This is a genomic window from Labilithrix sp., from assembly GCA_019637155.1.
In the GTDB taxonomy this organism is placed as follows: domain Bacteria; phylum Myxococcota_A; class Polyangia; order Polyangiales; family Polyangiaceae; genus Labilithrix.
The window spans coordinates 164,472-217,496 of the sequence record JAHBWE010000019.1 but is presented as its reverse complement, the minus strand read 5'-3'; the positions used below and the strand labels follow the sequence as shown (position 1 = coordinate 217,496).

The 53,025-nt window shown below is 68.1% G+C and carries 45 protein-coding genes, 1 tRNA gene and 2 pseudogenes (1 of these 48 cut by a window edge); 28 read left to right on the top strand and 20 right to left on the bottom strand.

The window, feature by feature from the left end; genetic code table 11:
- From KF837_35410 to KF837_35400, 3 genes are all read left to right on the top strand, one after another.
- A partial coding sequence (locus tag KF837_35410; protein MBX3232667.1) for a response regulator occupies positions 1-199 on the top strand: 199 nt, incomplete at its 5' end.
- A gap of 50 nt (positions 200-249) precedes the next feature.
- A complete protein-coding gene (locus KF837_35405; GenBank protein MBX3232666.1) occupies positions 250-3,069 on the top strand; it encodes a valine--tRNA ligase in 2,820 nt (939 codons plus the stop codon).
- Positions 3,069-3,527: a GNAT family N-acetyltransferase gene (locus KF837_35400; protein ID MBX3232665.1), complete on the top strand. Its 459-nt coding sequence runs from the start codon at positions 3,069-3,071 to the stop codon at positions 3,525-3,527. The genes KF837_35405 and KF837_35400 overlap by 1 nt, the downstream gene beginning before the upstream one ends.
- A 136-nt stretch (positions 3,528-3,663) precedes the next feature.
- Here the strand turns inward: KF837_35400 and KF837_35395 are convergent, their stop codons facing one another.
- Together KF837_35395 and KF837_35390 are read right to left on the bottom strand one after the other, a co-directional pair.
- Positions 3,664-3,936, bottom strand: a complete 273-nt coding sequence (locus KF837_35395) for a helix-turn-helix transcriptional regulator (GenBank protein MBX3232664.1) — start codon at positions 3,934-3,936, stop codon at positions 3,664-3,666.
- Entirely contained in the window at positions 3,933-5,210 is a 1,278-nt protein-coding gene (locus KF837_35390; GenBank protein ID MBX3232663.1) for a HipA domain-containing protein, read from the bottom strand. The genes KF837_35395 and KF837_35390 overlap by 4 nt, the downstream gene beginning before the upstream one ends.
- 319 nt (positions 5,211-5,529) lie before the next feature.
- On the opposite strand from KF837_35390, the gene KF837_35385 reads away from it, so the two are divergent.
- The 6 genes from KF837_35385 to KF837_35360 all read left to right on the top strand — a co-directional run bounded on the left by KF837_35385 (position 5,530) and on the right by KF837_35360 (position 15,559).
- Positions 5,530-8,682, top strand: coding sequence for a glycosyltransferase family 39 protein (locus tag KF837_35385; protein MBX3232662.1), 3,153 nt, complete (start codon positions 5,530-5,532; stop codon positions 8,680-8,682).
- A gap of 39 nt (positions 8,683-8,721) precedes the next feature.
- Positions 8,722-10,380 carry a DnaJ domain-containing protein gene (locus KF837_35380; protein MBX3232661.1) on the top strand — a complete coding sequence of 553 codons (1,659 nt, stop codon included), beginning with the start codon at positions 8,722-8,724 and terminating at the stop codon, positions 10,378-10,380.
- A gap of 279 nt (positions 10,381-10,659) precedes the next feature.
- The gene (locus KF837_35375; protein MBX3232660.1) at positions 10,660-12,462 is read left to right on the top strand and encodes an acyl-CoA dehydrogenase; all 1,803 of its coding nucleotides are present in this window, start codon (positions 10,660-10,662) and stop codon (positions 12,460-12,462) included.
- Between the two features lie 39 nt (positions 12,463-12,501).
- Entirely contained in the window at positions 12,502-13,509 is a 1,008-nt protein-coding gene (locus KF837_35370) for a hypothetical protein (GenBank protein MBX3232659.1), read from the top strand.
- Between the two features lie 94 nt (positions 13,510-13,603).
- Positions 13,604-14,560 carry a hypothetical protein gene (locus KF837_35365; GenBank protein ID MBX3232658.1) on the top strand — a complete coding sequence of 319 codons (957 nt, stop codon included), beginning with the start codon at positions 13,604-13,606 and terminating at the stop codon, positions 14,558-14,560.
- A 96-nt stretch (positions 14,561-14,656) separates the two neighbouring features.
- Positions 14,657-15,559 (top strand): hypothetical protein, encoded by a 903-nt coding sequence (locus KF837_35360; protein ID MBX3232657.1) that lies wholly within the window; start codon positions 14,657-14,659, stop codon positions 15,557-15,559.
- On the opposite strand, the gene lspA is transcribed toward KF837_35360, so the two are convergent.
- Positions 15,546-16,034 carry a signal peptidase II gene (gene lspA, locus KF837_35355; protein MBX3232656.1) on the bottom strand — a complete coding sequence of 163 codons (489 nt, stop codon included), beginning with the start codon at positions 16,032-16,034 and terminating at the stop codon, positions 15,546-15,548. The genes KF837_35360 and lspA overlap by 14 nt on opposite strands.
- Positions 16,035-16,119: 85 nt before the next feature.
- Between lspA and KF837_35350 the strand changes: the two genes are divergently transcribed.
- Positions 16,120-16,195 (top strand) — tRNA-Asn (locus tag KF837_35350).
- A 288-nt stretch (positions 16,196-16,483) separates the two neighbouring features.
- Here the strand turns inward: KF837_35350 and KF837_35345 are convergent.
- The 3 genes from KF837_35345 to KF837_35335 form a co-directional block, all read right to left on the bottom strand.
- The gene (locus tag KF837_35345) at positions 16,484-17,890 is read right to left on the bottom strand and encodes a hypothetical protein (GenBank protein MBX3232655.1); all 1,407 of its coding nucleotides are present in this window, start codon (positions 17,888-17,890) and stop codon (positions 16,484-16,486) included.
- A gap of 63 nt (positions 17,891-17,953) precedes the next feature.
- Positions 17,954-18,469, bottom strand: coding sequence for a ribbon-helix-helix protein, CopG family (locus KF837_35340; GenBank protein ID MBX3232654.1), 516 nt, complete (start codon positions 18,467-18,469; stop codon positions 17,954-17,956).
- 70 nt (positions 18,470-18,539) lie between these two features.
- Positions 18,540-18,839: a hypothetical protein gene (locus KF837_35335; GenBank protein MBX3232653.1), complete on the bottom strand. Its 300-nt coding sequence runs from the start codon at positions 18,837-18,839 to the stop codon at positions 18,540-18,542.
- Positions 18,840-18,999: 160 nt separating this feature from the next.
- Here KF837_35335 and KF837_35330 point away from each other — a divergent pair, with 160 nt between their 5' ends.
- Positions 19,000-19,620 (top strand): tyrosine-type recombinase/integrase, encoded by a 621-nt coding sequence (locus KF837_35330; GenBank protein MBX3232652.1) that lies wholly within the window; start codon positions 19,000-19,002, stop codon positions 19,618-19,620.
- 340 nt (positions 19,621-19,960) lie between these two features.
- Here the strand turns inward: KF837_35330 and KF837_35325 are convergent, their stop codons facing one another.
- The 5 genes from KF837_35325 to KF837_35305 form a co-directional block, all read right to left on the bottom strand.
- Entirely contained in the window at positions 19,961-20,713 is a 753-nt protein-coding gene (locus tag KF837_35325) for a hypothetical protein (GenBank protein MBX3232651.1), read from the bottom strand.
- Positions 20,710-21,378 (bottom strand): hypothetical protein, encoded by a 669-nt coding sequence (locus KF837_35320; protein MBX3232650.1) that lies wholly within the window; start codon positions 21,376-21,378, stop codon positions 20,710-20,712. Before KF837_35320 ends, KF837_35325 begins: the two co-directional genes overlap by 4 nt.
- 8 nt (positions 21,379-21,386) lie before the next feature.
- Entirely contained in the window at positions 21,387-21,959 is a 573-nt protein-coding gene (locus tag KF837_35315) for a hypothetical protein (protein ID MBX3232649.1), read from the bottom strand.
- Between the two features lie 25 nt (positions 21,960-21,984).
- Positions 21,985-22,503, bottom strand: a complete 519-nt coding sequence (locus KF837_35310; protein ID MBX3232648.1) for a hypothetical protein — start codon at positions 22,501-22,503, stop codon at positions 21,985-21,987.
- A 293-nt stretch (positions 22,504-22,796) separates the two neighbouring features.
- Positions 22,797-25,868 (bottom strand): toprim domain-containing protein, encoded by a 3,072-nt coding sequence (locus KF837_35305; GenBank protein MBX3232647.1) that lies wholly within the window; start codon positions 25,866-25,868, stop codon positions 22,797-22,799.
- Positions 25,869-25,989: 121 nt separating this feature from the next.
- Here KF837_35305 and KF837_35300 point away from each other — a divergent pair, with 121 nt between their 5' ends.
- From KF837_35300 to KF837_35290, 3 genes are read left to right on the top strand one after another with little or no spacing between them, the layout of a single operon-like run.
- Positions 25,990-26,181 (top strand): hypothetical protein, encoded by a 192-nt coding sequence (locus tag KF837_35300; GenBank protein MBX3232646.1) that lies wholly within the window; start codon positions 25,990-25,992, stop codon positions 26,179-26,181.
- The gene (locus KF837_35295) at positions 26,178-26,663 is read left to right on the top strand and encodes a DUF2924 domain-containing protein (GenBank protein ID MBX3232645.1); all 486 of its coding nucleotides are present in this window, start codon (positions 26,178-26,180) and stop codon (positions 26,661-26,663) included. The genes KF837_35300 and KF837_35295 overlap by 4 nt, the downstream gene beginning before the upstream one ends.
- Positions 26,660-28,219 carry a recombinase family protein gene (locus tag KF837_35290; protein ID MBX3232644.1) on the top strand — a complete coding sequence of 520 codons (1,560 nt, stop codon included), beginning with the start codon at positions 26,660-26,662 and terminating at the stop codon, positions 28,217-28,219. Before KF837_35295 ends, KF837_35290 begins: the two co-directional genes overlap by 4 nt.
- Here the strand turns inward: KF837_35290 and KF837_35285 are convergent.
- Positions 28,165-29,328: a hypothetical protein gene (locus KF837_35285; protein ID MBX3232643.1), complete on the bottom strand. Its 1,164-nt coding sequence runs from the start codon at positions 29,326-29,328 to the stop codon at positions 28,165-28,167. The genes KF837_35290 and KF837_35285 overlap by 55 nt on opposite strands.
- 128 nt (positions 29,329-29,456) lie before the next feature.
- Between KF837_35285 and KF837_35280 the strand changes: the two genes are divergently transcribed.
- Genes KF837_35280 through KF837_35255 form a run of 6 tightly spaced genes read left to right on the top strand, consistent with a single transcriptional unit; the run spans position 29,457 to position 41,722 of the window.
- Positions 29,457-31,328 (top strand): N-6 DNA methylase, encoded by a 1,872-nt coding sequence (locus tag KF837_35280; GenBank protein MBX3232642.1) that lies wholly within the window; start codon positions 29,457-29,459, stop codon positions 31,326-31,328.
- Positions 31,325-31,906: a restriction endonuclease subunit S gene (locus tag KF837_35275; protein MBX3232641.1), complete on the top strand. Its 582-nt coding sequence runs from the start codon at positions 31,325-31,327 to the stop codon at positions 31,904-31,906. The genes KF837_35280 and KF837_35275 overlap by 4 nt, the downstream gene beginning before the upstream one ends.
- Positions 31,903-34,839 (top strand): HsdR family type I site-specific deoxyribonuclease, encoded by a 2,937-nt coding sequence (locus tag KF837_35270; protein ID MBX3232640.1) that lies wholly within the window; start codon positions 31,903-31,905, stop codon positions 34,837-34,839. Before KF837_35275 ends, KF837_35270 begins: the two co-directional genes overlap by 4 nt.
- Before the next feature lie 6 nt (positions 34,840-34,845).
- Positions 34,846-35,181, top strand: a complete 336-nt coding sequence (locus tag KF837_35265) for a M48 family metallopeptidase (GenBank protein ID MBX3232639.1) — start codon at positions 34,846-34,848, stop codon at positions 35,179-35,181.
- Positions 35,178-39,848, top strand: coding sequence for a hypothetical protein (locus KF837_35260; GenBank protein ID MBX3232638.1), 4,671 nt, complete (start codon positions 35,178-35,180; stop codon positions 39,846-39,848). The genes KF837_35265 and KF837_35260 overlap by 4 nt, the downstream gene beginning before the upstream one ends.
- The gene (locus KF837_35255) at positions 39,845-41,722 is read left to right on the top strand and encodes a putative DNA binding domain-containing protein (protein MBX3232637.1); all 1,878 of its coding nucleotides are present in this window, start codon (positions 39,845-39,847) and stop codon (positions 41,720-41,722) included. The genes KF837_35260 and KF837_35255 overlap by 4 nt, the downstream gene beginning before the upstream one ends.
- A gap of 314 nt (positions 41,723-42,036) precedes the next feature.
- Here KF837_35255 and KF837_35250 read toward each other — a convergent pair whose 3' ends face one another.
- From KF837_35250 to KF837_35235, 4 genes are all read right to left on the bottom strand, one after another.
- Complete coding sequence (locus KF837_35250) at positions 42,037-42,642, bottom strand: hypothetical protein (GenBank protein MBX3232636.1); 606 nt, start codon at positions 42,640-42,642, stop codon at positions 42,037-42,039.
- Positions 42,643-42,796: 154 nt separating this feature from the next.
- A complete protein-coding gene (locus KF837_35245; protein MBX3232635.1) occupies positions 42,797-43,435 on the bottom strand; it encodes an SDR family oxidoreductase in 639 nt (212 codons plus the stop codon).
- Positions 43,436-43,468: 33 nt separating this feature from the next.
- Complete coding sequence (locus KF837_35240; protein MBX3232634.1) at positions 43,469-44,398, bottom strand: alpha/beta hydrolase; 930 nt, start codon at positions 44,396-44,398, stop codon at positions 43,469-43,471.
- A 126-nt stretch (positions 44,399-44,524) separates the two neighbouring features.
- A complete protein-coding gene (locus KF837_35235; GenBank protein MBX3232633.1) occupies positions 44,525-45,439 on the bottom strand; it encodes an alpha/beta hydrolase in 915 nt (304 codons plus the stop codon).
- Between the two features lie 111 nt (positions 45,440-45,550).
- Between KF837_35235 and KF837_35230 the strand changes: the two genes are divergently transcribed.
- From KF837_35230 to KF837_35210, 5 genes and pseudogenes are all read left to right on the top strand, one after another.
- Positions 45,551-46,546: a LysR family transcriptional regulator gene (locus KF837_35230; protein ID MBX3232632.1), complete on the top strand. Its 996-nt coding sequence runs from the start codon at positions 45,551-45,553 to the stop codon at positions 46,544-46,546.
- A 603-nt stretch (positions 46,547-47,149) separates the two neighbouring features.
- Complete coding sequence (locus tag KF837_35225) at positions 47,150-47,488, top strand: winged helix-turn-helix transcriptional regulator (GenBank protein ID MBX3232631.1); 339 nt, start codon at positions 47,150-47,152, stop codon at positions 47,486-47,488.
- Positions 47,485-47,994: an SRPBCC domain-containing protein gene (locus tag KF837_35220; GenBank protein MBX3232630.1), complete on the top strand. Its 510-nt coding sequence runs from the start codon at positions 47,485-47,487 to the stop codon at positions 47,992-47,994. The genes KF837_35225 and KF837_35220 overlap by 4 nt, the downstream gene beginning before the upstream one ends.
- Positions 47,995-48,068: 74 nt before the next feature.
- The gene (locus KF837_35215) at positions 48,069-48,458 is read left to right on the top strand and encodes a DUF1801 domain-containing protein (protein ID MBX3232629.1); all 390 of its coding nucleotides are present in this window, start codon (positions 48,069-48,071) and stop codon (positions 48,456-48,458) included.
- Positions 48,459-48,663: 205 nt separating this feature from the next.
- Positions 48,664-48,901 (top strand): annotated as a pseudogene (locus KF837_35210) (aldo/keto reductase).
- Positions 48,902-49,305: 404 nt separating this feature from the next.
- Here the strand turns inward: KF837_35210 and KF837_35205 are convergent.
- Together KF837_35205 and KF837_35200 are read right to left on the bottom strand one after the other, a co-directional pair.
- Positions 49,306-49,632, bottom strand: a complete 327-nt coding sequence (locus KF837_35205) for a DUF2200 domain-containing protein (protein ID MBX3232628.1) — start codon at positions 49,630-49,632, stop codon at positions 49,306-49,308.
- A 462-nt stretch (positions 49,633-50,094) separates the two neighbouring features.
- Positions 50,095-50,421 (bottom strand): annotated as a pseudogene (locus KF837_35200) (DUF1801 domain-containing protein).
- 297 nt (positions 50,422-50,718) lie between these two features.
- Between KF837_35200 and KF837_35195 the strand changes: the two are divergent.
- Complete coding sequence (locus KF837_35195; GenBank protein ID MBX3232627.1) at positions 50,719-51,150, top strand: VOC family protein; 432 nt, start codon at positions 50,719-50,721, stop codon at positions 51,148-51,150.
- Between the two features lie 23 nt (positions 51,151-51,173).
- Here the strand turns inward: KF837_35195 and KF837_35190 are convergent, their stop codons facing one another.
- Both KF837_35190 and KF837_35185 read right to left on the bottom strand, forming a co-directional pair.
- Complete coding sequence (locus KF837_35190) at positions 51,174-51,332, bottom strand: hypothetical protein (GenBank protein MBX3232626.1); 159 nt, start codon at positions 51,330-51,332, stop codon at positions 51,174-51,176.
- A 169-nt stretch (positions 51,333-51,501) separates the two neighbouring features.
- A complete protein-coding gene (locus KF837_35185) occupies positions 51,502-51,699 on the bottom strand; it encodes a hypothetical protein (protein ID MBX3232625.1) in 198 nt (65 codons plus the stop codon).
- Between the two features lie 75 nt (positions 51,700-51,774).
- On the opposite strand from KF837_35185, the gene KF837_35180 reads away from it, so the two are divergent.
- Positions 51,775-52,632, top strand: coding sequence for a LysR family transcriptional regulator (locus tag KF837_35180; protein MBX3232624.1), 858 nt, complete (start codon positions 51,775-51,777; stop codon positions 52,630-52,632).
- A 194-nt stretch (positions 52,633-52,826) separates the two neighbouring features.
- Positions 52,827-53,025, top strand: the beginning of a protein-coding gene (locus tag KF837_35175; GenBank protein ID MBX3232623.1) for a hypothetical protein. 701 nt of this gene lie beyond the right edge of the window; 199 of the gene's 900 nt are visible here — the first part of the coding sequence; the start codon lies at positions 52,827-52,829; its stop codon lies off the right edge, out of view.

The window sequence follows — 53,025 nt, the reverse complement described above, 5'->3', positions numbered from 1 at the left end:
TGCCGCGACCGCGGTCGGCGCCGCGGTGAACGGTCAGCTCGCCGGCAAGCTCGGCGAGCTCGGCCTCAGCCCGCAGCAGGCGGAGGCGGTCCTCGCCCTCTCGCGCGAGGTCGTCGAGCGCGTCGTCTGGGAGGTCGTCCCGCAGCTCGCCGAGGCGATCATCAAGGAAGAGATCGCGCGACTGACGAAGGAAGCCTGAGCGCGTCGCCCGCCGTCACGCCGCTCGCCGGCCGTGCTAACGATGCGGGCATGAGCGACGACAGGGCGACCACACCGGCGAACGATCTCGAGCGGCCTTACGAGCCGAAAGAGGTCGAGGAGCGGTGGTACGCGTTCTGGGAGAAGGAAGGCGTCTTCGACGCGTCGGACGATCCGAACGATCCGCGCGCGCCCTACGTCTGCCCGATGCCGCCGCCGAACGTGACGGGCTCGCTCCACATGGGGCACGCGCTCATGACCACGCTCGAGGACGCGCTCACGCGGTGGGAGCGCATGCGCGGCAAGAACGCGCTCTGGCTCCCGGGCATCGATCACGCCGGCATCGCGACGCAGACCGTGGTCGAGCGCCAGCTCGCGCGCGAAGGCAAGACGCGGCACGACCTCGGACGCGAGGCCTTCGTCGAGCGCGTGTGGAAGTGGAAGGCCGAGAGCGGCGGGACGATCACGAAGCAGCAGCGCGTGCTCGGCGCCTCGCCCGACTGGAAGCGCACGAAGTTCACGATGGACCCGGACCTCTCCGTCGCGGTGACGGAGGCGTTCGTGCGCCTCTACGAGGACGGCCTCATCTACCGCGCGACGCGCCTCATCAACTGGTGCCCCGAGTGCCGGACCGCGCTCTCCGACCTCGAGGTCGAGAACGAAGAGGGCGCGAACGGCGAGCTGTTCCAGTTCGCGTACAAGGTGGAGGGCTCGGACGAGGAGCTCGTCGTCGCGACGACGCGCCCGGAGACGATGCTCGGCGACACCGCGGTCGCGGTGCACCCCGACGACGAGCGCTACAAGCACCTCCACGGCAAGAAGCTGATCCATCCGTTCGTCGATCGGAAGGTCCCCGTCATCACCGACGCGATCCTCGTCGATCCGAAGTTCGGCACCGGCGCGGTGAAGGTCACCCCCGCGCACGACTTCAACGACTTCGCGACGGGCAAGCGCCACGGGCTCGAGGAGATCAACATCCTCCACCTCGACGGCACGATGAACGAGAACGCGGGGCCGTTCGCGGGGCTCGATCGCAAGCGCGCCCGCACCGCGGTGAAGAAGGCGCTCGACGAGAAGGGCCTCGCGAAGGGAGCCAAACCCCACATCCTCAACATCCCGCGCTGCCAGCGCTCCGGCGGCGTGGTCGAGCCGATGATCTCGACGCAGTGGTTCTGCAAGATGACCGACATGGCGAACGAGGCGATGAAGGCCGTCGCCGACGGGCGCACGCAGATCATCCCCGAGGAGTGGAAGAAGACGTACGACCACTTCCTCTCGAACATCCAGGAGTGGTGCATCTCACGCCAGCTCTGGTGGGGTCACGCCATCCCCGCGTGGCACGGGCCGAACGGCGAGATCCGCGTGGCGCGCACTCGCCCCGCCGACCTCGGGCCGGAGTGGACGCCCGATCCCGACGTGCTCGACACCTGGTTCTCGTCGGGGCTCTGGCCGTTCTCGACGCTGGGGTGGCCGAATGAGACGAACGCGCTCAAGAAGTTCTATCCCGCGAGCGATCTCGAGACGGGCTACGACATCCTCTTCTTCTGGGTCGCCCGGATGATGATGTTCGGGCTCTACTTCATGAAGGACGTGCCGTTCCGGCGCATCTTGCTCCACGGCCTCGTCGTCGACGAGACCGGCGACAAGATGAGCAAGGTGAAGGGCAACGTCATCGATCCGCTCGACCTCGTCTACGGCGCCGACTTCAAGGCCGTCGTGTCGAAGGCGCTCCCCGGCGCGCCGGAGAAAGAGGCGCTCACGAAGTTCCAGAAGGCGTACCCGTCGACCGCGGCGATGGGCGGCGGCTTCCCCGCCTTCGGCGCCGACGCGCTCCGCTTCACGCTCTCCACCTTCCCTCCCTCGAACAAGCGCATCGCGCTCGCGCCGAAGCGGATCGAGGGCTACCGCCACTTCGCGAACAAGATCTGGAACGCCTCGCGCCTCTCGCTCGGCAGCCTCCAGGGCCACGCCGCAGCGGAGGGCGTGCCCGCCGCGACGACCTGGTACAACCGCTGGCTCCTCGCGCAGCTCGGGAAGACGATCCAGATCTGCAACGAGGGCTTCGCCGCGTTCCGCATCGACGAGGCGGCGAACGAGTCGTACCGCTTCTTCTGGAACGACTTCTGCGACTGGTACCTCGAGATCACGAAGCCGGTGCTGCGCGCGGACGACGCCGAGGCGGCCGAGACGCGGGGCGTCCTCGCCCACGTCCTCGAAACGTCGCTCCGCCTCATGCATCCGCTGATGCCGTTCATCACCGAGGAGCTGTGGCAGCGCACGCCGCGGCCGGCCTCGCGCAAGTCGTCGATCGCGTTCGGCCCCTATCCGAGCGAAACGGACGGCCGCGCCGACGACGACGCGATGAAGGAGATGGCGCTCTTCAAGGAGGTCGTCTCCGCCGCGCGCACGGTCCGCTCCGAGCACGAGATCAACCCGCGCGCCGAGGTCCCGCTCGCGCTCCGCGTCGACGACGCGGCGGCGCAAGCGCTCTTGTCGTCGCGCGCCTCGTCGATCGCGCTGCTCACGAAGGGCAAGGTCTCGATCGACAAACCGGGCGGTCCGCGCGCGGCCGGGACGACGACGAGCATCGTCCCGAGCGCGTACGGTCCGATCGAGGTCCTCGTCGGCCTGAAGGGGCACGTGACGAAGACGAAGGAGCTCGCGCGCATCGATCGCGAGGTGAAGCGGATCGACAAGGACCTCGCCGCGATCGAGAAGAAGATGTCGAGCAAGGGCTTCGTCGAGAAGGCGCCGAAGGAGGTCATCGACGAGACGAACGCGCTGAAGGCGCAGCTCACCGCCGCGCGCGTCCGCCTCGAGGAGAGCCGCGCGCTCGCGGCGGAGCTCGACGACGCGGCCGCGACCGAGTGATGCCGCTCGCCTGGGAGCTCAAGGCGTTCGCCGACCTCACGCCGGACGCGCTCTACGATCTGCTCCAGCTCCGATCGCTCGTCTTCGTGGTCGAGCAGACGTGCGTGTTCCTCGATCCCGACGGCGAGAAGGACAAGGTGGCGTGGCACCTGCTCGGACGCGACGCGAACGGTCGCGTCGTCGCGTACACGCGCCTCCTCGCCGCCGGCGTCGCGTACGACGAGCCTTCCATCGGCCGCGTCGTCACGCACCCCGACGTGCGCCGCACCGGCGCGGGCCGCGAGCTGATGGCGGAGTCGCTCCGCCGCTGCCGCGACCTCTTCGGCGACGTCCCGATCCGCATCGGCGCCCAGCGCTACCTCGAACGCTTCTACGGCTCCTTCGGCTTCGTGCCAGCAGGCGCCCCGTACGACGAAGACGGCATCCCGCACATCCACATGCTCCGCGCACGCGGGTGACCTCGTGAGCAAGAATCGAAACCGGCCTCCCGAGGATTGCCCTCTCGGGGGTCCGGGGCGGCGCAGCGCGTCGTCGCGCGGAGAGGTCCCGGCGGGGAGAGCTCGAGAGGGGCAGAGCACCTCTCGAGAGAAAGACTCACTCGCGCGGGCGGCGGCGGAGGCCGAGCTCGAGGCCGAAGGGCGCGAGGATCTTCGCGAGGGTCTTCATCGTGGGGTTGCCGATGCCGCGTTCGAGCTCGATGAGGATGCGCGGGCTCACGCCGACGTCGCGGGCGTATTGGATCTGGGTGCGGTTCGCGATCTTCCGCATCATCTTCACCGCCTCGACGACGCCGATGTCGCCGCGCGCCACGCGCTCGTAGAGCTCCACCCGCAGCGCGTTTCGCTTCGCCTTCGCGTCGGCCTTCATCGCGTCGCCTCGAGCGAGCGGGCCACGCGCGCGACGCGCTCGGTGAGGACGTGAATGACCCGCGCCGGCACGCCCTCGTCCCTCATCATGTCGGGGAGCGCGGCGACCCTCGGCGCGAGCGCGCGGAGCCACGCCTTCGTCGGCGCCGGCTCGAGGCCGTGAACGGCGAGCGAGTCGGCGACCGCGCCCCACTCCGGATACCCCTCCCGCTCCGCGTCCCAGCGCGAGACGCGCGCGATCCCTTGCACGTCGAGGATCATCGGCGCGAAGTCGTAGAGCGGCGAGAGCCTCGTCGGCCCGCGCGGCTCCTTCAACACCGACGTGTTGCGGCCGTGGTTGTCGGTGTTGCCGAGGGCTACGTCGAGGACGTCGCGCAGCAGGAGCTCGCGGAGCTCGGCGCGCGGATCGGTCGCGCACCTCGCGAGCGCGCGCGCGAACACGTCCTTCGACGTCGGCGCGCCGAACGCCGCCACGCCGGCGAGCGAGTAGAGGCTCTCCAGGCCGAGGCGGCCAAGCGAGCCGTCGGCTTCGCGCCGCCGATCGAAGCGAGGCACGAACAGGCAGTCGCGCTCCCACGTCAGCCCCGCCGCGACGCGAACGCCGAACCGCGACGCGACGCGCGCATACGGAGCCTCCGCTTCGAGCACGAGCCGATCGTCGCTCGCCGCCGAGCGCGGGAACTTCACGAGCCACGAGGCTCTCGTGCGCGCGTCGTCGAGGGCGCCGTCGGCGTGCCAGCGCCCGCGATCGTCTTCGCGGAGCAGGAACTTCGGCGCGTCGCCAGCCGCGCCGCTGCCACCTGCGACCGAAGCGCCGCGCGAGCGCGCGTACTCGATGAAGGCATCGCGTCGCTCGAGGATCTCCCCACGCTCGAACCCCGGGTGCTCGCCGAGCGGTGCGACCTCCGCGGCCGAAGCGACGCGGACATTGCCGGGCGGATTCCCCGCCCCACGCACGAGCACAGACCAGTCGTTCTCAACGTCGGGGGCTTCGCCCCCGACACCCCCACCCCAGACACGGCCCTCGCGCTTCGCGCTCGGGTCGCTTCGCGACCGCTGTGGCGGCCGCTTCTGGGGCCCCTCGGTGTTCGGGAGTCCGAGCTCGCGCTCCCAGAAGCGGCGCGCGTGGCCGGATGGGATCAGGTCGAGGAGGAAGGCCGGCCAGGTCGGCTCGACGTACTCCTCGAACGTCGTCGGGAAGCGCGACGACACGGCGCGCGCGTCGGTCGTCACCTCGAACCCGAGCAGCTCGAGGTACTCGAGCTCGTAGCTCATGCGGGTGGGCGACCGGACGCCAGCCGCTTCGTCGTCGCACCGCAACCCCGCGGCCACATGCCATCGCCCCCCATGATGTACCTCGAGCGTGCACTCCGGCATCGGACCAACCACTATAATGGCTCATTCTTGACCAGACCACAAAGATATCAACCACTATAATGGTCGCTCGGAAGCCCCATCCAAACATAACCAACCACTATAGTGGCTGCTCCCGAGGCGACCGGGTCGCGGTCGCGCTCTGGTCGCGCGGCGGAGAAGTTGGTAAAGCAGCGGGCCGGGCGAGCCTGGCCTCGACCTTCTTTCTTTCCGAGAGCCTATGAGCGAGACGAAGCCGACCGACGACGAGACGCGCACCGAGGAGGAGGCCCCTCCGCCGGACGACGCCGAGACGAAGAAGGTCGAGACGCCGTCGACGAACGGCACCGCCCAGGCGGACGCCGAAGCGCCCGAGAAGAAAGACGAAAGCGAACCGGACCCGGACCCGGAGCCGAAGAAGGACGAGGAAGAGAAAGACGACGAGGAGCCGAAGGACGCGCTCCTCCCCGCCGGCAACCCGCCGCGGTGGAAGCGCGGGCTCATCGCGCTCTTCGCGGGCGGCGTCCCGCTCTTCCTCTTGATGGCGAAGAACGGCCAGAACATCTGGTCGATCCCGGTCGGCTTCCTCTTCCTCTGCGTCGCCGCCTTCGGCGTGATGGACCTCCACGGCTCGTTCGACGACGCCGACGAGCACGTCGCGACGCGCACGACGCTCGAGCGCCTCGCGCCGCCGCTCGCCGCGTTCCTCGGCCTGAGCGTGATGTTCGGGGTCTGCCTCTGGATGGCGCAGGCCGCGCTGCTGCCGCCGATCGGCGCGGCGGTGCTCGTCCCCGCGTCGTTCCTCGGCGCCGTCGTCTTCGTGTTCCGCCTCGGCGTCGAGCTCGGCCCGTTCAAGCACGACGAGACCGGCGAAGAGCGGCCACTCCTCTCGCGGCATGGCTTCTGGGTCATCGTCGTCGGCGCCCTCCTCTACTTCCCGCTCCTCGGCGTGTTCAGCCTCTGGGATCCTTGGGAGACCCACTACGGCGAGGTCGCGCGCGAGATCCTCGCCCGCGACGACTGGGTCTCGCTCTGGTGGGCGCAGGACGGCTGGTTCTGGTCGAAGCCGATCCTGAACTTCTGGATCCAGTCGCTCGCGATGGGCGCGCTCGGGACACATTTCCAGCCCGACGGGATGCTCATCGCCGCGAACGGCACCGCCGCCGCGCACGCGGAGTGGGTCGTGCGCACGCCGAACGTCCTGATGACGATCGGGGCGATGTATGCACTATACAAGGGTGTCGCGAAGGTCTTCGGCCGCCGCGCGGGGCTCCTCGGCGCGATCGTCCTCGCGACGATGCCGGACTGGTACTTCCTCGCGCACCAGACGATGACCGACATGCCGTTCGTCGCGGCGATGACGGCGGCGATGGGCCTCCTCCTCTACGGCCTCAACACCGACGAGGAGACGCGCGCGCGGTGCTACGAGGTCGACGTCTTCGGCGCCAAGCTCCGCTTCTCGCTCTGGCACCTCGTCTTCGGCGCGGTGCTCCTCTGCGCGATCCCGCAGATCGTCTACCTCCTCTCGCGCAACATCGAGCTCGTCGTCTTCGGCGACGGGCCGAAGGGCTTCCGCGTCCACTGGGACGAGTTCAAGAGCGGCTCCGCCGGCAACTGCGGCCTCCCCGGCAACGAGGCCTGCGCCTCGCACGTCCCCGCGAGCCTGCCGAAGCAAGCGACCTGGTGGTACTCGCCGTCGAACCCGGGCGCGAAGGGCTACCTCCGCTTCTTCGGCGCGTTCGAGCCCGCGCTCCAGGCGATCGTGTGGGGGAGCGTCCTCGGCGGCGTGCTCTACGTGAACTGGGGCGAGCGCCGCGTCCGTCGCCTCGTCTACATCATGGCGTGGCTCTGCGCGGCGATCGCGACGATGGCGAAGGGCCCCGCCGGCTTCGGCCTCCCCATCATCTGCGCGTTCGCGTACGTCGCGACGAAGAAGCGCTGGGGCGAGATCCTCCGCTTCGAGATGGTGAGCGGCTTCCTCGTCATCTTCTGCGTCGCGCTCCCCTGGTACGTCGCGATGTACGTCCGCCACGGCTCGCCGTTCACGGACCGCCTCATCTTCCACGACATGTTCAACCGCGCGTTTTCCCACGTTCACGACACGAACGAGGGCGACGACACGGGCATCCGCTACTACGTCTGGCAGCTCGGCTACGCCGCGTTCCCGTGGACCGGCCTCGTGCCGTTCGGGCTCTTGTGGGGCTTCCGCCGCAGCGACTCCGCGATCGGCCGCTTCGTGCAGTCGATCACGGGAGGCAAGCCGGAGGGCGCGCGCGAGACGAAGGGCAGCGGCCTCGCCGTCGGCGACGCCAGCGTCCTCCTCGTGATGTGGTTCATCTTCGCCTTCGCCCTCTTCACGTTCATGGGGACGAAGTTCCACCACTACATCTTCCCCGCCGTCCCGCCGGCGGCGATGCTGGTCGGCGTCCTCCTCGACGACATGCTCGGGCGCGTGCCGTTCGTGCGACCACGGTCGTTCGCGGTCTACCTCGCGGGCATCACCGCGGGCGCGGCCGCCCTCGTCTTCGGCGCCTCACGGCTCTGGAGCGGCTCGATCTTCGGACGCCGCCCGATGGACGGAGCCGTCCCGCAGCCGTTCGAGGAGGTCACGACGACGCAGACGGCGCTCGGCGTCGTCGCGATCGCGGTCGGGATCGGCATCATCGCGTTCGTGGTGCGATCCGTCGGCGCTCTCCTCTCCGAGCCGGCGTGGGAGGTGGGAGACGAGGCGGAAGCGCAGCGACGCCAGCACGAGCAGCTCATGATCGGCGCCGCGGTGTTCGCGGCGGCGCTCGTCACGCTCGTCGTCGGACGCGACCTCTCACGCCGCATCGACATGCCGGACGGGTCCGGCGCGATCCGCCTCCTCCAGCTCTTCACGTACAACTACAAGCGGCCGTGGCCCGAGACGCTCGACTTCAGCGCGGCCCTCAACGCGTTCACGTTCGTCGGCGCCGCACTGGCCGCCCTCGCCGCTGTGAAACGTTACCGCGCTCACCTCGTCACCACGTTCGCGGCGTTCGCGATGCTCTGGGCGGTCTGGGGCCTCGACGTCTACATGATGGCGCTCTCGCCGCACTGGGGGCAGCACGAGCTGATCGAGGCGTACTACCGGAACCGCGCGAGCCCGGAGGAGCGCCTCATCGCGTACCAGATGAACTGGAAAGGCGAGAACTTCTACACCGGCAACCGCATCCCCGCCTTCGTCTCGACCGGCACGACGTTCGCCAACTTCATGAAGAAGGAGCGCGAGAAGGGCACGAAGGTGCTGTTCCTCGTGACGGAGCACAGTCGCGTCGGCGGCCTCAAGAGCGAGGTCGGCGCGCGCGCCTACAAAGAGCTGACCGACAAGGCGCTCTGCAACAAGTTCGTCCTCGTGCGCGCCGAGCTCTGACTCGCGTCGGCGTCACCTGCTGCTAGCATCTCCCGGCTCATGACGCCGTCCGCGACGGGAAAGCTCTCCGACACCCCGCTCGCGCACGCGCTGATCTACGCGCGGAACCGCCGCCTGAGCGGCCGCCTCGAGCTCTCCGCCACCGACGCGCGCCGCGCCACCGTCGTCCTCTGGCGCGGCCGCATCAGCGCGGTCGAGACGACGCCGCTCGGCATGGTCTCCGGCGGCTTCTTCGGCGTCGTCGCCTACGAGCTGGGCTTCATCGATCGCCCCACCCTCGACACCACGCTGCTCGAGATCTCGAAGACGAAGCAGCTCCACGGCGAGGTGCTCCTCGCACGCCGCGCGATCACGCGCGAGCAGCGCGACCTCGCCCTCGTCGAGCAGATCCACCGCAAGGTGCATCACCTCTTCGGGCTCGACGACGAGACGACGACGTACGCGTTCTACGACGCGCGCATGCCGGTCGACCCGGCGATCTCGACCGACCTCGTCGGCCCGGTGTGGCGCGGCATCCGCGACTACCCCCCGCTCCGCTTCGTCGCGGAGACGGTGCGGCGCATCGGCGACAACCAGCTCCGCGTCATCCCCGCCGACGACAAGCACGTGAAGCCGCGGCTCCCGCCGCAAGAGACGGCGCTCGTCGAGATGCTGCGCGGCCGCCCGATGACGCTCGCGGAGATGAAGGCCGCGTCCGAGCTGACCCCCGCCCACGTCGATCTCCTCGCGTACCTGCTCGTCATCGCGAAGCACATCGAGTCGGCCTCGGGCGCGCGCACGCACCCGTCGACCGGCGCGCTCCCGGCCACGATGCCGAGCGGCCCCGTCCCGATGAGGAGCCCCGGCGCGATCAGCTCGACGCAGATCCCGGCCTACCGGCCGCCGAGCGCGAAGGCGATCGCGACGCCCTCGCAGGCGTTCTCCCCGGCCGCGCTCGCGGCGGCGAAGACGACGTCGTCGCTCGGCACGATCCGCACGCCGGCGGAGCTCGGCCTCGAGGGCATCGCCGCGCGCGCCGCGAACATCGACAAGGAGGACTACTTCCAGGTCCTCGGCCTGTCGGACGGCGCGTCGGCCGAGGCGGTGCGTGCATCTTACATGCGTCTCGCGAAGACGTGGCACCCCGACAAGCTCGTCACCGACTTCTTCTCCGTCCGCGGCGACGTCGCGAAGATCTTCAGCTACATGTCGCAAGCGCAGAAGACGCTCACCGATCCGGAAGGACGGCGCGCCTACCTCGCGTCGCGCCGTCCGAAGGACGAGCCGCGGACGCGCGCGCTCATCAAGAAGGAGATCGACGCCGCCTTCGCGGCGAAGGGCTTCGAGGTCGTGTCGAAGCTCTGTCAGGAGCTCATCACGATGGACGCCGACGACTCGGAGGCGATCGCGCTCCAGGCGTGGTCCGACGTCCGCGCCGGCGACGCGTCGGAGGACGAGCTGAAGATGGCGCTCGTGAAGATGGATCGCGCGGTGAACGTCGACCGCACGAGCGTGCCCGCGCTCTTTTACCGCGGCCTCGTCCAGAAGAAGCTCAACAACGTCTTCGCGGCCTTCCGCGACTTCGCGCGCGCGGTGCAGCTCGATCCCTCCCACACCGACGCCGAGCGCGAGGTGCGCCTCTTCGCGATGCGCGCGAAGAAGGGCTCGGGCGAGCACAAGCTCGCCGTCGACGTCCTGCAGAAGATCGAGAAGAAATAGGCGCGCCGCGACCTCTGCCGCGACCTCTGCCGCACTGAATCGTCATTCAGTTTCGCCTTGACGCGATGCACCATGGGGCCCACCATCCATAGACGGGGCCCTCTCAACGTCGGGGGCTTCGCCCCCGACACCCCCACCCCAGACACGGCCCTCGCGCGAAGCGCTCGGGTCGCTTCGCGACCGCTTTCGCGGCCGCTTCTGGGGCCTACCATCGAGGAGCGAGACGTGACGAAGCCGATCCAGAAGATCAACCGCTACAAAGCCGACCTTCGCGAGTTCATGTTCCTCCTCTTCGAGCAGTTCAAGCTCGGCGAGCTCCTCGGCAAGGCCCCGTTCGACGCGTGGGGGGAAGAAGAGGTCCGCACCTCCCTGAACGAGTGCTACCGCTTCGCGCGCGACGTGCTCGGGCCGCTCAACGTCGTCGGCGACATCGAGGGCTGCAAGCTCCAGGACGGCAAGGTCATCACGCCGACCGGCTTCAAGGACGCGTGGACGAAGCTGTACGAAGCGGGCTGGAAGGCGATCGGCGTCCCGCCCGAGCTCGGCGGCGCGGGCGCGCCACGCAGCGTGCAGGTGCTGATCGAGGAGATCCTCTCCGGCTCCAACACCGCGTTCAACATGTACCCCGGCCTCGCGTACGGCGCGGCGGAGGTCATCGAGCACTTCGGTACGCCGGAGCAGAAGAAGCAGTACTGCGAGAGCATGTTCACCGGGAAGTGGGGCGGCACGATGTGCCTCACCGAGCCGCACGCCGGCACGGACGTCGGCTCGTCGAAGACGACGGCGAAGCGCAACCCGGACGGCAGCTACGAGATCCGCGGCACGAAGATCTTCATCTCGGGCGGCGACCACGACCTCGCGGAGAACGTCATCCACCTCGTGCTCGCGCGGGTGGAGGGCGCGCCGCCGGGCACGAAGGGCCTGACGCTCTTCATCGTCCCGAAGGTCCGCGCCGGCGCGGACGGCGCGCTCGGCGAATCCAACGACGTCTCCGTCGGCGCGCTCGAGCACAAGATGGGCATCAACGGCTCCGCGACGTGCGTCCTGAACTTCGGCGACCACGGCAAGTGCATCGGCTGGCCGGTCGGCGGCGAAGAGAAGCTCAATCAGGGCATGCCGCAGATGTTCAAGCTGATGAACGCGGCGCGCATCTCCGTCGGCGTGCAGGGCATCAGCGTCGCGTCGAGCGCGTACCTCAACGCGCTCGAGTACACGAAGGAGCGCAAGCAGGGCTCGAGCATCACGCACTGGAAGGACGCGACCGCGCCGCGCGTCCCGATCATCGAGCACGCCGACGTGCGCCGCATGCTCCTCGACATGAAGTCGAAGGTGGAGGGGATCCGCGCCCTCGCGATCAAGCTCTGTTGGCACCAGGACAACGCGGACCTGAACGCGGGCAAGGACGAGAAGCTCTTCGCCTACCACCAGGGTCAGGTCGATCTCCTCGTCCCGCTCCTCAAGGCCTACGGCTCGGACCAGGGCTTCCGCGTCTGCGAGACGGCGATCCAGACGTATGGCGGCGCGGGCTTCACGCGCGACTACCCGGTCGAGCAGTACGCGCGCGACGCGAAGATCTTCTCGATCTACGAGGGCACGAACCACATCCAGGCGATGGACCTCGTCGGCCGCAAGCTCGGTCAGGCCGGCGGCGCGAACCTCCAGGCCTTCCTCGGCGACATCCAGAAGTTCGTGGCGGAGCAGTCGGGCCACGCCACGCTCGGCGGCGCGGTGAAGAAGCTCGGCGCGGCGCAGGAGGCCCTCGCCGGCACCGCGATGCGCCTCCTCATGTGGTTCCAGTCCGGCCAGCTCGGCCTGGTCCCGCTCTCGGCGAACCGTTTCTGCGAGATGATGAGCGAGCTCACGGTCGCGTGGCTCCTCCTCCAGGGCGCCGTCGTCGCCGACGCGGCGAAGGGGAAGGTCGCCGCCGGCCACCCCGACGAGGCCTTCTACGCCGGCAAGGTCGCCGCGGCCTTGTACTTTGCACGCAACGTCCTCCCCGGCGTCGAGCACAAGGCGCAGCTCCTCGCGGAGGAAGACAAGTCCCCGCTCGAGATCCCGGACGCCGGCTTCGCGACGGTCTGACGCGCAGCGCTTTCCGTCGATTCCGTGTAATCTCATTCGATGGCCATCGCGTTTCGGCGCTGCGTCGTCGCCGCCGCCGCGTGCTTCGTTGCGGTAGCGGAGCACGACGCGGCGGCGTGCGGTCCGCCGGCCTGCCCGGCTACGCGCCTCCTCCCGGAGGACGGCGCGAGCGTCCCTGCGAACGCGCCGGGCTTCTTCTACGTGAGCACCGAGCCGCTCGAGCTCTTCGACGGCGCCGGCGCCCGCGTCGCGACGAGGGAGGAGCCCTTCGGGAGCGGCAACCTGCTCGTCCCAGAGCGAGAGCTCGCGCTCGGAGCGCACACGCTGAGGTACGCGACGTGCGCGGGCTCTCCCCGCGAGTCGCGCTCCTTTCGAGTCACCGCCGCAGCGCCGTTCCCCGCCGTCGCCGGAGAGCTTCGCGCGACGACGGGCGTGGCGTCGGTGGACGTCGCCACGCGGAGCGGCTCGTGCACCGAAACCGTCGACGCCGCGACGGCGCAGCTCACGGTGGTCGCGAGCGCGGAGCTCGCTCCGTTCCTCTCGCTCGTTCGCTGGCAGGTCGAGGTCGACGGCGCGTCGTGGATCGGCCCCACGTCGCTCGCAGGTCCGATCGGCGACGCGGCGGGACTCGGCGCGCTCACCGTCTTCTCGGTGTGCGGTGACGCCGGCGCGGACATCGTCCAGCACGGGACGACGCTCGGCAAACATCGCGTCCGCGTCACCGCCACGCTCACCGCCGCGCCGGCGCTACCGCCGATGGACATCGACGTCGACCTCTCCTGCTCCGGACCGCGAATCACGACCGGCGGCGGAGTGACGGCCCCCGCGATGCCGGCGCCCGCGGCCCCGGCGCCCGCAGTGCCCGCGGCGCCCGCCGTGCCCGCAGTGCCCGCGGCGCCCTCCGCTGCGGCGCCGGGCTCGAGCTCGGGCTCGAGCTCGGGCTCGGACGAGGGCTGCACCGTCGGCGTCCTTGGCGCGGCGACGCCGGCGCCGGCGTTCGTTGCGCTCCTCGTCGCCGCCCTCGGCGTTCTCCGCCGCCGGCGCTGACTCGAGATCGCGCTCGCTGCCCTCCTCGTCGCCGGCTGCTAGGCTGGACCCCTCAGTCGATGCGGTTTCGCTGATTCCGTGTAAGCTCGCGAAAATGGTTCGTCGTCTCGTCACCGGCGTCATGGCGCTCGCGTGCTTCGTTGCGGTGACGGAGCAGGAGGCGGCGGCGTGCAGCCTGGCCTGCCCGATGATGCATCTCCTCCCGGAGGACGGCGCGAGCGTCCCTGCGAACGCGCCGGGTTTTCTCTATGTGCCACCGCCTGCGCCGTGGGCGAGCACCGAGGAGCCGCTCGAGCTCTTCGACGGCGCCGACGCCCTCGTCGCGACGAGGAAGGAGCCCTATGGCGGCGGCTTCCTGCTCGCCCCGGAGCAACAGCTCGCGCTCGGAACGCACACGCTGAGGTACGCGTCGTGCGCGAGCCTTCCACGCCAGTCGCTCTCCTTTCAAGTCACCGCCGCGTCGCCGTTCCCCGCCGTCGCCGGAGAGCTTCGCGCGACGACGGGCGTGGCGTCGGTGGAGGTCGCCACCCAGCGCGGCTCGTGCGTCGAGCCGGTCGAAGCGGCGACGGCGCAGCTCTCGGTGGTCACGAGCGCGGAGCTCGCTCCGTTCCTCTCGCTCGTCCGCTGGCAGGTCGAGGTCGACGGCGCATCGTGGACCGGGCCCTCGTCGCTCGTCGGTCCGATCGGTGACGCGGCGGGGACCAGGGCGCTCACCGTCTTCTCCGTGTGCGGCGACGCCGGCCCGCACGTCGTCCAGCACGGGACGACGCTCGGCAAACATCACGTCCGCGTCACCGCCGCGATCGACGGCGCGCCGGCGCTATCGCCGATGGAGATCGACGTCGATCTCTCCTGCTCGGGGCCGCGGATCGCAACCGGCGGCGGCGCGACGGCGTCCCCTTCCGGCGCGCCACCGAGCTCGGGCTCGGGCTCGGGTTCGGGCTCGGACGAGAGCTGCACCATCGGCGCCCTCGGCGTGGCGACGCCGCCGTCGGCGTTCTTTGCGCTCCTCGCCGCCGCGGTCCTTGCCGGTCTCCGCCGCCGGCGCTAACGCGGCTCCATCTCGCCCGCGGCCCGCGGCCCGCGCAGTCGCGCGGTTCGTCGCGCGTACGCGAATCCCATCGTGGCCGCGGTATGCTGCTCGCTCGTGGTGCGGCGCATCCTCTTCCCTGCCCTCCTCATCGTCGGTTGCAAGGCCGGGCCGATGGCGAAGATCGAGGCGCTCCGCGACGCGCTCGCGAGCGGCGACGACGCGGCCCTCCGCGAGGCGGTGAAGGAGGCGCCGGCGTGCACGGAGCAGCCGCCGCCCGCCGCGGACGGCGCGTACCCACCTTCGTGCCTCTCCTCCATCGCGAACGCGCTCGGCTCGAAGGCGGGCTTCGTCGCGAATCCGCCCGACCACGCGGGCGCGGCGACGGCGGCGCTCGTGCTCGCGCGCGACGGCCGCGGCGACGCGCTGCCCCGGGTCGACACATGGCTCGCCGATCTCCGCGACGGCAAGGGCACCGGCCACGACGCGCTCCGCCTCGCGGTCGCGAAGAAGATGGCGGAGGCCGCGCCGGCGGTGGGACGAAAGCACGACGCGGAGAGCACGCGTCCGGCCCTGCGCGCGGTGGTGAGCGCGGTGCCGGGGGCGTGCCCGACGTACTGGCTCGTCGCGACGGATGACGCGTCGAAGCTGCCGCCCGAGCTGACGCCCGACCACTCGGCGTGCGTGCAGCGCGATCTCGCGCGCCGCGAGGGCCCCGGCGGCGCCTACGGCGCGGGCATGCCGCGCGCGCTCGAGGGCGCCCTCGCGATCTGGCGCGAGACGGAGCGCGCCCTCCGCCTGGGCGCGCCGAACGCATCGCCGAGCGCGAAGGCGACGATCGAGTCGAAGCTCGCCGTCATCGAGGCGGCGACGCAGAAGATCGAGACCGAGCGCGTCGACGTCCGCACCTCCGCCGCGACGATCGCCGCCATCGGCGAAGCGCACGCAGAGGCAGGCGTCGCCATCACCCCACGCGCCGACGCGGGCCCGCCGCCTCCGCATCCGCTCAGGCGACCGTAGACGGGGGCGCCTCCTTCTCCTTCCGCATCCGCGAGAGGAGCAGCACGCCGACCCCGACGACGACGGCGATGTCGGCGACGTTGAACACGGGCCACCCGTGCACGTGGATGAAGTCCACGACGTACCCACGCGCGACGCGGTCCGCAAAGTTCCCGAGCGCCCCACCGATCACGAGCGCAAGCCCAACCCGCGCACACCACCGCGTCGACGCGATCGCGAGCCCGACCGCCCCGATGATCCCGACGAGCGCGAGCACCGCAAGAAACGCCGGCGAATGCGCGACCCCAAGCTGCCGAAACGCGCTGAACGCGATGTCGTCATTCTGGACATACCGCAGCTCCACCGCCCCCCGCACGATCTCGACGCTGCCCTCAGCAAGCCGCTCCCGCGCAACGCTCTTCGTAGCCTCATCGCACCCAAAGAGGCCAAGCGCGAGAAGAACGAGAAGGACCGACCGAAGCCGCGAACGAAGCATCGCAGGCCTGAACCGCCGCCGTCCGAAGATCCTTCCAACCCGCTTGACGTCGGGGCAGTGGCTGGGTACTTCTCCGTCTCCATTTTCCAGCTTAGCTCAGTTGGTAGAGCAGGCGGCTGTTAACCGCCGGGTCGCTGGTTCGAGTCCAGCAGCTGGAGCCATTTTCGAGTCGCGCCAAGAAGGGCGACCAGCAGGTAAACGGAACCCCGAGCGGCGCGAGCTTCTCGGGGTTCTGCATTTCTGGCGGAACGACGCGGGGATACGCGGCGTGAGCGAGGGCGCGCGGCGTTCTCCGTCGTGCGCGAAGAGAACGTGAGCGGCGGCGTCGAGATGGTCGCGGGCGTGGCCGAGGGGGTTCTCGGCGGGCTCTTCTCCAGGAGAATCGGGCTCGTGCGGCGCAGGGCGTTTTACTCAGCGACCGGCGGGTAAACGCGGCTCCTGCGCGCCGTCTACCACTGAACCTTCCACATCCCGCCACCGGTGCACGACCCGCAGTGCTGCAGGCTCTTCCACTCGCGATCGTCGCCCAGCAGTCGCGCCAGGCCCTTCTTGGCCTTGTCGGCTTTCGCCGCGCCCTGCCATGCGGTGTGCCCGCAGTCAGCCACACGCACGAGGACGTCGTACGCCGGCTTCGAGTGCGTCTTCTTGTAGAACCGCACCTCGCCGGGCGTCGGTGGCTGATCGGCCTCGTCCTGCTCCGGTGCGTCGGGCTCGACCTCGGCAGCCTCGGAGGTGGCCTTCGCCTGCCCGAGTTGGAAGATCAGGGCTTGCTTGTCGGCCTCGAGCCGCTGCACCTCATCTCGGAGTTGATCGAGTTCGGTATCGCGAGCCGCGAGTTCGTGCCGAAGCTTGTCGTTGTCGGCGGCGTAGGAGTCGGCGATGTCCTTGAAGTCCGCGAGCGAGCTTGCCTTCGCCTTGAGGTCTTCGAGCGCACTCGCCTTCGCCTGCAACGCGGCGTACTCCGAACGCGCTGCCGCCCCCCGAATCTCGTCGATCTCGCTGGGCCGCACGACGCTCGCTGCCGACGCCCGCATGACGATCGTACGCACCTGCCGTCGGATTCGCTCGAGGGCGATCTTCGGGTCGGCTTCGATGCTCTGGAGCCGCGTCGCAGTCCAAAGCTGATGGCGGAAGGGATCGTCGTTGCCGGCCAGGCGAGGCCAGTAGATCCGAACAGCTCCCCCGTAGGTGGAGAGGGGCTTGCGGAGCACGTCCGTGAGTGCCCAGGAGGCGTCCTCGTCGATGCTGTAGACGTTGGCGACGCCGGCTAGGTCATGCGCCAGCTTCTCGTCGAGCTTCGGCAACGCAGTCGTGCCGAGCACGCGTGACACGACGACGAACGGGATCGTGCGCTCCTCGTTCTGGATCTCGAGTGCGAGTGCCTCCCCAGCGTCGAAGCCATCCACCTGCGAAAGGCCGCGCAAGCGTGACGCTCCGTGAAACCACCCGCCCGGTTGAGCAAGAAGAGCGCGAACGACCTTCGGGCATTTGGGGTCGACCTCGATGCGCGTGATCGAGGTCGCCACGGACCCGACCTCCATCGTGACGAAGACGACGACGTTCTTGTGGCCGACCGTCACGGAGACCGACGTGACGAACTTGCGCCCCTCCGGGGTGACCTCGGAGAGCTCGAACATCCTCCACGAGCGCTCGCCATCGGCGACCGTCGTGACCTGGTAGCTGGCGTCGCTGCCGTCGACTGCGGCGTAGGTGCCGGTGCCGTCAACGGACGATGCCCCCTTGCTCTTGAGCCACGCCTCGATGACCGCCCGTAGGCGGTCACCCTCGGCCTTCCTGGCATCTGGCCACTGAAGATCCTCGGTGCGCTCCAGAATGTACGCGGCGACCTTCTGCATGGATGCTCCTCGGCCAACGACCGATGGCTGGCCATGATACTGGCACGGCCGCCTGCATCACAGTCAGCCGAGCATCCCCTCGATCGCCTTGCGGATCATCGCCGTCCGGCTCTTGAAGCCGAGCCGGCGCCACGCCTCATCGAGGGCCTCGACCTCGGCGGCGGTCATGCGGAGCGGCAGGACCTTGATGTCGGCGGCCTCGCCGGGCGCGCGACGCTCGATCGGTCCGACGCGGACGCGACCCTTCTGCGCCTGCCTCAGCTTCCACACCAGGTACGCCGAGTTCGAGGACCGGGTCTCGCGCCCGACGATCTCGCAGTACATCGCCTGGAGCTCGGCGACCGAAAGCTTGGTCAGCTTCACCTTCGGGCCCGGCTCCGTTGTCGTGGTCGCCGGTGTCGTCGGCTCCGCGTTCGTCTGCTGCTCGCGGGCTTCGAGCGCCTCGCGGATCCGGCGCTGCAAGAACGTCTTGTTCGGCGAGCGTGTGGGCTCGCCGACGATCTCGGCGAACCGGGCCTGCAGCTCGGGGAGGCGCAGCTTGGAGAGTGACTCGAGGGTGCGGCGGGTGGTGCTGGTCATGTCGGGCTCCTTTGCGGTGGTGCCCGGCGCCGCCGCCGGACCACCCGGCGTGGTCACCGGGCGGGTCTGGTCAGGGGGTCTTCAAGAGGTGGCGGAAGCACGCGAGGTCGATCGCGCGCGGGTCGCTCGTGACGAAGCTCCAGCGCTGCTCTCGCTCGAGCCAGGGCTGGACCTCGATGCGGTCGGCGGCGGTCACGCCCCCTGCGCGTTCGATCGCATCGTCGTCGCGGAGCACGCGGCCGTCGCGGTCGGGATCGAAGTCCGCCGCGGCGGCGCGCGCCAGCACGGCGACGACGCGGACCTTGTGGCCGCGGAGGCACGCATGCTCGTCGCCGTCGTAGGTGGTGATGGTGCCGATGGTCTTGGCCATGCTCGTCCTCCGTCGCGGGAGCGCCCCGCACGTGTCCGATACAGGCTTCCGTTCGCGCGACCATCAAGGCGTATCTGCGAGGTCGGCGAAGAACGAGCTCCCGCTGGCTCCCGCTCCGGCCGGCCTTGCCTTCAGGGCGGAAGGAAGCCGTCATGCCCGCATGGCTGCGTACGTCGAGTCGATCCGCCGAGCCCCGCGCACGCTGACCGAGCGCGAGCAGAAGGCGCTCCTGCGCGTGACGGGCGAGCACCGCTCCGGCTGGCGTGACCACGTCCTCTTCGCGATGGCGCTCGGCACCGGGCTGCGGACGCACGAGCTGGTCGCGCTCGACGTCGGCGATGTGTTCGACGACGCCGGGCGCGTGCGGCGTCGCCTCGTGCTGCGCGTGTTCAAGGGTGACGGACGCGGCGACGACGACGGCCAGGAGGTGCTGCTCCCCGAGGGGCTCCGCGCCAAGCTCGAGAAGCTCTGGACGTGGAAGGGCGGCGACGGCGAGAGCCTCGACCGCGGCGCCCCGCTCTTCGTGAGTCAGCGAGGCACGCGGCTCTCGACGCGGCAGCTCCGGCACGCCTTCGCGGTCTGGCAGGAGCGCGCGGGCTTCGAGCGTCACGTGAGCCTGCATGCGCTTCGCCACACGGCGTGCAGCTCGGTCTACGCGCTGTCGAAGGACCTGCGACTGACCCAGCGCTTCGCCCGGCACCGGAGCGTCGTCACCACGATGGTCTACACGCACCCGAGCGACGACGACCTCGCGCGCGCCGTCGAACAGCTCCGCTGCTGAGGCCGGAGGACGGCCCGCGAGCTACTTGCATGTCGAAAGTGACCAGGGCGCTCGCCGTGACCGGTGTCTCTGAACGCTCACTTCGGCGCGCGGGTCCTGGTCACTTCCTCGAATCGACCTCTATCGGAAGGGGCCCCGGGCACTCTTCCCGGCGCGGGCGGCGCCACGAAAATTGACCCTCCCCCCGGGGGGGCCATCGTCGTCGCGCGGCGTCGGCCGATCGGCGCTCGTCACGACGGCGTACGCTCGGAAAGCGGCCATCGGCCTCTGCTCGTTCCGGCTCCGTCACGCGCGCCAAGCCGCGAGAACCCGCGCCTGCTCGCGCCGAAGATGGCCGCTTTCAACCGGAAGCGGCGGTGTCGGTGTCGCCATCGTCGTGGGCGTCGAGCGCGAGCTCGTCGTCATCGTCGAGATCATCCTCGATGTGACCGTGCAGTTCGGCAGAGCCGTTCGCGAAGGCCGCGGCCGGGGGCTGCGCGAGCAGTGCGCGGTCAGAGGCGATGTCGCGCTCGCGGCGAACGACGCCGCCCGCGTTCGGCCCTTCCTCCCTCTCGCGCCGCTGCGCCTCGGCGTAGCGACGGGACAGCTCCTCGAGCGACGGCATGCCGCGTACCTCCTGCCGCGAGTCGGGGCCACCCTGCAGGAACTCGCGCAGGCGCACCATGATGTTGAGGTCGGTGACGCTGTCAACGCGCACGCGGCCCTCCTCGAGCGCCTTGCCGAACTCCTCGAGGAAGCGGTCGATGATGGCGAGGATGCGCTCCTTGGCCTCGGCCAGTGCCGTGCCCCGCCGAGCGATGACCTTCTCGTCGGTGACCTTGCGGATCTTCTCCGAGGCCGCCTCGCGACGGCGCAGGCAGTTGTGCCGCGACGAGTACGCCGCGACGAGGCTGTGGCTGATGCCGAAGCGCTTGGCGAGCTCGCGGTACGACGGGTACTCGGTCACCGGGCCGCGCTCGGCGTCGACGCGCATCTCGCCCATGACGAGCAGCGTGTCGAGCTGGTGGTAGTCGACGCGCTGTGGGTCGGTCTTGCGAGGGCGGCCCAGCTTCTTCGCCGTCTGTTCGGTGTTCTCCTGGGTGGTGTCGGTCATCGTCGTGCGCTCCTTCGCTGTTCTCGCAAAGCCATGAAGTGCGAGTTCGAGGGGACGATCTCGTCCATCCACACGCGGTCCGCGAAGTAGTCCCACGCGCGTTCGCTCCACACGTAGAGCGCGCGCGTGCCGTGAAGCCCCTCGGACTCGACGAGGACCTCCGCTGGGCTCGGCGGCTCGACCGCGCCCTCGTTCTCGTCTCGCTCGGAGGCGCGCACGAGGTCGGCGACGTACGACGCGAAGCGGAGCAGCTCGCCGGGGAAGACGGCGAGCTCGAGCGACCATCGTGGCGCCCGACAGGGCTCGTCGCCCTCCTCGACGAGGCCGTTCTCATGGGCGACCGCGGCCGCGACGGCGTCCACCTCGCTGACGAGGCCGACCGCGAGCTTGTTGACGAGCACGCGCACGAGGAGCGGGTGCTGCGGCGATTCCTCGGACGGGCAGAAGTACGGCTCGCAGGTGACGTGCTCGATGCGACCGCTCTTCGCGCGCCAGCAGAGACTCCGCGGCGTGATGCGTGCAGTGGGCCGCTGAAGCCGGATGGCGAGTGCTGCGAGGAACGCGCGGAACAAGAGTGCGGCGTAGCGCTCTTCGAAGGTCGCCTCGATCTGCGGCTCGGGGGGATCCTCGAGCCACTCGGCGGCGCGCTCGGCGAACTTGCTCATCGAAGGGCTCACGTGGGCTCGCTCCGAGCCGGGACATGCGGTTCGACCGCCGCCCACGCGGCCTCGCTGGCCACCACGTCCCAGGTCAGCGCAGCGCCCGACGCGAGCACCGTCTTGAAGGGTGCGGCGATGACCAGCGAGGCGTCGTTCTTCTCGTGCGTGCGGACCAGGCTCGCGAGGAACGGCGCGGAGCCGAGCAGCTCGTCGAGCGTCACGAACGCCTCGAGCGCCCAGCTCGGGCTGCGCCACGGCTCGTTCTCGACGAGCAGCCCACGCCGACGCGCGACGTTGGCGACGTCATCGACGGGCCCCTTGTTGATGACCACGCGAAGGACGAGCTGCCTCGGGTTGTCTCGAGTCGGCTTCGCGAACAGGTCGAGGCGCACCCACGCGATGCTGCCGTCCTTCGGGCACCAGCAGAGGAACGAGGCGCCGTCCCCGAGCGCGGTGAAGCGCTGCAGCTCGAACGAGAACACGTCGAAGAACAGCTCGCGCAGCTTCACCACCGAGGGGTGCCAGGTGACCGCGCCGAGGTCGGCGTTCGTCGATGGCGCGGCGTTCGTCGGGATCGTGTCGGTCATCGTGGTGCGCTCCTTCGCTGCCCGTTCAAAGCCTCGCGCTCTGCGGCGAGGGGACCGCGCACCCGCAGAACGGGCTGCTCTCGCTGAGCAGCCACGCGCCGTGGCTCGCCGCCCAGGTGCTGCCGGCGTTCTCGATGAACTTCGTCGCGAACGGCGGCGGGACGGCGGGCTCGTCGTTGCCCTCGTGCTGCCGGATGACGCCTTGGAGGTACGGCACGTAGGCCAGCACCTCGTGGGGCAGCGCCAAGAGCTCGAAGTCCCAGCCCGGCTCGCGCCACACGCTGTCGCCGGGTCTGCGCAGGCGCCGAGCGAAGATGCTGCCGTGCACGCCCGAGAGGCCCTGGTTGATCGTCAGCCGCACGATGAGCGGCCAGCGCCTGTCGCCCGAGAGCACGAACAGAGGCTCGCAGCGGGCGTACTCGATCACGCCGCGCTTCGACCTCCAGTACAGCGCCTCGCGCAGATGGCCCGCGAGCACGCAGCGGTGGTCGGGCAGGAGCGCCTTGCGAAGAGCCTGGAGGACGGCGCCCCGGAGCGCGTGCATGAGCTCGTTCACGAACGCGGCGTCGAAGATCGGTGTGGTCGGAACGCGGAGACCGCCGACCGTCGCGGGAACGTGCTCGAGGTTCCCCGAGGGGTTCCCGGGCGAGGTTCCCGGCGCGAACCTGTCGACATCAGGGAGCTTTCTTGTGGTTGGGGAACCTCGGGAACCTGGACGCCCCTCTCCGGCCCTATGCGTAGACATATTTTTCTCCTCGTCCGCGCTGAAAGAAATCTCGCCGTCCTCGCGCGTAGAGGAGGCGAGCAGGTTCCCGAGGTTCCCCGCGGGTCCGTAACTCATGGAGAGACCGAGGCTTTCTCTGAGGGAACGTGGCCCGTCGAACGTTCCCCGAAGGTTCCCGTTTCGCTCTCGAGGTTCCCCGGCGTGACAGCAGGCGCGTCGTCGGCCCACGGGTCCACGAAGCCGCCGCGCTCTCCGGCCTCGGCACTGCTCGGTGCTGCCGCCGGCTCGGCCTTCATGGTGGAGAGCGCGTAGAGCTTGCCCTTGTGCCCGCCGTCGTGGGCGAGGCCGATGCGCAGCTCGCCGAAGACGCGGTCGCGCTTGGCGCGCAGCAGGTTGCCGAGCTTCGTCTGCTGCGACCTTGCTGGGCCGTCTCCGCGCTCGCGGACGAGCAGCTCGTGCACGTCGCACAGCTCGTTGAGATCGAGGACGCGGACCGGCGTCGGCCCGAACTTCTCCCACCAAGCCCGCGTGAAGGCGCGCCACGCCTCGCCCTCCTCGTCGGCCTCGGCGTAGAAGGCGGTCGAGTTGGCGAGGAACCCCTCGATACCCGCGACCTCGAGGACGCCGCCCATCACGCGCGCCCACGACTCGAAGCTGCCGAGGCTCTTCGTGCCCGCGGGCCGGCCGGCTGCGACCCAGGCCCGAATCAACGTCAGGAGCGCGCGTACGAGCTTCGGTCGGTTGTCGCGCGCCCAGTCCAGGACGGGGTCGTGCCGAAAGCCCGAGCGGTGCCACGGCATGTCCTGCTTCGGGTCGATGCGGATGCGTACCGACCGCCGGACCAGCTCGAGCGAGAAGCGCGGGTTGTTCGCGGAGCACAGCCAGACCGCGCGGTTCGGCAGGGTCAGCATGCGCGTCGCGCCGAGAAGCCGGTCGGTCCACGTCTCGGCCGTCAGCACCGAGGCGAGCGTCGCGCTGTCGGTGACGCGCTTCTCGGGGAGGTTGTCGAGGAGCACGATGGGCCGCCCCATCGCCAGCTCGGCGCTGAGCTTCTTGCGGACCTCCTCCTCCTCGCCGGGCAGCGTGCAGCCGTTGCAGACCGCGCCGGTCGCGATGATGCCGAGGAGGTTGGTGAGCAGGCCCTTGCCGGAGCCCGGCGTCGGCGCCTCGATGACGTGCAGCGGGGTGCAGCCCGTGACGAGCCGCCGTGCGAACGGCAAGAGCAGCGCGGCGATCATGTGCGTGCGGTCGCTGGGGTCGACGAACGGGAAGTCGAACAAGAGGTTCTCGAGGAGCAGGCCCCGCGCTCCGGCGACGTCTGCTGCGGTCGGCGACTCGGGCACGTGGAGCTCCCCCAGCGAGGGATCGAGGTGCAGCCAGAGCGACTCGCTCGCGTGGTGGCCCGGTGTCGAGACCAGCGAGCCATCGCGCGCGAAGACCGGCGTCGACACGACGGCGTCGAGCGACGAGAGCGCCTTCGGCGGGAACGCGAGCAGGTCCTGCGGCACATCGAACGGCGGCGTCGTGGCGTCGTACGTGACGCCATCTTCGGTGGCGCGCCGCCTGAGCCAGTCGGCGTAACGGACCAGGAGCCCGTACATCTCGGTGGCGTTGAGGTCGTTCATCCTCGGCACCTCGCCCTCCTTGTCGCGCAGAAGCCCGACGACCCGGCCACCCCGCACGAACAGGAGCGGCAGACCCACCGGCACGGCTCCCTTCGCCTCGTCGATGCGCGCGGCGTTCGCGGCCGTGAGGACGGCGCTGCTCTGCTCTATGAGCTCGCTGCGCTGACGGTCGTTGACGATGATGCCGGGCTTAGCGCCCACCGGCTTGTCGGCGTGTTCGCGTGCCCGATCGCGCCGCAGCTCACGATCGAGGACGGCGAGCTGCTGGTTCAGCTCGCGCTTGGCGAGCGAGAACTGCGCGCCGATGACGGCCTTCAGCTCGCTCTGCTCGATGGGCGACTGCCGCTGCATCGCCTCGACCACGGGCCGCAGCGCACCGACCAGCTCCCGGCGGTCGATATTCTTCGGGATGCGCTCGACCAAGAAGGTCGGCAGCGACTTCGCCGCGTCGACCACGGCACGCAGCCCCTCGGCGCCGTGCGCACGAACGACGTCGTTGACGTCGATCTTCGCCACACCCTCGGGCCTCGGGATCGTGGCGAGGCGCACGTCGCGGCCGGCCGCGTGCAGCACCCTCGCAGTCTCGAGCGCGCCCCGCTCGCCCGCGCCGCTGTCCTCGCTGTCGTTGACGATGACGACGCGCTTGGCCTTCGCGGTGAGGCGGACCAGCTTCTCGTGGTCCTGCGCCCGGAACGTCGTCGTGACCGGGGACAGGCACTTGAAGCCCGCCTGCTGCGCCGCAATGGCGTCGGCGATGCCCTCGGTGATGAGCAGCACCCAGTCGCTGTTCGCGTCGTCCTCCCCGAAGAAGTAGTCGTTCGTGATGAGCGCCGAGATGTACGGGTGCTTCTCGGAGCGCACCGGCAGCTTGCGGTACTTCGCAGCGTCCCACTCAGCGTCGGTCGAGGCCGAGGTGCGCCGGCCGATGAGGTAGACGACCCGCCCGCCGCGCCAGTACGGGAACACGAGGCGGTTGGCGAAGAACTCCGCACGACGGCCTGTTCCGAGCGGCACGAAGAGGCCGGTCGAGAGGCGCTCGTCGTCCGTTGCACCGAGCTCGCCGAGGTGCCCCCACAGGTCGCCCGCGCCGAAGCCCAGGCAGCACTTATCGATGGTGGCCTCGGTGTAGCCGCGCTCCCGCTCGAGGTCCCAGCGCATCGGCTCCCGGAGCTGCTGGTGGTAGTAGCGGGCGGCGGCGGTCAGCAGCTCTTCGAGACGCTGCCGTTCGCGGAGCCGCTCGAGGTCGGCGTTCGAGGTGCCCGGGACCGGCACGCCCGCGTCGGCGGCCAGCTCGCGGAGCGCCAGCATGAAGGGGACGCCGCGGGCGTACTGCACGAACGCGAACACGTCGCCGCCGCCCGAACCACCGCCCGAGTAGTCGCGCCACTTCTGCGTGTCGGGCCAGACCACGAGCGACGGGGTCGTGTCGGGGTTCTTGAGGGAGCGGCCGACGTAGTGGTTCCCGCTCTCGCGCAGCTCGACGTGCCGGCGGACGACGGCGACGACGTCCGTCCGCGCCTTCACGTCGGCGACGAGCTGGTCGAAGGTACTCTGGTCCACGCGGCGATCTCCGGACAGGCAAAGCCACGGCGCGAACGAGCGGGGGACAGGTGCGCACGCAGGCGGACCGATCGCGGTCGCTTGTCCCCTGTTCACCGGGCGCGGTGCCTTTGCATCCCGCATGGCCACCACGGACTACGAACGCCGGCTCGGCATCGCCGCCGCCGTCCTCGCGCGCGGCGTGCGCCGCGTGCTCGGCGCCGACATCCCGCACGAACTCGGCACTGTTGAACGCGAGAACGACGCCTTGCCAGTTCGCGCGACAGAAGCCGTCATGGGCGCGGCCTCGAACCAGGAGAAGACCACCCAATGAACGACACGCCCGCCGACCCGCTCATCCGCGAGATTCTCGCCCTGCGCGAGCTGCCCGTCTCCGCGCTGCGCGAGCGCTACCTCGCCGTCTTCGGCGAGGAGAGCACCAGCCGCAACAAGGACTATCTCTTCAAACGCATCGCCTACCGAATGCAGGAGCAGCGCTACGGCGGCCTCTCGCCGAGGGCCAAGGCCCGCGCCGTCGAGCTCGCGGACAAGGCGCCCGTGCGCCGCCGGCCACCGCGGAACGTGGCGAGCGTGAGCATCGTCGAAACCGGCGCCCGCGACTCGCGCCTCCCTCCCGTGGGCACCGTGCTGCGCCGCGAGTTCCGCGGCGAGGTCCACGAGGTGCGCGTGCTGACCGAGGGCTTCGAGTACCGCGGCGAGCGCTTCGCGAGCCTCTCGACGCTCGCCACCAAGATCGCCGGGTCGCGCTGGAACGGCTTCTTGTTCTTCAAGGTCGGCGTGAAGGGGGCGGCATGAGCTCGGCCCTCGTGAAGGAGCCGAAGGTCGTCCGCTGCGCCATCTACACGCGCAAGTCGACGACCGAGGGGCTGGACTCCGACTTCAACACGCTCGACGCGCAGCGCGAGGCGGCCGAGCACTTCATCAAGAGCCAGGCCGCCCAGGGCTGGAAGGCGCTGCCCACGCGCTACGACGACGGCGGCTTCACGGGCGGCAACCTCGAGCGCCCGGCGCTCACGCGGCTCATGGACGACATCGAGCGCGGCGAGGTCGACACGGTCATGGTCTACAAGGTCGACCGGCTCAGCCGCTCGCTGCTCGACTTCGCGCGGCTGGTCGAGCGCTTCGAGAAGCGCCGCGTCGCCTTCGTGAGCATCACGCAGCACTTCGATACCTCGACGTCGATGGGCCGGCTCGTGCTTCACATCCTGCTCTCGTTCGCGCAGTTCGAGCGGGAGCTGATCAGCGAGCGCACCCGCGACAAGATCGCCGCCGCCAAGCGCCGGGGGAAGTGGACCGGCGGCCCCTTGGTGCTCGGCTACCGCGTCGACCGCCAGCGCCGCGCGCTCGAGGTCGTGCCCGAGGAGGCCGCCATCGTGAAGCTGGTCTTCGAGCTCTATGAGCGCACCCTGTCGATCGCGCTCACGGCGCAGCGGCTCAATGCGCGCGGGCTCACGCTGCGGACGCGCGTCGCCGAGGACGGCACGACCCGCGGGCGCCCCTTCAACAAGAACGCCGTCCACCGGCTGCTCCGCAACCCGCTCTACGTCGGCAAGGTCCGCCACAATGATGACCTTTTCCTCGGCGAGCACGAGCCCATCATCGACCCCGACGTCTTCGAGCGCGTGCAGCGCACCCTCGACCTGCGTGCGGCCGGCGCCGGCACGCGCCGCCCGCGACGGAGTGAGTCACTGCTGACGGGGCTGCTTCGCTGCCTGCCCTGCGACGCGGCGATGACCACGAGCCACGCCTACAACCACAAGAAGCAGCGCTACCGCTACTACCGCTGCCGCGCGTCGCAGGAGGGGCTGCGCTGCCCGACCGGCCTACTCAACGCGAACGACGTCGAGGCCGCTGTCGTCGCGCAGGTGAAGACGCTGGCGAAGAGCGGTGCACTGCGGGACCGCATCCTCGCGACGCTAGCCGAGGGAGACGCGGGCGAGGCCGAGCTGGTCGCCACCAAGGACCGGCTCGAGGCGCGGATCACCGAGCTCGGCGCCGAGGCGAAGCGCCTGCTCGGTGCCTTCAGCAGCGTCGACGCGGGCGGCCGACTCCTCGCCGAGCGGCTCGGCGAGCTCGAACGCGAGACCGACAAGCACCGCGCAGGTGTCGCGGACCTCGAGCGGCGCCTCCGCGCCTGCGCCACCCTCCGCACCGAGGGCGAGCACGTGGCCAAGCTGCTCGACGCCTTCGACGAGGTCTGGGAGGCCCTCGTGCCCGAGGAGCGCCGCGAGGTGCTGCGCGCCCTCATCGAGCGCGTCGGCGTCGACCCCGAGAGCGGCACGCTGCGGGTTACGGTTCACGAGCCTGCCCCGCCGCCCGGCCCGCAGCCGACGACGGAGGCCGCGCCGTGACCGAGGTCGTTATCACGTTCCAGGGCGGCCGCGCCTGGCGTCAGCACCAGCAGGCCGCGAAGCGAGCCCCGACGCGGCGCTACCCTGCGCGCGTCGCCCGCCAGCTCGCCCTCGCGCACGCCCTGCGCCGCCGGCTCGAGCGCGGGGAGTTCGCCGACTTTGCAGACATGGCTCGGCAGCTCGGCTTCACGCGCGCCCGCGTCACCCAGCTCATGGACCTGCTCCTCCTCGCGCCCGAGGTGCAGGAGGAGATCCTCTTCCTCGAGCTGCCCCCGGGCGCCCAGCCAGTGAGCGAGCGCGGCCTGCGCGAGGCGGTGCTCGGGACGATCGACTGGCAGGAGCAGCGGCGGCGGTGGGAGGGGCTGAAGGCGGCCTGGTAGCCACGCGGCAACATCACCGGCGAAACAAGGAGCCGAGAAGCTGTGGCACCGCGCGTGCGACGGGATCGGCGGCGAAGGCCAGAAGATCATAGATCGCCGCGTCCGGGTTCCCCTTGTCGGTGGTGCGCCGCCACTCGCGAAGCTGCCGCCCGTCAGCGCGATGGTTGCCGCCTGCGACCACGCCACGTGGCGATCCTTCGGGCGGCGCTCCGAGACGACGTACGGGATCGCGAACATCATCGCCGCGCCGAAGTCCTTCGACGCGTTGACCGGGCAGGCATAGATCCGGCGCAGCTCACGCAGACCATCGAAGAGCGCCTGTCCTGCGTTGGCGCGCCCAGCTTGGCAGGCGACGAGAAGCAAGCGGCGTGGCTTGAGCGGCTTGAGCATTTGCGCGAACGACGCCCACGGCATGAACAGGTCGCTCGCGACGCGAATGCCGTCGGCGTTCGAGTGGCCGACGGCGACGATCACGTCGAAGGTCATCCCATCCTCGGCGAAGCGCGCGAGCTTGCTCATGAGGTCCGACGTGGTCGTGGCGTCTTCGACGACGGTGCGCCCACCAAGTGCAAGCCCGGAGATGGTCGCCGTCACCGCCGCGATCTCCCCGAGGTGAAGATGGTCGGCGCGAAGTTTGTCGGCGTCGAAGTGGAGGACCAGGAGCGTCTGCGGGTTCGACCGTCGGCGCGCGGGCGACTTTCGGGTGGTGGTTCGTGCGGACGACGGCACCGGCTCTGGGTGCGCACGACCTGACCACCCGTCAAGGCCTGGTCCACCCCACAGAGGCTGCGTACTGCGCAGGAGAGCAGCCTGATCCCCTCTTGACAGCGAAATGCGATATCGCAATTATAGCAAACATGACAGATGCGACCGCCCTGACCGCGACCCTGAGGTCGATCCGCGCCAGGCTGAACCTCACCCAGGAGCAGCTCGCGGAGCGCCTCGGGGTGTCCTTCGCCACCGTGAACCGGTGGGAAGGCGGTTCGAGCAAGCCGCAGAAGGCCGCCCGCGAGGTCATCGCCGCGCTCGCGCAGGAGGCCGGAATCGACGGTGCAGAGGACGCGGAGGCCTCCGAATCGCCCGCCGCCGCTGCGGAAGTGACGAGGCGTCGACGCGGCAAGGCATCGGCTGCCGTCCCCACCACCAAGCCGATGGAGCAGATGCTGTGGGATGCAGCGTGCTCGATCCGTGGTGAGAAGGACGCTGCGAAGTTTAAGGACTACCTGCTCCCGCTCTTGTTCTTGAAGCGCCTCTCGGACGTCTTTGACGACGAGATAGACCGACTTGCGGAGGAGTACGGCGACCGCGAGACCGCGCTCGAGATCGCCGAGGGGGATCACTCGCTCCTGCGCTTCTACCTGCCGGCCGAAGCGCGCTGGGGCGTGATCAGCGGGCGCGAGGCCTTTGACTGGCCCGCCAAGGACAAGCCGCGCGACATCGGGGAGCACCTCACGAAGGCCGTACGCGCTGTCGTGAAGCAGAACCCCTCGCTCTCGGGCGTCATCGACGTCGTCGACTTCGCCGCCGAACGCAACGGAGAGCGCGACATCAATCCCGCGAAGCTACGTGGTGTTGTGGAGACGTTCTCGGATCCGCGCTATCGCCTCGGTCTCGCCGACGTGCAGCCGGACTTCCTCGGCCGCGCCTACGAGTACCTGCTCAGGAAGTTCGCCGAGGGCTCGGGACAGAGCGCGGGCGAGTTCTTCACGCCGACCGAGGTGGGCTTCCTCATGGCCCATATCATGCGGCCGAAGCCTGGCGAGGACTGCCACGACTACGCTTGCGGCTCGGCGGGCCTGCTCGTGAAGCTTCAGCTCGTCGCGCGCGAGCTCGACCCTACGAGCAAGGTGCCGCTCAAGCTCACGGGCCAGGAGCTGCAGGCCGAGAGCTACGCCGTCGCGCAGATGAACGCGATCATTCACGACATGCAGATCGAGCTCGCACGCGGCGACACGATGATCAACCCGAAGTTCCGCACGCCTGAGGGCAAGATCCGATCGCACGACGTCGTGGTCGCGAACCCGATGTGGAACCAGCCGTTCGCACCCGACGTCTTCGCGAACGATCCCTTCGACCGATTCCGAACGACGGGCGGCATCACGACAGCCAAGGGTGACTGGGCATGGCTGCAGCACACGCTCGCGTGCTTGAACGAGAAGGGGCGCGCCGCCGTCGTCCTCGACACTGGGGCGATGACTCGCGGATCCGGCTCGAAGAACGAGGACAAGGAGCGGAACATCCGCAAGTGGTTCGTCGACCGCGACTTGATCGACGGTGTCATTTTGCTGCCTGACAATCTCTTCTACAACACTCCCGCCCCCGGAGTGATTGTGGTGCTCTCCAAGCGAAAGCCTGCGGCGCGCAAGGGGCGCATCGTCCTGCTCAACGCGAGTCGCCACTTTAGGAAGGGCAAGCCGAAGAACTACCTGCCCTATGAGCGAGATCCCAGCCGGCTAAACAAGGACGACGACGATGTACGCTACTGGGCGCAGGCATTTCTCAAAGGAGAGCCTGTCGACGGCGAACTCGCCGTAATCGATGCCTCTCAAGCTGCCGACGCCGACTACAACCTGAATCCGAGCACTCATGTTGGCGTGTCTGAAACTGCGGACGTTGGCTCGGTCGAGGCTCTACTCGCCGAGTACGAGTCGCTCACTGCCGAGGAAATCGCACACTCCGCTCGTCTATCCACCCTGTTGGCGCCGCTGAAGATGGGGGTGGCTACGTGACCGCATCTAGCTGGAACTCCCCTACCGTCGAGCAATGCCTCGAACGCGTTTCGCTGCCTACAGGGGTCAAGCTTCAGACGAAGGACTATCGCGCCGAAGGGGCGTATCCGATCGTCGATCAAGGGCAAGATCTCATTGCTGGCTGGACGGACAACCCCGAAGGAGTCATCTCGGCGCCGCTGCCGGTGATCGTGTTCGGAGATCACACTCGCGTTTTCAAGTTCGTTGATTTCCCGTTTGTCCGAGGTGCCGACGGCACGCAGCTTCTTCGGCCCAAGGCGGGCATCGATCCTCTGTATTTCTACTACGCGTGCAGGGCGATCGACCTGCCAAGTCGTGGCTACAACAGGCACTTCACGATTCTCAAGGAGAAGACGATTCAGATTCCTCCGACCATCGAGGAGCAAGTTCAGATCGCGCACGTGCTCCGCGACGTCGACCAGGAGCTTACTCTCCTCAGGAAGAAGGCAGATGTGCTGACGAAGCTATCTTCGGTCCTGCTTCAACAACTGACTTCTGGCGAGGTTCCGGTTTCGCGGCTCGCGCTTGCGAGTCTCTCGCCAAGGGTTAGCTCGTGAGCACGCTCAAGATCAGCGAGGCCGGCACCGTGCAGTTCCCGATGGTGAAGCACGCTGTCGAGATCGGCTGGACACCGCTCACGCCCGAGGTCGCGAAGGAGAAGCGCGGCGGCGACGCCGGGATGCTCTTCCGCAACGAGCTGGCCACGAAGCTCGCGGCGTTCAACCCGTGGATGTCCTCCGACGCGATCCGCTCCGTCATCGAGACGCTCGACGCGATCCCGCCGACCATCGAGGGCAACCGCGACATGCTCGGGTGGCTGCGCGGCGAGCGGCAGTGGTACGACGAGGAGGAGAAGCGCCACCGCGCGGTGAAGCTCGTCGATTTCGAGAACACCAGCGCGAACTCGTTCCATGTCACATGGGAGTGGACGCTCAAGCCCGCCGGGCGCCCGAAGGGTAACCGCGCGGACGTGATGTTCGTCGTCAACGGCGTGCCCGTCTGCATCGTCGAGCACAAGAACCCGAAGGACGGCGACGCCATCGAGCGCGCGGTGAAGCAGCTCCGTCGCTACGAGCTCGAGACGCCCGAGCTGATCGGGTGCCCGCAGCTCTTCAACGTCACGCACCTGCTCGACTATTGGTACGGCGTCACTTGGAACGCGAACCGGCGCGACATGGCGCGCTGGAAGCAGACGCGCGAGGAGAGCTACCGCTTCGCGGTCCAGGCCTTCTTCGAGCGCACCGACTTCCTGCGCACGTTGCAGCACTGGATTCTCTTCTACGTTCAGGACAGCGAGACACGAAAGTCGGTGCTACGCCAGCATCAGCAGCGCGCGATCAACGCCATCGTCGACCGCTGCGCCGACCCGACGAAGACGCGCGCGCTCGTCTGGCACACGCAGGGCTCGGGCAAGACCTTCACCCTGCTCACCTCGGCGCGGCTCATCCTCGAGGACAAGGAGCGCTTCAAGAACGCGACGGTGCTCCTCGTCGTCGACCGCACCGAGCTCGAGGGCCAGCTCAAGGGCTGGGTAGAGCGCCTGCTCGGCGAGATGCAGAGGCAGGACATCGCGACCAAGCGCGCGAACACCAAGGCCGAGCTGCAGCGCCTGCTCGACTCCGACTTTCGCGGCCTGATCGTCGCGATGATCCACAAGTTCGAGGAGATCCGTAAGGACAGTTGCCTGCGTGACAACGTCTACGTCTTCATCGACGAGGCGCACCGCTCGGTCGCCAAGGACCTCGGTACGTACCTCATGGCCGCCGTCCCGAACGCGACGATCATCGGCTTCACAGGCACGCCCATCGCGCGCAACGCGCAGGGCGAAGGCACGTTCAAGATTTTCGGCACGCAGGACGAGGTCGGCTACCTCGACAAGTACTCCATCGCCGAGTCGATCGCCGACGAGACGACGCTGCCCATCAAGCACGTGATGGCGCCGAGCGAGATGGCCGCGCCCGTCGACCTTCTCGACAAGGAGTTCTTCGACCTCGCCGCCGCCGAGGGCATCACCGACATCGAGGAGCTGAACAAGGTCCTCGACCGCGCGGTGGGCCTGCGCACGTTCCTCGCCGCCGACGACCGCATCGAGAAGGTCGCGGCCTTCATCGCGGAGCACTTCAAGGAGAACGTCCTCCCGCTTCATTACAAGGCGTTCGTCGTCGCTGTGAGCCGGGAGGCGTGCGCGAAGTACAAGCGCGCCTTCGACAAAATCCTGCCGCCCGAGTGGACGGAGGCGGTCTACACGGAGAACGCCTCCGACGCGATCGACCGGCCGCTCGTCGCCAAGCTCCAGCTCAGCGAGGAGCGCGAGGAGGACGTGCGGCTCCTCTTCAAGAAGGCCGACAAGGACCCGAAGATCCTCATCGTTACGGACAAGCTGCTGACCGGGTACGACGCGCCGCTCTTGTACTGCATGTACCTGGACAAGCCCATGCGGGACCACGTGCTCCTGCAGGCCATCGCTCGCGTGAACCGGCCCTACGTCGACGCCGAGGGCGTGCAGAAGCGCATCGGCCTCGTCATCGATTTCGTCGGCGTGCTGCGCGAGCTGAAGAAGGCGCTGCGCTTCGACTCTTCCGACGTCAGCGGGGTGATCGAGGATCTCGACGTCCTGATGGGCGACTTCACGGCGAAGATCACCAAGGCGGCGACCGAGTACCTCGATGCCGGCGAAGGCGGCAGCGCAGACGAGCGGCTCGAGAAGATCGTCTACGGCAAGTTCCTCGACCCGGCCGTACGCAAGGTGTTCTTCGAGGCGTACAAGGAGATCGAGAACCTCTGGGAGATCCTCTCCCCGGCGCCAGAGCTGCGCGACCACATCAGGACGTTCAAGGGCCTGGCCCAGCTCTACGCAGCAGTGCGCAACGCCTACTCGGACAAGGTCGGGTTTGTTGCGGATCTCGCGTACAAGACGCGGCGCCTCATCGAGGAGAACGCGACGCAGACGGGGCTCGGCCGCCTCACGAAGAGCATCACGTTCGACGTGAGGACGCTCGAGTCGCTGAAGGGCGAGGACGGCTCCGACGAGGGCAAGGTCTTCAACTTGGTGCGCGGGCTCCAGAAGGAGATGGACGACGACCCGAGCGCGGCGCCGGTGCTCAACCCGTTGAAGGACCGCGCCGATCGCATCCTAAAGGACCTCGAGTCCCGCAAGATCGACGGTCTCGCAGCGATGGACCTCCTCGCAGCGCTCGCCGCCGAAAAGGAAGCGGCGATGAAGTCCGCCAAGGAGAGTGGCCTCACGACGCGCGCGTTCTCGGTGTTCTGGGTCCTGCGTGAAGACGCGGCGCTGAAGGAGTCGGGCATCTCGCCGATGGACCTCGCCAAGGAGGCCGAAGCGCTCCTGGCTCGATTCCCCAACGCGGTGGTGAACGCCGACGAGCAGCGCCGCCTTCGCGCCGGCCTCTACCGTCCCCTGCTCGCGCTCCAGAAGGACGAGCGCTCGCGCGTCGTCGACGTGGTCGTCGCCACGCTCCTTGCCGAGTAGCCGATGATGAAGACCTCCCTCTACCCCACGCAGGAGCTTCGACGCCGAGCCTTGGCTTGGGCAGTGAAGCTGCGTGTGAACCCTAGGGTAATCCGCGTGCAGGACATGCGGCGGAAGTGGGGCTCGTGCTCGTCGGCAGGCACCGTCACGCTGGCGAGCGATCTCGTCGACCAGGACCCGCGCTTCCAGGACTTCGTCATCGCCCACGAGCTGCTGCACCTGCGCGTGCCGACGCACGGGCGCCTCTTCAAGGCGCTCATGAGCGCCCACGTGCCGGGCTGGCGCGAGCTCGAAGAGCAGCGTGGGATGCCGCGCTTGAACTGCGGGAGGGGCGCGTCATGAGCGGCATCACTCTCGACTGGACCGCGATTCGACCGCTCAACGGTGGACGAGAGAAGGGCTTCGAGGAACTCTGTTCGCAGCTTGCTCGTGCTGAGGCTCCTGCTGGGGCGCAGTTCGTTCGGAAGGGAACGCCGGATGCGGGCGTCGAGTGCTACGCGGTCCTTGCTGATGGGACGGAATGGGGCTGGCAATCGAAATACTTCGACACCCTCGGTGATTCGCAGTGGCAGCAGATGGACCACTCCATCGAGGCCGCGATCGAGAAGCACCCACGCTTGGTTCGATACCACGTTTGCGTCCCGCTTGATTTGCCTGATGGGCGCATCGATGGGCGGAAGTCTGCGAAGGACCGCTGGGACGAGCACGTTGCGAAGTGGCACGGGTGGGCCCAGGCGAAGAATCGAACCATCGAGTTCGTCTGGTGGGGTAGCAGCGAGATGCTGGAACGCCTCGCTCGAACCGAGAACGTTGGACGGGTTCGCTTTTGGTTCGACAAGCGAGGCTTCGACGGAGCCTGGTTCACCGCGCGGCTCGACGAGGCCATAAGGGCAGCGGGCCCACGGTACACGCCCGAGGTCCATGTCGAGCTGCCGATTGCAGAAGACCTTGATGCCTTCGGAAGAACGCAGACGTTCTTCAACCGGATCAAGAGGTTGGCCATACCCGTGAGAGAGGGCCTACAGGCGGCTCGCTACTCGGAGCACCCAGTCGTGGACGCCGAAGCTGCGACGATGACAGCGAGCGTCTCGAATGTCGTCCAAACCGTGTTGGACGCATTTGGCGCGCTCTCGCACGTTGCGGCGGGGCCGCTGCCCTTCACCCCGGTCATCGAGAAGATCGAAGCGACCAGCACGCCGCTGCAGGCCCTTTCCGCGCACCTCGAGAAGCGCGCCAGGGAGCATGACGAGCAACTGCCCAAGGATGGAAGCGGCCACGGCCAGTATCGGACGAACCCATTCCGAGAGCGCGGCTACTCCGTTCGACGCCTAGAGCGGGCGTTGCGCGAAGCGACCGAGTCGTTGCGCCGCGCCGACGAGTTGGCTGGAAGCACCGCGTTCGTCCTGAGAGGAAGTGCAGGTACGGGCAAGACGCATCTCCTCTGTGACGTGGTGAGGCGACGCATCGAGGCTCACCAACCAACGGTCTTGCTGATGGGACAGCGCTTCGTCAGCAACGACGCGCCCTGGTCCCAGGTCATGCAGCACCTCGATCTGGCGGGGCTAGCTGCGGAGGATTTCATTGGAGCGCTGGAGGCAGCAGCGCAGGCAAGTGGTGATCGAGCGCTCATCGTCATCGACGCGATCAACGAAGGGACTGGGCGCGCGATCTGGCCGAGCCACTTGGCTGCATTCTTGGCTCAGGTCGAGAGGTCCCCCTGGCTTGGCGTCGTGCTGTCGGTGCGCAGTTCATACGAGGACGCGGTCATCCCTGAAGAGGTGCGAAACAGGGCGTTGCTCGTGACACATCACGGCTTTCATGGGCACGAGTACGACGCCACCAAGACATTCTTCATCCACTACGGTTTGGAGCTTCCGTCGACGCCGCTCCTCGCACCCGAGTTCCAGAACCCGCTGTTCCTGAAGACACTGTGCCGAGGACTGCACGCGGAAGGACATCGGCGTTTGCCACGAGGCTTCCACGGCATCTCGGCCGTCTTCAACCTCTACCTCGACGCGATCAACACGCGACTCGCAGAGCAACTTGGCTACAACGCTCGCACACCCCTCGTGCGTCAGGCCGTGGATGCGTTCGCTGCAGCGCTGGTCAACGCAGGCGAACGATGGTTGCCCTTGGAGCAGGCGTCGCGTGTCGTCGACGCTCTCCTTCCGAACCGCGAGTTCGAGCGCTCGCTGTTTCGAGGTCTGATCGTTGAGGGTGTTCTTGCCGAAGATACACCTCTTCGCGAAGGGGCGCGGCGAGATGTTGTGTACGTCGCCTATGAGCGCCTTGCCGATCATCTGGTAGCGAAGGCTCTCCTCGACAACGTGCCGGCGCCACACGACTGGAGCTCCGCGTTCTCGGAAGATGGCGCGCTCGCAGCCGTGACCGCCGACGAACACGTCACACCGGGCCTACTTGAGGCCTTGTTCATACAGGTTGCCGAACGAACTGATTCCGAGTTGCTGAAGTTCGCTCCGAAGCTGGCGACTCGTTGGGGAGCCGACGAGGCGTTTCGCCAAAGCCTCATCTGGCGAAACAACGCGGCCTTCTCGGAGGCCACCCAGGAAGTGCTCAACGATCTCTGCGGGAGCGATCAGGACCTGCACGAGACGCTGGAGATCTTGCTCACCGTCGCGACCGTTCCCGGTCACCCGCTCAACGCGAACTTCCTTGACCGGCGGTTGCGCGAAGACGCGATGGCGGATCGAGACGCATGGTGGAGCACCTACCTCTACAGCGCCTGGGGAGGTCACGGCGCGGTCGATCGACTCGTGGACTGGGCGTGGGCGCTTGGCAGCGACGTGGGCATTGCCGACGAGGCGGTCGACCTCTGTGGCATCGCCCTCGCGTGGATGCTCACGACCTCTCACCGGTTCCTACGCGACCGGGCGACGAAGGCGCTCGTCAACCTCTACACGGGGCGACTCGCAGGCATGGTCCGGTTGGTCGACCGCTTCGCGGATGTCGATGACCCGTACGTCACGGAGCGCGTCTACGCCGTCGCCTATGGGGTCGCGATGCGAAGCGCGGATGCGGACGCTGTCGGTCGGCTCGCCGCGTCCGTCTATAGCCGCGTGTTCGCATCCGGGAGCCCGCCGCCGCACGTCCTCTTGCGCGACTACGCGCGTGGCGTCGTGGAGCGCGCTCTGCATCTCGGCTCGACGATCGAGTTCGACGCAGCGCTCATTCGTCCTCCGTACAAGAGCGAGTGGCCGACCATCCCGTCTGAGGAGGACGTCAAGCCGCTGCTTCCAGATTGGTCGAAGGGCTCTCACGACAGCAGGGATCTCGAGTGGAGTCGTAATGTCATCGGAACGTCGGTCACGGACTTCGGTGACTTCGCGCGCTACATCATCGGCACGAACTCGTCCGCAGGATCTCGCGAGTATCTTTCGCTCCGACTGGACGAGCCACCGTGGGCGCCGCCTCCGAGTCCTGCCGAGAAGTTGACCGCGCTTGTCGCCAACTTCTCCGACGATGAGCTGTCAGCATGGCAGGCCTTCGATGTGGCGGACCGCGCCCATGCGGCGGCTTCTTCGGAGTTCGTACGCGCGTGGTTAGATCAGCGAGAGGGGGCCGACGGTCAACCTGCGCTCGACCTATCGAATCAGGAGACGCTCGAAGCGGAACTTGAGAAGGATTGCCCGCCCGAGCTCGTTTCACTCGGGAAGGCCAGGGACGAGGCCGAGCGCGCGCTTGAAGCGAGCCTTTCTGCGGAACACGCGGCGCGCTTGAGCGCGATCAGGGACGCCAAAGAGAACCAGCACACGGCTAGCCGACCACCACGCTTCGATCTCGGCCAAGTGCAACGCTACATCCTCAAGCGCGTCTTCGATCTCGGTTGGACTGTCGAACGCTTCGGACATTTCGATCGCTTCGTCGTGCGCAGCGACGGCCGTGCGGCGTCCAAGCCCGAACGCATGGGCAAGAAGTACCAGTGGATTGCCTACCACGAGATGATGGCGTTCCTCTCCGACCACTTCCAGTATCGGGAAGAGTTCCGCGAGGACGGCGACCAGTGCTACCAGGGCCCGTGGCAGAACCACCTGCGCGACATTGATCCCTCATGCACGCTGCGTGCTCTTCCTGGCGGCACTTCATGGGACGGACACACGCCCGCTTGGTGGGGGGCTGCTCCCTATGCCGCATGGGGTCATGGAGCGAGCCCGAAGGACTGGGTTGCGAAGGTCGACGATCTACCGAAGGTCGAGGACCTGCTCGTTTGTGTGAACCCTGCAGATGGGTCGCACTGGCTGAACGGGCACGGCTACTTCAACTGGAAGGAGGAAGCGCCACCGGATCAGCGCCCAATTGACGTGGCGCGGGGCGAACTCTGGTACATCGCGAACGCCTACCTGATTCGAACGTCGGACGCGGACGCCTTCCTGAAGTGGGCCGAGACGGTCGACTTCATGGGGCGCTGGATGCCGGACCCTCCTCACGTCACCGGGATGTTTCTCGGTGAGCATGGGTGGGCTCCCGCATCTCGCTACTTCCAGAGTGCGTACTATGGCGATGACGGTTGGACGCAGCCGGGGCAAGGCTGCCCGGTGCGGCTTCGGCAAGTCGCAGTCGAGTATCTCAACGAGTCCAGCGGCTTCGACTGTTCGGTGGACGACGGCTACACGGTTCGGCTGCCTGCCGAGGAGGTGATGACGAAGCTTGGGCTGCACTCGACGGGGCGCGGTACGGAGTTCGCGACGTCGTCGGGGCAGGTCGTGGCGCTTGATCCTACGGCAAGCGCGCCCGGCCCGAGCACGTTGCTTCTGCGGGCGGACGCGCTGCAGGAGTTGCAGCATCGAGAACAGCTCACGATGTGTTGGGCTGTCCTCGGCGAGAAGCGAATTCTGAGCGCCGGCTTCGATCGCCCGCACCATCCCGCTCTGCGCCTGTCGGGGGCCTACGTTCTCGACGGAGTAGCCATCAAGGGCTTCGTGAAGCGCATGCTCGATGAGTATGCCGAAGGTGGACCAACGCTCATCGACATCGATCGGAGTGAGCCGTGACGATCGCCCCCACCTTCGACCTTACGCCCTTCCTCGGTCGCGACGAAGGCCAGCACTTCGACCGAAAGTCGATGTTCGAGGGCGAGGAGGGCAAGAAGCGCCCGCGTGACCGCCGCAAGGTGCGCGACCAAGTGGCCGAGCAGGTCGCGGGCTTCGCCAACGCCGAGGGCGGCGTGCTCATCCTCGGCATCGAGGACGACCACCGCGTCACGGGCCACCAGCTCCCGCCCGACGCCCTCGCGGCGCTGCTCGACGTGCCGAGGGTTCGCCTGCATCCGCCGCAGCCGCAGGGCTTCGTGCTCCAGCACGACGGGCACTCGCTCATCGTCTTCGACGTGCCGACCTGCGATGTGCCCGTGCGAGTCGAGGGTGACGGGTTCCCCCTGCGCATCGGCGACAAGACCATGCAGGTCTCCGAGTCGCACATCCAGAAGCTCAAGTTCCGAGGGCTCGTCGAGAGCTGGGAGAGTCGCCCTTCACACCTGCGTCTCGCCGACCTCGACCCCGCGCTTCTCGAGCGCGCGCGCCGCGGCGCGGGCCTCATCGCGCTGACCGACGAGGAGTACCTGCTCAAGCGCAAGCTCGCGGACCACCGTGGGCGCGACCTCGTGCTGCGCGAGGCCGCGGAGCTCCTCTTCGCGAAGAACGGACTCGATCACCCGAACGCCGGCTTTCGCCTCTTCCGCGTCGTCGGCACCGAGCGCAAGGTCGGCACCGAGCACAACGTCGAGGAGCGCCCGCGCTTCGAGGGCAACCTGCCGACCGTCATCGAGGAGTGCTTCTCAGCGATCGAAGGCATCCTGCGAAGGCCCGCGCGCCTCGTCGGCCACCGCTTCCGCACCGTGTCCGAGTACCCGGAGTTCTCGTGGAAGGAGGCGATCGTCAACGCCGCTGCCCACCGCGACTACAACGTCGAGGGGCGCACGACGGAGATCTGGTTCTTCGACGATCGCCTCGAGGTCGTGAGCCCCGGCGGGCTGCTACCCGACGTGAACCTCGAGGAACTGCTCGCGCTCCACCGCATCCACGTCAGCCGCAACCCGCGCACCGTACGCGTGCTCGTCGACCTCGGCATCGTGCGCGACCAGGGTGAGGGCATCCCGCGCATGTTCGCCGAGATGGAGGGCTTCTTCCTCCCGGCGCCCGTGCTCGACCCGCGCGACCACCTGTTCCGCGTCACGCTTCGCAACACGGCGACGCTCACCGCTGACGACAAATCCTTCGTCGCACGCCTCGGCGACGCGGAGCTAACCGACGTCGAGTTCCGCGCGCTGCTCGAAGCCCACCGTGCAGGCCGCCTCGACAACGCTCGCCTGCGCGCCATCTCGGGCCTCGACACGCTGGGGGCGAGCGCGCTCCTCCGCAGGCTGCGGGACCGCGAGTTGCTCGCCCTGCACGCGGCGGGGCCGAACAGCTACTACGAGCTCGGGCTGAAGGCGCAGCTCCCGGTCGATGCGCAGGGGCTGGAAACGGGTGCGCAGGGGCTCCTGGCCAAGGATACGCAGGGGTCGAGGCCGGATACGCAGGGGTTCGACCCGGATGCACAGGGGCTCGAGCCAGGTACGCAGGGGTCGGCGCCGGACGTCACCTCGCTGATCGCTGCGCTGCCCGACGACCTCCGGCTCGAGCTCACGAGGCTCGGCCCGAAGCCTGCCGCGCCTCGGCTCCGAAAGGTGCTCCTCGACCTCTGCGCTCTGCGCTGGTGGACACCGCGGGAGCTGGTAGCGGTCCTCGGTCTGAAGGACGCCGCCAACCTTTCGCGCAAGCACCTCTGGCTGCTGGTCACCGAGGGCAAGCTCGAGCGCCGCTACCCCGACAATCCCGCACACCCGCAGCAGGCGTACCGGGTGGTCGGGGCTGGAGCCGCGCCGTGAAGCTTCGCTGGGGCCTCTTGGGATCCAGCCGGAGGCCGCTCGACACCTGTTGATCATGCGGGGCGGCCCTCCGGTTCTCGGGTCCCTCTCCGAACGCCGATGCGCGAGCGCGACGCCGACGTACACGGCGAACCTCGCGCCGAGGCCCGCGTTCGACTCCGCACGCCGCGTTCCTCCGCGGGCTTCCGCACTTTCGTGGCTTCTCGGCTCGACGGTGCACGGAACCTCGCCGACGCGGCCCGGTCCCGGAGCCATTCTTCCTCCACCACCAACACGGGGTGGAGGCGCAGTTAACAGAAGAGCGCGTCCATACTCTACGGAGTGGCGTCAATCTGCGCGCGCGTCTCGCGCAGCAGCTCATCGCGGCTCATCTGCCAGTAGATGCGTCCGCGCTGGAGGAACACGTGCCGCACGAGCCTCCCGCCGCGCGCCGCGACGCGCTCTGCGAAGGCGTCGATGTTCTCCTGTTTGTAGCGGCTGTTTCCCGTCATCACCAGGACGACCTCCTTGCCCGCCAGGTCGGCCTGTTCCACGAAGGCCCACAGCGGCGGCGCGGGACGGAACAGCCACGTCGGCGAAACGAGGTAGACACGCTGCGCCGGCGCGAGGTCGATGGGCTCGACGGTGATCGCAGGGAGCGCGCGCGCCTCGGCGTCGGACACGGCCTTGGTCTGGCCCGAGAAATCGAGCGGGTAGTCGGTGGCTTCGATGCGAGCGATGAACGCGTTGAAGGTGCGCGCGATCTCTCGCGCCACCGCTTCCGAGTGTCCGGAGCGCGAGTAGTAGACGACTGCCACCGCGCGATTGGGCTCGCCGCTCGGCGCATACGCGGGGCTCCCGACGTACGTCCGATCTTTCACGGCCATCACGACGAACGCCACCGCGCCGAGCACCACCGCTGCTAGGGCTGCTGCAAGCATCCGACGTCTCCTCTTCGACTTGGGCCAGGTCATCGGCATCACGCTCAGGCTCGCGGAACGAGCGGCAGCCAGTCGGTCGTCTCGCGCCACGTCCACGAGGCGACATGCCGTAGTCGAAAGGTTCGTACCGCGTACATGTTCGTGCTCGCTCGATTTACATGAAGGACGGCTTGTCGCCGTCGGTGTTGGGCTTGTTGACGCCGAGGTTCTCCCGCACCCAGCGCTCGGGCGCGTCGATGACCTTCACCACGAGGTCGGCCACGCTCTTGCGCGACACTTCCGTGCCCTTGAAGGGCTCGCTCCGCGCCGTGGTCTCGTAGTCGATCTCGTCGTCGTCGCTCAGCCATGCGGGGCGCAGTACCGTGTAGTCGAGCCCCGACTCCTCGATCGCATCCGCCGCGCGGCGGAACGGCGGCAAGTACGCGCCGATGTTCCGCGTGTTCCACGCGCCGAACCTACCAGGCACCTCGTCGTAGAGGCCGAGCGACGTCACGAAGACGAGTCGTTGAACGTTTGCCTTCTTCATCGACGCGATGATGCTCTTCGCCTGCGCGTCGATGTCATCGCCGGTCAGGTTCGCGTAGACGATGTCCTGGCCGGTCATCGCCGTGTCGAGCTGCGCGCGGTCGAGGACATCTCCCTCGAGCACGCGCGCGTTGCTCGGTACCTTGCTCTTCAGCCGGCGTGCCTGTCGCAGAAACAGGGTGAGAGAAACGTCGTCGCGTTCGGCGAGCATCTGGATCGCCCAGCGCGCGATCTGCCCGCCCGCTCCGAGGATCAATACCTTCTTCATGGCTCTCGTCGATTCCTTCGGCGTCGTTCTCTCTCAGAGATGCTTCTTGAAGAATGGCACCAGCTTCTCGAGCGACAGCTTCACCGGCTCCGGCTTGTCGTAGAGGTCGTAGTGCGACCAATCCTCCAGGGAGACGAGCTGGCGATCCTTCGAGGCGGTGGCGCGGCCGTAGATTTCCAGGCCGTCGCGGTAGGCGCCAAAAGCCCCGACCTTCTGACCGATCACCACCATGATCGGCTGGGTCAACAGCGTTTCGGCGAAGGCGAAGGCGTCCCAGGCGAGCGTCTTCTGCGCGTGGGAGAAGAGCATGCGCGTCGCGCCGCCCTCCTTCTGGCCGCGCGGCGTCTTGTAGTAGTCCGTCGCCTCGAAGACGTCCCGTTCCGTCAGGCCGTTCGCCTTGGCGACGTCCGGGCTGGCGGGCAAGAGCTCGTTGACCTGAAGCTCGCCGCCGCGCGCCTCCTTCGTGCGCTGCGCGGCCATCGCGTCGAGTGCGCCGATCGGGTTGTAGGTGCTGAAGCCCTCACGGAACAGCCGGCCGATGTTGACGCCGGTGATGCTGACCACGGCCTTGATGCGCTTCTCGGTCAGCGTCGCGTTCACCGCATACCCACCGCCGCCGCAGACGCCGATGGCGCCGATGCGATGGGCGTCGACATAAGGCAGCGTCACCGCATAGTCGATGACGCGGCTGATGTCTTCGACCCGCTGGGTCGGATCCTCGATCCAACGCGGGCTGCCGCCGGACTCACCCTGAAAGCTGGCGTCGTAGGCGATGACGACAAAACCCTGCTCGGAAAGCGCCTTGCCATAGACGTTGCCCGACGTCTGCTCCTTGCAACTTCCGAACGGATGGACGCTGACGATGGTCGGATAGGTCTTCGCCTCATCGAAGCTGGGCGGGAACTGAATGCTGGCAGCGATGGGCCAGGCCATATCGGGGTTTTGGATTTTTACGGATTTCATTTCCTTTTCCTTCAGGGGAACGTCGAGAGTCTTGAGACTCTCGACACGCGGGGGCGTCGGGAGGAGCGAATCGAACCCGTCTTCGGATCCGGACCTTCGCTACCGGTGTGCTGACGCCGGAGACGGCTACAGCTTGCTGGAGAAGAACGGCGCCAGCTTCGAGATGGCCTCGTCGACGTACTTCTGCACGTCGTACAGATCCATGTGGTCCGCACCCTCGACGAGGTGCAGAGTCTTGTCCTTGCTGGCGGCGCGGGCGAGGAGATCGTCGCTCATCCACTTGCTGCCCGCTTTGCTGCCCGCGATGGACAGGATGGGCTGGGTCAGGAACGCTTCGGCCTTGTTGTAGGCATCGTAGGTAATGATCTGCGTGAGGTTGCGCGCGAGGGTGAAGCCGGGGGCGTTCGGGTGCTGGCAACGGGGCGTGTGGTAATACTCCCACGCGCCGCGCAGCTCGGTGTTGGGCGCGTCCTCCTCCTTCAGCGGGGCGAGCGGGATGGTGGCCATGCTCTTGCTGCTGGCGTCGGCCGTGCGCGCGTTCGAGCCGGCCTCGATGTAGGGCAGCGCATCGGCGTCCTTGACGGTGTTCTCCCAGCCGTTGCGGAACATCTGGCCGATGTTCACCGCGCTCACGGTGGCGAGCGCCTTGATGCGACGGTCGTTGATGGCGGCGTTGGCGCTGTAGCCACCGCCGGCGCAGACGCCCATGGCGCCGATCTTGTCGTTGTCCACGTAGGGCAGCGTGGTGAGGTAATCGATGACGGCGCTCACGTCTTCGGTGCTGACGTAGGGGTTCTCGAGCTGGCGCGGCTCGCCGGTACTCTCGCCCTGGTAGGAGCGGTCGAAGGCGATCGCGATGAGCCCCTGCTCGGCCAGCTTCTTGGCGTAGAGGCCCGCGGCCTGCTCCTTCACTCCACCGCCGGGATGCGAGACGACAACAGCCGCGTACTTCTTGCCTTCGTCGAAGTTGGGGGGAAGGTGGAGGTGGGCGGCGATGGTGATGCCTTGAGCGTTGTAGTTCGGGAAATTCACCTTCTTCATGACGAGCTCCTCGGGCTTGGGTGGACGGACGCCACTACAATACGCAGCCCGCTTGCTCTCACAACGGAACAGTCTTGAACGCAGAGGTAAGCCTTAGTTTACAATCGCGGCATGGATCCCGCCCTGCTGCCGCCGCTCGTCGGCTTCGCTCACGTCGCCGCTCATCGGAGCTTCACGAAGGCTGCCGCGAAGCTCGGCGTGTCCCGCGCGGCGCTCTCGCAGAGCCTCAAGGCGCTCGAGAAGAAGCTCGGCGTCCAGCTCTTGTACCGGACGACGCGGAGCATGTCGCTCACAGAAGCGGGCCAGCGCTTGTTCGACCAGTTGCAGCCGGCGCTCCAGTCGCTCGACCACGCGGTGCGCGAGCTCGGCCAGGCGACGACCGAGCCGACCGGGCTCGTGCGCATCAACACCGCGCGCATGGCGGCGCGAGAGCTCCTCGAGCCGCACCTCACTGAGTTCCTCGCGCGTCATCCCAAGCTCACGGTCGAGCTCGTGATGGACGACGGGATCTCCAACATCATCGCCGACGGCTGCGACGCCGGCATCCGCATCGGCGAGCGCCTCGCCGAACACGTGGTGGCGGTGCCCATCACGCCGATGCTTGAGATGGCGGTCGTCGCGACGCCCGCGTACTTCGCGCGCCACGGCCGACCAAGCAAGCCGACCGACTTGGCCCAGCACAACTGCATCGCCTACCGCCGGAACAGCGGCGGCTCGGTCTTCGCGTGGGAGTTCACGGACGTTCGCACGAAGCGAGAGCTCACCGTGGAGCCGCGCGGCAACCTCATCACCAACGACGATGAAGGCATGCTGCGCGCCGCGCTCCAAGGGCTCGGGCTCATCCAACACATCGACTTCGTGGTGAGGCGACACCTCGACGAGGGCAGGCTCGAGCGTGTGCTGAAGCCGTGGTGCGCGCCGTTTCCGGGGTTCTACCTCTACGTGCCGTCTCGGGAGATGCCCTCGAAGGTGCGCGCGCTCCGCGACTTCCTCGTCGAGAAGAGGGGCGGCCTGACATCAAAGGCCGCAGCGCCGCGGCGAGCGAGAAACGCCAGCACTCGCGCCACGAAGACCGCGCGCATCGAACAGAAGAGGCATCCACGATGAAACCCCACGTCATCTGCCACATGGCCATCAGCATCGACGGCCGCACACGCCCGAGTCGCTGGCGTCCGCAAGGCGCCAAGCCGGGCGGCCCCTACGACCGAGCGCATGAGCAGCTCCAGGGCGATGCCTGGCTGATCGGGCGCGCGACCGGCCAGGAGTTCGCGAAGGGCTCGAGCTACCCCGACGTCAGCGGTGAGACGTTCCCGCGTGAGCCGTGGTTCGCGCAGCGCGCTGCGCGCTGCGAGCGGCTAACGGATCGGCCCTCCACGCCGGGACACGTACCCGATGATCAACTGTCCCGCGCGGGCCGTTTCGGGGCCGGGACTGTTGACCAACGGGGCGCGAGCTCGCAACGAGCGTCGAACGAGCCGCCACGTTCGCGCGTGGCGCTGATCGAGCCGAGCCAGGACCTTTGGCGCGGGCGCGTGCAGCAGGCCCGTGCCGGGCGCACGCGCCGACGGTTGGAGCGCCTCCAGTGCGTGGGCACGGCAAAGGCTCGCCAGCCTCCATGCCGCGCTTCGCCAGCGACCGCTGCCCGGTTGGGCGGCGACGTGCTCGTGCGCTTGACACGGAAAACATGAACATGCATACATATGCACGCTCATGCACATTGACGTCTTTCAGACCCTGGCCGATCCCAAGCGACGCCGCATCGTCGAGGTGCTTCTAGGCGGCGAGCGAGCGGTCAACGACCTCGTCGAGATGATCGACATTCATCAGTCGGGCGTCTCGCGACATCTCAGGATCCTCCACGAGACCGGCTTCGTGCAGATGCGGCCGCTGGGATCGCAACGACTCTACTCGCTACGACCAGAGCGTTTTCGGGAGCTCGACACGTGGATCAGCCGGTACCGGACATTCTGGGAGGCGCGTCTTGACGCGTTCGGCGAGGCGCTCGATCGGCGCACGCGCGTCACCCGGCGTAAGGAGAAGCACTCATGACGAAGAAGGAGACGGGGGCGTCTGGTACCGATGTCGTCAAGCGACGAATCACGATCGAGCGAACGTACAGAGCGACACTCGACGAGGTGTGGGAACTCTGGGCAACGAAGGAAGGGATCGAGTCGTGGTGGGGCCCCGGTGGCTTTCGCGTCACGGTCCGGACGCTCGATCTGCGCCCCGGCGGCGAGCTCCGTTACGCCATGACCGCGGTCGAGCCGGCCCAGGTGGCGTTCATGGCGCAGGCCGGCATGCCACTGACGCAGGAACTGCGGATCACCTACTCCGAGGTCCAGCCGCGTCGCCGGCTGGCGTATGTCCATCTCGCCGACTTCATTCCGGGCGTCGACCCCTATGACGTCGCCACGGTGGTGGAGTTCCATCCGAGCCCGGATGGTGTCCGTCTCGTGCTGACGTTCGACGCAATGCACGAAGAGGAGTGGACGAATCGTGCCACGCTCGGATGGAAGGGCGAGCTGAACAAGCTCGCCGAGGTGCTCGGGGCATGATTGGGTCACGCCCTACGCGCTCGAGAGCCGCTGGCCGCGCTGCCGCGACGATCCCATCGGGAGAACGCGCCACGATGAGCGCTGAAATTCGAGCGTACAACCAGGCGCTGGGCGCGGAGCGTGAAGAGATCGCCAATCACCTGGCGCGCTTGATCGACAGTCGGCTGCCTGATGCCGAGCGCAAGATCTGGCACGCTCATCCGGTGTGGTTTCTCGATGGAAACCCTATTGTCGGCTACAGCAAGCTGAAGGACTGCATTCGATTGATGTTCTGGAGCGGCGCCAGCTTCGAGGAAGAACATCTACGGCTTGGCACCGGGAAGTTCAAGGATGCCTCCATCAGGTACACCAGCGCAGAGCAGATCGACGAGCGCGACGTGAGGAGGTGGCTGAAGAAGGCCAGGAGCACACAGTGGGACTACAAGGGTCTCCGCAAGAGAGGGAGACTCGTTCGCCTCGCTTGAAGCCGATCCACAAACCGGACCGAACGTGCCTCTCATCTCAGTACAGCCGTAGCAGAGATATCGCCGGGAGTTGTGGAACGGGCGTGAGCTGAAAAAGGCGGCGCTCAAGAGGCGCTGAATGGAGAGCACGGTCTGGCAGCCACCCCGCTTGCAGCGGGCGCGTCCACGCGCGCGGGAGCGAGCGCCGCGAGCGCGTCCACCGGCCGTGCAGCCACGAGCTCGGCCCCACCCCTCCGGCAAGAGCTACACCATGAAGTCGCGCAAGCTGGGCCGCCTGGAGGTGTCGGAGCTCGGCTTCGGCTGCATGAGCAACAACCCCGGCCACAAGGTCCGGGCGTGGACCGCGCCCAGAGCATCCGCGTGATCCGCGACGCCTGCTCGTCGGTGAGGCCCTGGGACCGGTGCGCAACGACGTGGTCATCGCCACCAAGTTCGGCTTCAAGGGGGCCGTCTCGACGAAGCGCTGCTCTTCGCGGCGTCGCGTACGACCTCTCGAAGAAATCGGACGGCGCCATCCACGTCGGAGCGGCGATGCCACACCTGGCGAACCTCGATGGGCTCGAGCGAGACGGGTGGCGCGAGCACACGGACAGCGCCTGGTCGACGTCATCGCGAACCACATCGAACAGCGCCAGCTCGACGTGCGGCAGCGTAGCGAAGGCGTCGAGCGTGAGTCGGCGTCGAAACCCTCGGATGGTCGAGACGCACGATGCAGTTGGTCACGATGGGCTACGAAGGCGCGGTGCTCGAGGGCGCGCCGGACGTCAGCACGTTGGGTTGGTGGCTGAGCATGGCCGGCTGAGCGCGCGCGAGATGCAGCCGGACCTCGGGGTGGCCACCGCGGGTACTACTGGCGCAGGATGCTGGCCATCTTCTTTCCCCTGGCGAGCTCGTCGACCAGCTTGTCGAGGTAGCGGATCTTCTGCATCAACGGATCAGCGACGGCCTCGACGCGCACTCCGCAGACGACGCCCGTGATGAGACCAGCCTTCGAGCTCCAGCGAGGCGCGGCTCCAAAGAATGCCTCGAGATCGACCTCGTCGTCGATGGCGCGCTGGAGGGACTTTCCGCGATAGCCGGTGAGCCAGGCGATGACCTCGTCGACCTCCTGTTGGGTCCGGCCTTTCTTCTCTGCCTTCTGCACGTAGAGCGGGTACACGCTCGCGAACGAGATCGCGAAGACGCGCGGCTTCTTGGGTTTACCGGCGCTCGCTCGCTTCGTGGCCTTCTCGGTGATCTCGGCGAGCCGTGTGCGAACGAGCGCGCTCACGATCTTCTTTGGCAGCGGCGCGGCGGGCGGGAACGTGATGCCGCCTTTCGTCGTCTTGTACCCATCGAGCAGCGCGCCGAGCTTCGGGATGACGCCACCGCTGTGCGGGTAGTACCCGCAGTTCCTGCCGAAGAAGGCGAATCCGGCGGCGACCTTCCCGTTCGGCAGGCGAAAGGCGGGCATGTCGTAGCTGATCGTCTCCGTCGCCGTCGGAAGCAGCTCACGAAGCTGCGCGCAGAGTCGTGTGAGCGTCGCGCGGGCGGCGGCGTTCTCGATGCGCGCGAGATAGGCGTCGATTGGCCCCGAAGCAGAACCACCGCGCGTCGCACGGGTCGTCGTCGACTTCTTCGGAGCCTTCGTCTCTACGTCGCGTGCGCGCTTGCCGTACGTTTTGGCAGTGAGCCTCGTGAAGGACTTTTGGACGATCCCCTTGAGGACGCGGACGTCGATCTTGCTGACGTCCTTGATGTAGAGACAGCCGACACCGGTGGTATGGGGCCCGAGCCTCTCCAGCGCGGCTTCGTGGTGGGCGATGCCGTCGAGGAGGTAGACGACGGTCGCTGCCTTGCGCGGCGAGAACGCTGCTGCTGGCGCCGTGCCCTTGCGACCGCTGTCGTACTCGTAGGCGTACTCACCGAAACCGACGATCGACGATCCGCTCATCCTCGGCTCGAGCCCCGTCGCCTCACGCATCAGATCGAGCAGCACGAGCGCGTCGCGGCGCCGCCCAGCGGGAGCGACGGCCTCCAGAAAGGAGCGTGGTTCGGGAGTGGTCTTCGTTGCCACGAAGCCAAGGTACTCACCGTTCAATCGTCACGTCCACCGCCGCCGCATCCGCGCCGCGTCACGGGGCGATCTTCTGTAGGCGCTCGATCAACGCGTAGCGCTCATGAAGAATCGTCCATCTCCTCATCGTACGACTGAGCGACCGCGCTCGCGCTCGTCGATTTCTTCCAATCAGGCGCGGCGCGTTTCGGTCAAGCTTGGAGCATGACGGAACGACCGCTCCTCACTCCGCGCCTCGTCGTTCGCGACGCGGCCGGCGCCATTGCCTACTACACCGCGACGCTCGGGGCTCGCGAGCTCGAACGCTACGCCGACGATCGGGGACACGTGGTGCACGCCGCGCTCGCGCTCGGCAACGCGGTGATCGCGCTCACCGACGAGGCGCCCGAATGGAACAACTGCGCGCCGCCCTCGCTCGGCGGGAGCCCGGTGATCTTGAACCTCGAAGTCGATGATCCCGACGAAGTGGCGCGTAAGATGGTGGCGGGTGGCGGGCGCGTGATCTTCGAGGTGAGCGATCAGTTCTACGGCCACCGCGAGGGGCGAGTGCAGGACCCGTTCGGGCACCTTTGGATCCTCACCAAGGTGATCGCGAAGATGACGCCCGAGCAGATCCGCGAAGCCATGCGTGGGTGACGCAGGACTTGGAGCACGCGCCCTCACCCGGCGCGCACGAAGCGCCAGGCGTCGAGGAGCTTCTCGGAAGGACGGTCCTCGATCGGATCCGCGTGGGCCACGAGGAGACGCTTCAATGGGAGGGCGGCCATGCGATCGATCGATCGCGCCGCGGCGTCGTTGGACTTCGTCTTCCATCGCACGTCCGGCGGTGTTCGGATCGGTCGTAGCAACCCGTGAGGCGCGCGGCCGTGCGCCAGCTCCAGTGGTCCCGCGCGCAGGCGCTGAGCACGATGTCTGCGCCGATGAGCGAGCCCGTCGGACGATGGAAGAGCCCGGCCGAAGGGTCCAGCCGACGACCGGTCAAGGGTTTCACTCTTGCTCTGCTGTCGGCCAGCGATACGCGAGGACGGCGATCGCGAGCGTCGTCGGGATCTCGATCGACGCGAAGAAGAGGACGCGCGCGAGGAGCGTCATCGCGATCGGGACCTCCATCATCGCCGCGGCGGCGAGGAGGAACGGACGCGTGATCGCGAGACCGTCGACCTTCCCCGCGACCCACTCGTTCATTGGATGAGCATGACCGTTCGTTAGCGTTCATCACATGGTTGTTTATTCGCTATTGACGTGCATGAATGCACATTGATGAATTGGGACGACCTGCGCTTCGTTCTCGCGCTGGCGCGCAGCCGGACGCTCAGCGGCGCCGCGGCGACGCTGATGACGACGCACACGACCGTCGCGCGACGGATACGCGCCCTCGAAGAGCGGGTCGGGAGCCGGTTGTTCTCCGTCGACGACGGCGGCTACACGCCGACCGCCGCCGGCGCGCACGTCGTCCGAAGCGCCGAGCGGACCGAAGCGGAGATGCACGAGCTCGAGGCGCGACTCCTCGGCGGAGACGCGAAGCTCGAGGGGAAGCTCCGCGTGACGACGATGGACATCCTCTTCCGTCGCTACGAGCCCGCGTTCACGTCGTTCCTCGAGCGCTTCCCCGGCGTCGAGCTCACGCTGAGCTGCAACGACGCGGACGCCTCGCTCACCCGCCGCGAAGCCGACGTCGCCCTGCGGATGACCGGCGCGCCACCCCCGAACCTCGTCGGTCGCAAGATCGGGCGCGTCGAGCTCGCCGTCTACGCGAGCCGTCACCTCGCCCGGCGCGTCGGCGCGAAGGCGCCGCTCTCGAAGTGGCCGTGGTTGAGCTGGGACGAGCGGCTCGGCCCCTCGTGGCTCGAACCGTGGCTCGCGAAGCATGCCCCCGAGGCGCGCGTCGCGCTCTGGGTCGACATGACCTCGCTGCCGCTCCGAGAGGTCGTCGCCTCCGGGATCGGCGTCCACTTCCTCGCTCGCACCGAAGGCGACTCCGATCCCCGGCTCGTGCGCATCAGTCCGGTCGCCACCGAGCTCTCGCGGGACGTCTGGCTCCTCACCCTCGACGAGCTCCGAGCGGCCACGCGCGTCCGCGCGTTCCTCGACCACTTCGTCGAACGGACCGCGAAATGAAGCGGCGCGGCGACGAAGGTGTCGTCTCATCGCAGGTGCGTCGCTCGGAGCTCGTCCATTCGCTTCGACCACGCGGGCGTGCCGGTAAGGCGTCGATCCATCCGCTTGGGCAGAGGAGAGTGACGGCGTGGCGCGGTGACAATTGCTCTGGTGCGGTCGGGCGGATAAGACGCGGCTCAGAAGGAGTCTCGTAGATGACCGCTCAATCGATCGGTGCACGCGCTGCACGGCAGCTGGCGAATACGACCAAGACGCCGCCGCAATGGCGGGGGGCGACGCCGCGCTGGCTCACGCAAATGATCCCCTGGACGCCGGTCGAGGCCGGCGTGTACCGCGTGAATCAGGCGCTCGACGAGAAGTTCGACGTCAAGTGCAGCCCCGCCGAGGGCGAGG

Excerpts from the sequence above, each read along its gene's own strand:
- KF837_35340 (MBX3232654.1), bottom strand. The coding sequence starts at position 18,469 with ATGACCAGCACCACCCGCCGCACCCTCGAGTCACTCTCCAAGCTGCGC.
- KF837_35310 (MBX3232648.1), bottom strand. The coding sequence starts at position 22,503 with ATGCACGCGCTCCGGGGCGCCGTCCTCCAGGCTCTTCGCAAGGCGCTC.
- KF837_35265 (MBX3232639.1), top strand. The coding sequence starts at position 34,846 with ATGAAGACCTCCCTCTACCCCACGCAGGAGCTTCGACGCCGAGCCTTG.
- KF837_35370 (MBX3232659.1), top strand. The coding sequence starts at position 12,502 with ATGGCCATCGCGTTTCGGCGCTGCGTCGTCGCCGCCGCCGCGTGCTTC.
- KF837_35195 (MBX3232627.1), top strand. The coding sequence starts at position 50,719 with ATGACGGAACGACCGCTCCTCACTCCGCGCCTCGTCGTTCGCGACGCG.
- lspA (MBX3232656.1), bottom strand. The coding sequence starts at position 16,034 with ATGCTTCGTTCGCGGCTTCGGTCGGTCCTTCTCGTTCTTCTCGCGCTT.
- KF837_35325 (MBX3232651.1), bottom strand. The coding sequence starts at position 20,713 with ATGACCGACACCACCCAGGAGAACACCGAACAGACGGCGAAGAAGCTG.
- KF837_35365 (MBX3232658.1), top strand. The coding sequence starts at position 13,604 with ATGGTTCGTCGTCTCGTCACCGGCGTCATGGCGCTCGCGTGCTTCGTT.
- KF837_35320 (MBX3232650.1), bottom strand. The coding sequence starts at position 21,378 with ATGAGCAAGTTCGCCGAGCGCGCCGCCGAGTGGCTCGAGGATCCCCCC.
- KF837_35260 (MBX3232638.1), top strand. The coding sequence starts at position 35,178 with ATGAGCGGCATCACTCTCGACTGGACCGCGATTCGACCGCTCAACGGT.
- KF837_35380 (MBX3232661.1), top strand. The coding sequence starts at position 8,722 with ATGACGCCGTCCGCGACGGGAAAGCTCTCCGACACCCCGCTCGCGCAC.
- KF837_35235 (MBX3232633.1), bottom strand. The coding sequence starts at position 45,439 with ATGAAGAAGGTGAATTTCCCGAACTACAACGCTCAAGGCATCACCATC.
- KF837_35185 (MBX3232625.1), bottom strand. The coding sequence starts at position 51,699 with ATGAACGAGTGGGTCGCGGGGAAGGTCGACGGTCTCGCGATCACGCGT.
- KF837_35395 (MBX3232664.1), bottom strand. The coding sequence starts at position 3,936 with ATGAAGGCCGACGCGAAGGCGAAGCGAAACGCGCTGCGGGTGGAGCTC.
- KF837_35215 (MBX3232629.1), top strand. The coding sequence starts at position 48,069 with ATGAGCGCTGAAATTCGAGCGTACAACCAGGCGCTGGGCGCGGAGCGT.
- KF837_35385 (MBX3232662.1), top strand. The coding sequence starts at position 5,530 with ATGAGCGAGACGAAGCCGACCGACGACGAGACGCGCACCGAGGAGGAG.
- KF837_35245 (MBX3232635.1), bottom strand. The coding sequence starts at position 43,435 with ATGAAGAAGGTATTGATCCTCGGAGCGGGCGGGCAGATCGCGCGCTGG.
- KF837_35180 (MBX3232624.1), top strand. The coding sequence starts at position 51,775 with ATGAATTGGGACGACCTGCGCTTCGTTCTCGCGCTGGCGCGCAGCCGG.
- KF837_35280 (MBX3232642.1), top strand. The coding sequence starts at position 29,457 with ATGACAGATGCGACCGCCCTGACCGCGACCCTGAGGTCGATCCGCGCC.
- KF837_35220 (MBX3232630.1), top strand. The coding sequence starts at position 47,485 with ATGACGAAGAAGGAGACGGGGGCGTCTGGTACCGATGTCGTCAAGCGA.
- KF837_35345 (MBX3232655.1), bottom strand. The coding sequence starts at position 17,890 with ATGCAGAAGGTCGCCGCGTACATTCTGGAGCGCACCGAGGATCTTCAG.
- KF837_35230 (MBX3232632.1), top strand. The coding sequence starts at position 45,551 with ATGGATCCCGCCCTGCTGCCGCCGCTCGTCGGCTTCGCTCACGTCGCC.
- KF837_35390 (MBX3232663.1), bottom strand. The coding sequence starts at position 5,210 with ATGAGCTACGAGCTCGAGTACCTCGAGCTGCTCGGGTTCGAGGTGACG.
- KF837_35240 (MBX3232634.1), bottom strand. The coding sequence starts at position 44,398 with ATGAAATCCGTAAAAATCCAAAACCCCGATATGGCCTGGCCCATCGCT.
- KF837_35225 (MBX3232631.1), top strand. The coding sequence starts at position 47,150 with ATGCACATTGACGTCTTTCAGACCCTGGCCGATCCCAAGCGACGCCGC.
- KF837_35295 (MBX3232645.1), top strand. The coding sequence starts at position 26,178 with ATGAACGACACGCCCGCCGACCCGCTCATCCGCGAGATTCTCGCCCTG.
- KF837_35250 (MBX3232636.1), bottom strand. The coding sequence starts at position 42,642 with ATGCTTGCAGCAGCCCTAGCAGCGGTGGTGCTCGGCGCGGTGGCGTTC.
- KF837_35315 (MBX3232649.1), bottom strand. The coding sequence starts at position 21,959 with ATGACCGACACGATCCCGACGAACGCCGCGCCATCGACGAACGCCGAC.
- KF837_35330 (MBX3232652.1), top strand. The coding sequence starts at position 19,000 with ATGGCTGCGTACGTCGAGTCGATCCGCCGAGCCCCGCGCACGCTGACC.
- KF837_35335 (MBX3232653.1), bottom strand. The coding sequence starts at position 18,839 with ATGGCCAAGACCATCGGCACCATCACCACCTACGACGGCGACGAGCAT.
- KF837_35400 (MBX3232665.1), top strand. The coding sequence starts at position 3,069 with ATGCCGCTCGCCTGGGAGCTCAAGGCGTTCGCCGACCTCACGCCGGAC.
- KF837_35405 (MBX3232666.1), top strand. The coding sequence starts at position 250 with ATGAGCGACGACAGGGCGACCACACCGGCGAACGATCTCGAGCGGCCT.
- KF837_35300 (MBX3232646.1), top strand. The coding sequence starts at position 25,990 with ATGGCCACCACGGACTACGAACGCCGGCTCGGCATCGCCGCCGCCGTC.
- KF837_35290 (MBX3232644.1), top strand. The coding sequence starts at position 26,660 with ATGAGCTCGGCCCTCGTGAAGGAGCCGAAGGTCGTCCGCTGCGCCATC.
- KF837_35375 (MBX3232660.1), top strand. The coding sequence starts at position 10,660 with ATGTTCCTCCTCTTCGAGCAGTTCAAGCTCGGCGAGCTCCTCGGCAAG.